Consider the following 40,563-nt stretch of genomic DNA (forward strand, 5'->3'; position numbering starts at 1 on the left):
CAGCGAGTTTCTTTTCTTCATGATTCTTTTGGTTACTTTTCTCATCCAGGAGAAAAGTGACAAACGCGGGCAGACCGCGACTCCAGCCCAGAGGCTTGGCAGGACAGAAGTGAAGAGCAAGGGCGAGTTGCTAATTAGAGCGGAATCTTAAAGACCCATAGAGAAGTTCTGAGACTTGAACCAGGAAAACGGATAAATCTTAGAGAGGATCAGCAGGTGTAAACATCCCCCTTCGCCCCCTTCAAAGGGGGAATCTCTGCTTGAGGGAAGTTGACTTGGTTGGTGGTGAGAACACCAACAACGGCGGGCCGGGCTGGTCACTCAAAAGAAGAAAGGCACGGAAGTAACTTCCGCGCCATAGAAGAGCGGGAACCCCGGAGACAAGGCACCATCACCTCAAGAAATGAGCTAAATAGACTTGCCGCTTGCACTCCCGCAGCAACGGCAGAAAGCCCACCTTTCCCACCCAATAATAGAAAGCCGTTTCGTATCTTCAAGCTTCCAAACACTTACAAACCCTTTACATGAGAATTCTTTACTTTCTGGCGGCCTTTCTGTTGGTCAGCCTGGGAGGACAGGCCCAAACCACGCCGCCTGCGAAAGCCAATTATCAGTTGGCGTCCCGCTTCTCTCCCAAAAAACTGGAAAAGCTTATTTTCACCACCAGCCTGGACCCGCACTGGCTTAAGAAAACCGATCGGTTCTGGTACATGTACGAGTCCTCCAATGGCAAGAACTGGTACATCGTAGACCCGGCGTCCAAGTCCAAGCAGGCGATCTTCAACACCGATAAACTGGCCGCCGACATCACCACCATCGTACGTGACCCGTTCGATGCGCAGCACCTACCCATTGAGAACCTCAAGTTCACCGAGGACGAGAAGAACATCCAGTTTGAGGTGAAGAGCACCATTGATCAGGTGAAGAAAGACCGCGTGGATAAAAAAGCCGCCGATTCACTGGAGAAGAAAACCTTCTACTTCCAGTACAACCTGGCTACCCGCAAACTCACCGAGCTGAAGGACTACAACAAACCGAAGCGCAAGCCCATATGGGCCTCTATCTCGCCCGACCAGAAGTTTGTGGTGTTCGCCAAGGAGCACAACCTGTACTGGATGGACCGCGCTAACTACGAGAAAGCCCTCAAGAATGAGAAAGACTCCACCATTGTGGAAACCAAGTTCACTACCGACGGCGTGGAAAACTACACATACGGCGACTCGCAGGGCGAGACGAACGTGGAGCGCGAGAAGAACAAGAAGAACCGCAAGCCCGCTTACATCATGTGGTCGCCGGACAGCAAGTACTTCATCATGACCCGCACCGATGCCCGCAAGGTGAAAGACCTGTGGGTGCTGCACAACACCGCCACTGGTCGTCCGGCCCTGGAAACCTATAAATACCAGATGCCCGGCGAGAAGGAAGCCCCCATCCGGGAACTGCTTTTGTTCAACTTTGCCGAAAAGACCGCTAAAAAGATCAACGCCGCTGCCTTCAAAGACCAGGAACTCTCCGTGTGGCCCGCTCCGGCCAAGCAAAGCTCCCGCGATGATGAGTTCCGCGCCAACCTGTGGCACGGCACCAACCAGAAAGTGTACTTCACCCGCACCAGCCGCGACCTGAAGAAAATTGACGTGCTTTCTTTGGATGTTCCCTCGGGCACCGTGAAACCTCTGATTGAAGAGCGGTTCAACACCTACGTGGAAGTAAGCCGCGTGGGCCTGGTGAACGGCGGCAACGAGCTGATTCACTGGTCGGAGCGCGACGGCTGGGGGCATTTCTACCTCTATGACGGCAATGGCAAGCTGAAAAACCAGATCACCTCCGGCCCCTTCCACACTGAGGAGATTGTAGGCATTGATGACAAAGCCCGCGTGCTGTACTTCACCGCCAACGGCCGCGAAGCTAAGGAAGACCCGTATTACCTCCATTTGTACCGCGTGAACTTTGACGGTTCTGGCCTGAAACTGTTGAACAGCGGCAATTTTGACCATCAGGTGAGCATGAACGACAGCCGCAAATTCTTCGTAAACTCGGCCTCGCGCGTGAACACGGTTCCCAAATCTGCCTTGTATAACAGCAACGGAAAGAAAGTAATGGACCTGGAGACTGCCGACTTATCTAGACTGATGACCACCGGCTACAAATTCCCGGAGCCGTTTATTGTGAAAGCCGATGATGGCATCACCGATCTGTACGGCGTCATGTACAAGCCGTTTGACTTTGACTCCACCAAGAAGTACCCCATCATTGAGTACATCTACCCGGGTCCGCAGACCGAGGCCGTGAACAAAGCCTTCGGGCGCAGCATGGACCGCATGGACCGTCTGGCGCAGATGGGTTTCATTGTGATTACCGTAGGAAACCGCGGCGGTCACCCGGCCCGCTCCAAGTGGTACCACACCTACGGCTACGGCAACCTGCGGGACTACGGCCTGGCAGACAAGAAAGCCGCGGTAGAGCAACTGGCAGATCGGCATAAATTCATTGACATCAACCGCGTGGGCATCACGGGCCACTCCGGCGGAGGGTTCATGTCTACGGCTGCCATGCTGGTGTACCCAGATTTCTTCAAGGTAGCGGTCTCTGGGGCCGGGAACCACGAGAACAACATCTACAACCGCTGGTGGTCTGAGAAGCACCACGGCGTGAAGGAAGTGATCACCGCCAAAGGCGACACCACCTTCCAGTACTCCATCGACCGGAACCCCGAGCTGGCCAAAAACCTGAAAGGGCACCTGCTGCTCACCCACGGCGATGTGGACAACAACGTGCACCCGGCCAACAGCATTAGAATGGCCGATGCGCTCATCAAAGCCAACAAACGCTTCGATTTCGTGATCATGCCCGGCCAGCGCCATGGCTACGGTGACATGACCGAGTACTCCTTCTGGATGACCGCCGATTATTTCTCCAAACACCTGCTGGGCGATTTCTCCCAAACGGTAGACATCACGGAGATGAACAGAGAGGCCGAACAGAACAACAAGAAGCCTCAAACGGGAAGAGCCGTTCAACCCGAAGACGAAGAATAGATTCCTTCTGCTTCTCTCATTAAAAAGCCGCCGCCATTCAATTGGCGGCGGCTTTTTCTTTTGATCCGAACTCAAGGCAGACGCCTAGCTGGGAAACTCTTTCAATCTGTTTTGGGCGTATTTTCAGGAAATGAGGCTTAAAACAGAAGGCTTCTCTAGCTTCAGGGCTCCTCAGGAAGGTTCCCGCGCTCGTTTTCAATCCTTTTGGATAGATCTTTCCGTATAAAACATCTATGAAAAAACTCCTGTGCCTGTTGCCCTTGATTTGTTTCTTTGCTGCCTGCTCCAGAGATAACACCACCCAATATGAAACGAACCCATCGGTAGAACAGGTGATTGATGAGACCCCGGCGGTTTCGTTTGCCAGTTTTGCGTCTGAACTGCCGGTTTTGTCTTTGCCCTTCCAAGCGGGCTGTTCTTTTGACTACGCCCTCGGCTCCAGGCTAGACACTACGGCCGCCACGGCTTTCTTGCAACCGCATGAATTGCCTTACCGTCGGTTTCCGGTGAGCAAAGACGTGACTGCATTGCTGCTGCTTTACCCCGCCGATGAAACGCTGCCCAGAATCAGGACCTATACCGCAGCGGGTGTCCAAGTAGATGAACAGGACCTGAAAGTTTCTCCCTGCGGCGAAGAACCCGGCATTCGGCACAGCGAGCAGTACACCATTCAGAAAGACCTCACCATTGTGCACGTAGACAGCACCACCCGCTGGCAGTTTGACGCCGAATACAACGAACTGCCCAACACGCGAAAACTCACCGTCACCCGCAAACAGTTCAAAATCTCCTCCACCGGCGATATCACTGAAATAAAGTAGTCCCGGTAAGCACTACCTACCGGCTCTCGTTTTACCTTCGCCCTATTGTTTAGACTATGAAAGATTTCAAGAAATACTACCTTTTGCCCGCTACCCCAGAGGAGGTGTACATTGCCTTAACCAACCCCATCACCATGGAAATCTGGACGGGCGAACCGGCCGAGATGTCCACCGAACCCGGCACGGAGTTCTCGCTTTGGGGAGACAGCATTGTGGGCAAAAACCTGGAGTTTGAGGAAAACAGGAAGATTGTGCAGCAGTGGTACTTTGAAGGCGAGCCCGAAGACTCCATCGTGACCATCAAACTACACCCGCACAAACAAGGCTGCTCCATGGAAGTGAAGCAAACGAACATCCCAGACGAAGCCTACGATGATCTGGTAGAAGGCTGGAACGATGCCTACGCCGGCGCTTTGCTGTCGTTTTTTGAGGAACAGTAAAAATCCAGCCCTACTGCGTTTCTCTGTTTTGGACCTGATTTCACAAAAAAGGCCGGTAAATAACCGGCCTTTTTCTTTTGATGCTGTTGGGTGACAGCTTATTTATCCCACCACAGTCTTTCAGACAAGGAACCAACCGCCGGAACATTCGCTCCGTTGCGGCTAATTTCATCCGTTGGATAGGCTACTCTTCTGATGAAGGTAGTCAAGGCTGCATTGGCCGGCAGTGTGAAATTCTTGTACTGGTAATCAAATCTGCGGGCATCATTCCATGCCTCTGGATTCAGGTAGGTGGTGATGTATTTTTCCTTGAAAATCAGGTCCAGGGTGAGGTTAGCCGCCCCTACTCCAACCGCTGGGTTAGCGAGGTACGTCGCTTTATCAGTGGCAGAAACCCCAAATTTATCCATGCTGGCGCTGATTCCTTCTAGGTAAGCGGTATATGCCCGGGCTTTATCATTGGCCCGGAAAGCGGCTTCCGCCTCTACAAACTTCAGCTCAGCATATGTTACCAGATAAATAGGCGACTCATCGCTGGTGAAGGGCGAAGTTCTGGAAATATAACTCTCATCCTTCACCGTGCTGCTAGCAGGTCCCACGTTTCCGGCTCCGTTTGGAGTGCCTTTGTAGGTATTGGTAACAGTAGCGGTGGCAAGTTTAGGAAGTCTGGGATCTACCACTCCAAAAGTGGTTCCGTTCAATTGATCAACCAGTTGCTCAGACAGCCAACCGCCCAACAAGTTACTCTCATTTGACAGAGCCACTCCCGCCCAATAATTCCGGGCCGGGAACACATTCATGCCAGCATCATCTGCATTACTGGTGAAAGAGTTCTGAACAGCCGTTAGCACCTCTGCCGGAGCATAAGAAGATGTCTTGCTAACCTTGTTGAGCTGCCTGGCTTTAAGCGCATATGCTAGTTTCAGCCATTTGGCTCGGTCACCTGCATAGATCAAATCACCGGTAGGGCTAAGTTTAACGGTAGCATCTGTTTTGGACAACTCCGTTATTGCTTCGTTCAATAATTTTAAACTTTCGCTGTATAGCTGCTCCTGAGAGTCATATTTGGGCGTTAGGATATCAACGCGGAACGCTTCTGAGTAAGGAGCATTCCCAAACAAATCCGTCACTAAGGTCAAGTGGTAAGACATAAGTACATTTGCCACTCCCACGTACTCACTTGAACCTTCCGTAATGGCCTTTTGCCGCATATCATAGATATCAGCCATAGCCAGGTAAAGCGAGTTCCAGGTACTTGAGTAGTTGGCTATGTCATAGATATCGGTAGTGGACGAAGCACTAGGACTGGCCAGGTACTGTACAAAATAGGAGGTAATATTGGACACATTGTAAGTGGTTGCTCCTGCCTTCTGAGTAGTGGTGGCCAGCAACGCTGAAAGTGCCGGGTCTGTGACTTGGTTAGGGTTCTCACTTAACTCAAAGTAATCATCACAACTTTGCAGCCCCAGGGCTCCCACCAGTATAAATGGGAGGATATATCTATATGCTCTTTTCATAAAATTTTAAGTATTAGAATCCTACATTAAGGGTGAAGAAGAAGCTTCTGACCGCTGGATAAGTGAAACCAGAGAAGCCGTCTACGTTGCTTCCGCTGTTGGTTCCGCTTGTCTCTGGATCATACCCATAGTAGTCTGTTGATAACCACAAATTATTGCCGGTAGCAGAGAAAGAAGCGTTTTTGACAAACTTCTTAGGCAACCAGGTAGTAGGCAGGTTGTAGTTCAAAGTAAGCGTACGCAGTCTAACCCAAGAGGCATCCTGCACAAACTCTTCTGAAACCGTTCTGTGGACGTTACGATAATAACCATTTCCGTAATCTACCCCATCTGGTCCCACTCCCTGGCCTAACCAAACTCTTTTCGTGTTGGGAGTACCGTCGGCTAACACGCCTTCAAACACCCTAAAATCATTGCGGTTGGTGGTGTAATCTGCTTTTCCGAACGCGGAATAGAAGTTCTCCAGCTGATTGTATTTGTCTTGTCCTATGCGGGCATCAAACAAAGCAGATAGGCTCAGGTTCTTGAAAGTAAATGTGTTGGTAAAACCACCAATCCAATCTGGCTGGGTGTTTCCAAGTATTTTCTGGCTGCTAGATGGCGCAACTACCGGAAACCCATCTGCCCCAATAACCATCGGTCGGTTAGTGTCCGTGAATAGCGGATCTGGGGTATCAGCGCCATAATAGCGCAGATAATGGGAGCCATAGATGTTTCCGTAAGGCTGACCTGGAATCAGTTTCATGGTAACGGTTGCTCTGCCATAGCCAAATTGGGAGCCCATTGGAATTTCAGTGAGGCCTTCTCGTAAACTTACCACTTTGTTTCTATTGGCAGAGAAGATCAACTTAGAGTCCCATCTGAACTCTCCTTTCTGGATTGGGGTAGCGTTCAGCACCAATTCTATCCCTTTGTTTCTCATGCTACCAGCGTTAACCGCAGCTTTCAGATAACCGGTGGTGTTGGATACATCAATGTTAATGATCTGGTCTTCGCTAAGTGAATAATAATACGTCAAGTCAAATCCTAAACGGCCATTCAGGAAATTCATTTCCAGACCACCTTCATAAGTATTGGTAAATTCTGGTTTAAGGCTAGGGTCACCTAAAACAGCACCTCTGGTGAAACCGGTATAGCCAGAAGGAAGACCGGTGTAAGATGTATATCCTGTAGAGGTAGAGTAGGCCAACGCGTCTTTCCCTACTTTGGCGTAAGAAAGCCTAAGTTTACCATACTTGATAAAATCAGGCAGATCGAATTGCTCTGTAAACACGTAGCCCAAACTCACCGAAGGATAGAAAAAGGAGTTATTAGGGCTTAACAGAGAGGAAGTAATGTCATTTCTTCCGGTTAGCGTAAGGTAGAGAAAGTCCTTGTAGTCTAACGTGGCTTCTCCAAAAAGCCCCATCAATCGATAGTCAGAATCGGTTTGAGTGGCGCTGATGATTTTAGCGTTCCTTAAGCTAAACCAGTCATAAACGGTAAGTTCAGAACCAGACACCCCAACATCTTTGGTGCTTCGGTCATATAGGTCATGCCCTAAACGCAGCGTAGCTTTTAAGTCGCTGCCAAAATTATGGGTTAAAGTTGCTACCAATGTAGAATTAATGGCTCTAAAATTGGAGTTATACTCATTTACAAAACCTAAACCATTGTCATAGTTTGCTTCACCTGGTATGCCGCGTAAGCCAGGCGCAGTGCCAGTCCGGTTATCGGTGTAGGTATCCAGCCCAATTCTGTAGTTGAAGTCAAGCCACTCAAAAGGAGTATAGCCAAAGGTAAGACCACCAATAAAACGGTTCACATTGTCCTTTAACCGGTTGGTTGCCGCCCCGAAGAGTGGGTTGTCATTGCCGCCGTGCGTGAGCATGGTCCCGTCTGGATTAAGGTAATCCCGCACATCCCAACGATCAGTGAAATAGGCCAAGCTCTCCCCGAAACGGTCTGCATTGTAACGGTATCCGCCGGAGTTAATGAAATTGAAATTAGCTCCTGTTCTGAACTTCTCACTGATTTTCACATCTGCGTTCAAACGGGCTGAGAAGTTCTTATAATCAGTGAAAGGCAACACGCCTTCGTGGTTCAGGTATGATAACGAAGAAAGGAATGTCACTTTCTCAGTACCGCCAGAGAAGGAAAGTGAGTTTCTATATTGTTTACCAGTACGGTAACCGTTTTTCAGGTTGTCATAAAGTTCTTCTGGATGGGTAGGATCAATTTCCCGGGCTTCTTCCACTGTAGGGCCCCAAGCTGGCCAAAAGCTATCTTTGTCATACACCCCCAGGTACCCTTGGGTATAAGTACGCTGTACTTCAGGAAGTTTGTTCACGTTCTCCACCCCAAAGCTGCTGGTGAAGTTTACCCGTAAGGAACCTTCCTGCCCTTTCTTAGTGGTAATTACCACTACACCGTTAGCGCCCCTTAAACCATATAAGGCAGTAGCGGCACCACCTTTCAGCACGTTAATACTGGCAATATCGTCTGGGTTAATATCGGCGGCCCGGTTGCTCATGCCTCTCAATTCTGCGCCTTCCCCGTAAGTGGAAGTAGAGTTATCCATCAATACTCCGTCAATCACAAAAAGAGGTTCATTGGATCTGCCCACGTCAATGGAGTTCACCCCTCTGATTCTGATACTGGTTCCCTGCCCTGGAGCACCACCAGTACTGGAAATCTGAGCTCCAGCCACTTGCCCTTGCAAGGCATTCAATACGTTGGGCTGACGGCTTCTGGAGATCTCTTCGGTTTTCACTTCTTGAGTGGCATAGCCTAAAGCCCTTTTCTCCCTGGAGATCCCAAGTGCCGTCACCACTACTTCACCCAACTGCTGATTATCCGGCGTTAGTGAAAGCTGTAGGTTGGATTGGTCCCCTACCGGTACTTCCCGCGTGATATACCCCAGATAACTTACCACAAGAACAGCTGCATTGTCAGACACCCGAATACTGAAATTTCCATTCGCATCGGTAGAAGTTCCATTGGTGGTGCCTTTGATTACCACACTGACGCCAGCTAAACTGCTGCCATCATCTGAGGCGGAAATCTTACCGGTAACTTCCCGCTGCTGGGCATAGGCCATGCTAAGCGAAGAAAGTAATACCAGTAAAAAGAGTAATGTTTTTTTCATGCTTTAAACAGGTTTAATTAAGTGAGTTTGTAAGAGTTTGGAGAGCGGTGATTCAGCCAATTGGCTATTGGTACTGGAGTATATCTATAAAATTAAATATCTCCTAAAGTTTGGGGTAAAAAATATACTTTATTTCTAAGATTATATAGTTTTATCAAAATATAGAATCCACCAAGATTACTTTTTATAAAAATTAAAATGCAATGTTGGGCAAAGCCCCGTCCTCTACTTGATCACCAGCATCCATTTTCCTGAAGCTTCCGTTTTAAGCTCATTTTCAGAAAACAGCCTTAAAACGAAGACGCACTTTGTCCTCCTCCTCAGCGCTGCCCTCAAAACAGTACCTTCAGCACCAGACTCCAGCCCCTTGCTCTTTTCAGGCCCTGGCAGCAGGCATCATAACCTGGCGGAGGTCAAAAAACAGCGTTATTGTTTTTCATCCGGGCTCGTTAAACAAGGCATTAACTAACAGTGTACATCCATGAAGAACAACCACTTATCCCTGATACTCTTGGTTTAGGCAACCCTCGCTCTGGCGCAAATTACACCGCCGGGAGCAACGGAGCGGGTGCAGGTCACGGCGCCCCAGAACATGCGTAGCGCGCCTTTCAGCATTGATCGGTTTGTGTCTTTACCCCGGAATTTCTCGCTGGCGGTGTATGCCCGCATTTCAGGGCCCGGTTCATGGCCGTCGCACCCAACGGCGACCTGCTGGTGTTAGTACCGGGGAAAGGAAGGGGGAAGCTGGTGCGGCCCAACGCGGCAGGAAGTCCCCAAGTCTCCGATTTCGTGACGGGATTGGCCCGGCCGCATAATTTGGTGTTCTATGAGATCAACGGCACCCTGTATTTGTACATCGCGGAGAAGAATAAAATCAGCCGCTACACCCATCAGAATGGCGATGTGACAGGACAGAACCGACAGGTAGTGGTAGATAATCTGCCGGATGCCAACTTGCCGGAGCTTAACGGCAACTACGGGCACGAGCTGAAGAACATCGCGCTGGGCCGGAACCACAACCTGTACGTGCCCATTGCCTCTACCTGCAATGCCTGCGCCCACGCAAGCCACGCTTACGCTGGTGAACCTTCAGGGAAGCACCCGCTGGCACACGAAGCAACAACTGGGCAGCGGCACCACCAAGGTCACAATAGACACCGGTGCGCTGGGCATGAGTGTACCTGTTGCAGGTGGTCACCCCCTTCGTTTAAAGTCACCAGAAAAGTACTCGTTCAGAAAGAATGAAGCGGATTAGCGTGATTCTCCGCCGGGCGCATCGGTGTCATGGGGATGGAAGGTCCAGATCTGCTCGGGGGTAATGACAGCATCCAGGGCCAGGTCGTTGACGTGCACATCATCAATCAGGTCAACGGGCGGCTCCAGCGAGAGCCCCAGTTTTTGGCTTACTTTGGGCAAAAGGGCCAGAAAACGGTCATAGAACCCTTTGCCGTACCCCACCCGATGGCCTTGGAGATCGAAGGCCAGTAACGGAACCAGCACCAGATCAATCGCCGACTCGGGGATGGGCAGGGCATTCACCGGCTCGGGTATTCCCCAGGCAGCTTCCCGGAATTGGGTGTCGGGGGAAATCAGGAAGTGGGTCATGGAAAGGTCTGCCGGGTTTGCCACGGGCACGGCCACCTGCACCTGTAGCTGCCACAGCCGCTCCACCAGGCGCCAGGTGTTGATCTCCTGGTGCTGCCGGATCGGCAAAAACGTATGGACCGTCTGCCCCGGCTGGGGCGCATACTCGGCGAAGAAGCGGTCAGCAATGCGGTCGCTGGCCATGTCTATCTGTTCAGCGGAGAATAGGCGGCGCCTAACGGAATATTCTTTCCTGAGATTTGCTTTCAGGGCCATGGTTAGTCTTCCTGGAGAACGGTGAAGCAATAAGCGAAGGGCTCGAACGCCGCCACCAGCTCCTGGATGAAGCCGGGGTTGTTGGTTTGGTAGGTGAGCAGGTTGTCAACGCGTTCCTGCAGCACGCCCGTGGGGAAAAGTTTCTCTTTGAGGTTGGCCAATTGGTTGTAAGCCGTGTCATTCTTGTTCTCGGCGGCTTTGTTCAGCTTCTTCTCCAGTAGCTGCAGGCTGTTCTGGGCTTTCTGGGCCTCGGCCCCCACGGCTTTCACCAGGGTAGGATCAAGGGTTTGCGCCAGTTGCTCCACCTGTCGGAACACCTCTTCCAGGGCGGTCCGCTGCGGCTCCAGGTTCACCTCCTGCTGATTCAGCAGCTCCGCCAGGCGTTTCTTCAGCTCGGGCAATTCCCTGAACATCTCGGTCACGGTGAAGCCGAGCTTCTCCAGGCGCTGCGCATTGGGTTTGGTGATGTACAAAGCCGAGTTTCGCAGCATCACCGCCGGATACGGCACCCCAAACGCCTCAAACATCCCTTTCAGCTGAAACCAGTAGGCAACTTCGGCGCCGCCGCCAATGTAGGCCAGGTTGGGCAGCACCAACTCCTGATACAGCGGACGCAGCACCACATTCGGGCTGAATTTCTCAGGGTTCGTTTGGGTGAGTTCCAGGATCTGCTCTTGGGAGAACACCAGATCGGTGTTCAGTACTTTGTAGTGTTCGCCTTCGCGCACGATGCGTTCGCGCAGGTTCTGGTCCAGGTAAAAGAGGTTGATCTCGCGTACCATCACCTGCGGCTTGTAGTGCTTCTCCAGCGCCGCGTTCGTTTTAGTGACGGCGGTGTAAGCCACCTGCTGGGTGAGTTCGCGCTGCGCGATGGGGCTGAACGCCTGCTTCAGGGCGGCGCTGTCGCCGTCCAGGCACACCACGCCGTATTCGCCAAACAAGCCGTTCACGATGTGGCGCATGGCCTCGGCCAGGGTGGCGCTCCCCGTGTACGCCTGCTCAAAGAGCGGGTAGCTTTCGGGCATCTCGTCCAGGAGCTCGTTCAGGCCATCGGTGGAGAAACGGCCCACGGCGCCCTTGGCATCGCTCTCCCAGGTATAGTTCTTCCCGAAAAGGGTGAAATGATTCACTTCGGCAAAGTCATGGTCCTCGGTGGCCATCCAGTACACGGGCACGAACTTCTGGTCTGGGTATACTTTCTGCAGCTCGCGGGCCGTGTTGATGGCCGTCACAATCTTGTAAATAAAGTAAAGCGGACCGGTGAACAGATTCAACTGGTGCCCCGTAGTGATGGTAAAGGTCTGGGCATCGGCTAAAGCCGAAATATTGGCCTGTACTGCTTCCGGAACTTCCACACCTTCATACTGCCGATTCAGTTCCTGCACCAACACCTGCCGCTGCGCTGCCGGGAAATTCCGGTCTCTGATGAGGCCCGAAAAAGAGCTGGTTTCAGGAAAATGGGCGTAAAACGGCTGAAGTTTGGGGTCTTTCCGCAGGTAATCCTGCACGAGGGAAGAGAAGGCACCGGTGGCGCTATAGTCAATACAGGAAACTTTCATATCTGGGGTTCAGCGGCATTGAGTCCGCTTACCGTGCAAAGGTAAAATCTATTTTCTGAATAATACCCGTAGTACGTTTCTGAGTTCTTTATGGATGGTGTCTTGCAGGAAACCTTCTGTTGTTTGCCAATGGGTTGCCTGACTGGTACAGTTCCTTGTGCATGCAGTTTGCCGTTGCTGGCGTGGTGACTGGTCGATGCGGTGCCCTTATGCTAGTGTGTTGCATGGCTGCCCTCCGTGCGCTCACGGCCGCGAGGCCCCGTCTTCCCCTCTCGCACTGCCCTTTCGGCCTGAAGTGTCCTTTGTTCTTAGTTTTGCCTTTCCAGGGCCAAAAGCGAGGCGCGCTCGGGCAAGACTGGAAAGGGGAAAGTAGTAATGGTGGCGATGTTTAAATTAACTAGGAAACATTGTTCAAGTTTTCAACTTGGACCTACCTTGACCGGGAGTTTGCAACTTCCGTGAGGCGTGAGCCTCAAATTGGTATTGCTGACAATCATCGCCCAGGAGCAGCAACACCGCTCACTCAAAAGACCTCGTAGTGTCCGAAGGTCCTACGAGTGTCTAAGCAAACTGCCTGTAGTTGCCCTGAAAACAAAAAGCCCTCACAGGTTTTGAAAACCTGTGAGGGCTACGGAATTTACCTCTTCGTTTTGGGCCTGTTTTTAGGAAACAGACGGTAAATGGCTGGATACTTCTTTCTCCACCGGCGCGTAGTTGTTCGTCACCACTTCGCCGTAGAGGTCAAAGTCAGAAGAATCAGTGATTTTCACGTGGGCGAAGTCTCCCAGGCGCACGTAGGTGCTGTCTGCTGGTACCAATACTTCATTATCCACTTCTGGAGAATCATATTGGGTACGGCCCACGAAATAGCCACTTTCCTTCCGGTCGAACAATACTTTATAGGTATTGCCTACTTTCTCTTCGTTCATCTCCATGGAAATGCCTTGCTGCAGTTCCATGATGGCATCGGCACGTTCTTGCTTTACTTCATCCGGCACGTTGTCTTCCAGCGTGTGGGAATGCGTGTTTTCCTCGTGCGAATAAGTGAAGATACCCAGACGGTCAAATCGGGTTTCTTCAACCCAGCGGTACATCTCCTCGAAGTCCTGCTGCGTCTCGCCGGGGTGACCGGCAATCAACGTGGTTCTAAGGGCGATGTCTGGCACGCGCTGACGGATGGTGTCTACCAACTCCAGCGTACGACGCTTGGAAATACCGCGGCGCATGGTCTTGAGCATGTTGTCTGAAATGTGCTGCAAGGGCATGTCCAGGTACTTGCAGATGTTCTCGCGCTCTACCATTACATCCAGCGCATCCATAGGGAACTGGCTTGGGTAGGCGTACTGCATCCTGATCCACTCAATGCCGTTCACATCTGAGAGGCGCTGTAACAACTCGGCCAGTTTGCGCTCGCCGTAGTGCTGCAGGCCGTAATAGGTCAAGTCCTGCGCGATCAGGATCAATTCTTTGGTGCCCATGTTGGCCAGCCGCGTGGCTTCTTTCACCAGACTGTCCATGGGACGATCCACGTGCTTGCCGCGCATCAATGGAATGGCGCAGAATGAGCACGGACGGTTACAGCCTTCGGCGATTTTGAAGTAGGCGTAGTGCTTGGGCGTGGTGAGCAGACGCTCGCCAATAAGTTCGTGCTTGTAATCGGCTTCCAGGGTTTTCAGCAGCTGCGGCAATTCCAGCGTTCCGAAATAGGCATCTACCTGCGGAATCTCGGCCTCCAGAGAGTCTTTGTAGCGCTGCGAGAGGCAACCGGTTACGTAGAGTTTATCAATAGCGCCCGCTTCTTTGGCATCGGCGTAGCGCAGAATGGTGTCAATGGATTCCTGCTTGGCGTTGTCAATGAAGCCGCAGGTATTCACGATGATGATGTTGGCGTCGTCTTTCTCTGAATCATGCACCACGTGGCGGTCGTTGGCTTGCAACTGGCCCATGAGCACCTCAGAGTCTACCAGGTTTTTGGAGCAACCCAGCGTGATAACGTTGTATTTGTCTTGTTTAAGCGATCTTACTTTCACGTGCCTGTCTTAGGGAATTCTTACTTATGGGGAGCAACAACCAAACCGGGGTGATTGGTTTACTTTCTGCCTATTTTCTCAAAATCAGCCTGTAAATAGATTGATTTCGTACTTCTGCTCTCTTATCTCTGGTTCAAGTTTTCAACTTGGACCTATGTTGATCTGAAGTTTGCAACTTCAGTGAGGCGATAGCCTCAGGGTAGGTATTCCAGACTTTCGGTCTCATTCTCACTTATGGCTCACGCAAGTTGGAAACTTGCGGCAATAGTGGCTCCAAGTTGCAAACTTGAAGCAGGAAGGATTTGGAAGCAGGAAAGGCGTTTCTGCTTTGCGCCTGTTTTCAGGAAATCAGGCGCAAAACGGTCTTGCCTATTTTTTGGAGAACAAGGAGTCCACGAACTCGCGCTTGTCAAATACCTGCAGGTCTTCCACGCGCTCACCTACGCCAATGTACTTCACCGGAATCTTGAACTCGTCTGAGATGCCGATGATCACGCCGCCTTTGGCCGTTCCGTCCAGTTTGGTCACGGCCAGAGCGGTAACTTCGGTGGCTTTGGTGAACTCGCGGGCCTGGATCACGGCGTTCTGGCCGGTGCTGCCGTCCAGTACCAGCAGTACTTCCTGCGGCGCGTCTTCAATCACTTTCTGCATCACGCGTTTGATCTTGGAGAGCTCATTCATCAGACCCACTTTGGTGTGCAGACGGCCGGCGGTGTCAATGATCACCACATCGGCGTTCATCTCCACGCCTTTCTTCACGGCATCATAGGCTACCGAGGCCGGATCGGTGTTCATGCCGTGGTCAATCACGGGAATGCCCACGCGGTCGCCCCAGATTTTGAGTTGGTCTACCGCGGCGGCTCTGAAGGTATCGCCCGCGCCCAAGACTACTTTCTTACCGGCTTTGTGGAACTGTGAGGCCAGCTTACCGATGGTGGTGGTTTTGCCCACGCCGTTCACGCCTACCACCATGATCACGTACGGGTTTCCGCCGGTGTCTGGGAGGGTAAAATCGGTGGCTACGCCTCCTTTGTTCTCCTCCATGAGGTCCATGATCTCTTCGCGCAGGATGCGGTCCAGGTCTGAGGTCCCCACGTATTTGTCACGGGCCACGCGCTTCTCAATGCGGTCAATGATCTTGACGGTGGTGCCAATTCCCACATCGGCGTGTACCAGCACAGTCTCCAGCTCATCCAATACTTCCTCGTCCACCTTAGACTTGCCCACGACGGCTTTGCTGAGTTGGTCAAAGAAACTGGTTTTGGTTTTCTCCAGACCTTTGTCCAGAGATTCTTTTTTGTCTTTGCTGAAGAAACCGAAAAGTGCCATAGCGGTCTAGGGAACTATTGGAGGTAAGGATTAGAAAAGGAATATATACCAAAAAAGTCCCGCGTATGGAGGGACTTTTACAGGTATATCATCAATGCGATATCGGCAATTATTTTTTCAGGGCGTCCTGTACTTGATCTACAGGCACCATTTCTTCTCTGAAGGTGTACGCACCAGTCTTAGGAGACTTAACGGCTTTGATCACCTTCGCCCAGTCTTTACCGGAAGAAGTTTTCAGGGTTGCAACTACTTTCTTAGCCATGGTTATTTAATTTCTTTATGTACGGTAACTTTCTTCATGAACGGATTGAACTTCTTCATCTCCAAACGCTCAGGAGTGTTCTTTCTGTTTTTGGTAGTGATATACCGAGACATGCCAGGTACGCCGGAGTTTTTCTGCTCAGTGCACTCCAAAATCACCTGAACTCTATTGCCTTTAGCTTTCTTTGCCATCGCGAAGTTGATTTTTATTTAGGACTGCAAATATACGAGCCTAGTCCTGTAATTACAAATGCTTTTCTACTTTTTTACTTTGGGTATCACGCAGTTTGTGCTAAAACACCTGCTTTGTCTCACTCCTCTACGCTCAAGCGCCGCGCTTTAGTTCCTTTTGGGCCTGTTTTCCAGAAAATGGCTCCAAAACTCCTTCTCCGTTTGGCACTTGCCGCCCACCGGCGATGCACCTACTTTAACTCCGGCAGCTTGAAGCTGTCCAGCGGACTGGGCTTGGCCATGGCCGCCTCAATGTCTTTGACGGAGCGCGGCGCGCCCGCCGACAGGTTTTCCCAGCCTTTGTCAGTGATGAGCACATCGTCCTCAATGCGCACGCCTATGCCCCACCACTTCTTGTCGCAGGGGCTGCCTTCAGGGATGTAGATGCCGGGCTCCACGGTAATCACGGTATTGGCTTTAAACGGGCCGTAGGTGCCGCGGTCGTGCACGTCCAGGCCCAGGTAGTGCGACACGCCGTGCATGGTGTAGCGGCGGGCCTCCTCGGCTTTCTGGATAATGCCCAACTTGAGCAGCCCCTCGGCCATCACGGCCTGCGCAGCCACATTAGGAGCCCCGAAGGTGTTGCCCACTTTGCACTCCTTAAAACCGGCTTCCTGAGCGGCGTACACCAGCTCGTAAATCTGTTTCTGCTCCGGGGTAAACTTGCCGTTGGCCGGAATGGTGCGGGTCACATCGGCGGTGTAGCCGTGGTACTCCGCGCCAAGGTCCATCAGCACCAACTCGTTCCCCAGTTTGGGTTTCTCATTCTCGATGTAGTGCAGAATGCAGCCGTTGTTGCCCGCGCCCACAATAGACGGATATCCCTCGTACTCAGCGCCGTACTTCTTGTAGACGAACTCATGAATGCCCTGCACCTCCATCTCTGACATGCCCGGGTGCATGGCTTTCATCACCTCCATCTGCCCGATGGCGGACATGGCTACGGCCTTGCGGAGCAGTTTCATTTCCTCCGGAGATTTGGTTTCCCGCAGCTCGGCCAGCCTGGTTTCCAGGGCAGACAAATCAAACTTTTCTTTGGGCATATTCGCCACTAGGGCAGCCCGGGCGGGCGCGTCTTTAGCCGCGAGGTAACTCTTCAGGAACGCATTGTTGTTCAACGCCGGATTAGACGCCATCTGCCGCTGCACTTCCTGCTTCACCCGTTCTCCGGACTGAGCATCATATTGCTTGATGATCTGGTACAGCTCCTGGTGGGCGAAATCCTGGCCGGGTTTAAGGCCTATCTTCTGGCGGAACTGCGCCACCAGGTCAGACAGATCGGCTTTGTCGCCTTTGTCGTCTCTGAGGTCAGAGGGCAGGTTCAGGAACAGGATCTGGTCAAAGGCGGCCGTGTCTAGCTGGAAGTTGGCGAAGGATGTGGCGGGCAGCGCGTGCGTTAGCCCCAGGTGCTGCTTCACGCCTTCCTCGCCCAGGCGCTTGCCCGTCCAGGACTCGCGCTGCGGGTTGCGGGGCTGCGCGAACAGCACCTCCTGGGTGGCCACGCCGTTGATGACGTGTTGTTCCGAAAACAGCAGTAAAACGGAGTTGGGCTCACGATAGCCCGTGAGGTAGTAAAAGTCGGGGTCCTGGTGGAAGTTGAAGTCCACGTCGTTGGCCCGATTCCTTAACGGATTGGAAAACAAAACGGCAACGGAGTGGGCCGGCAGCTTTTGCCGCAGGGCCTCTCTCCGTTGCCGGTGAAATTCTTTGTCCAGGAAATCAGCAGGTTTGTCCGGGCCAGTATTTTGCGCGGTCACCCCCACAGGCAGCGACACAAGCAATGTAAAACAAAGGTGTCGCAGGGCCTTCATGGCAAAAGCTTAGTAAATGATGTAACCGTCTTCTTTGGCTTTCTTCAGAACAGCAGAAATACCGTTTTTAGTAATGTTGCGCAGGGCAGACGTAGAAACTTTCAAAGTTACCCAAGCATCTTCTTCTGGGATGTAGAAGCGCTTCTTCTGCAAGTTCGGGTAGAATCTACGCTTGGTTTTATTGTTGGCGTGCGAAACGCGGTTACCCACCTGCACTCTTTTACCGGTTAAATCACAAACTCGTGCCATTGTATCGTTAGTATCGTTTATTACAAAAGGGATGCAAATATCCGCAAAAAGTTATGCAATGTCAACCCTTGCCCCTAACTTTTTTCTTTAATGTATTCTTAAAAAGCCATTTACCCCGCCTCAGCGTCATTTTTGCTTCCATCTGGCGGGCCAGACGCTGCTTTTTTCCGGAATCCGTAGGGGCAATGTTTGCAGCCGCTCTGGCAGCAGTAGCCGCGCCGGCGGTGATATTGCTCGGTGAAGACCATGAAGCCCTCCTCGTTGAAATAAAAGTCGCCGGGCTCCAGCGGCAGCGGTTTTGCCCTCATGCCGCAAAGATATGAGCCCGCAGTTTCGCATGAAAGCCCCGGTTCTCGGAAAAGGCTGTTTTAAACCCGATTTCCTGAAAACAGGCCAAAAACGCCCAGCCAACTACCTCCTACCCTGGCGCGCGAGGCCGGTTATTTGCCTTTCAAGACTTTTCTTTACATTTATCTCTGCAAGCGGTTCCTGCGTAAATACTGATTCTGGGGAAGACCGCACGTTCTTTCCGTTCACCTTAAACCACCAGCACATGAATACTTCCAGTGTTACCTCCAGCCAAGAGGCCATTGCCTTAGAAGACAAATACGGGGCCCACAACTACCACCCGTTGCCGGTGGTGCTGAACCGGGGCGAAGGCGTGTATCTCTGGGATGTGGAAGGCAACCGCTACTATGACTTCCTCTCGGCGTACAGCGCCGTGAACCAGGGCCACTGCCACCCCCGCATCATTGGCGCCCTCACCGAGCAGGCCCAGCAACTCACCCTCACCTCCCGCGCCTTCTACAACGACAAATTAGGCCCCGCCGAGAAATACCTGACCGAGTTGTTCGGCTATGACAAAGCCCTGCTCATGAACTCCGGTGCCGAGGCCGTGGAAACCGCCCTGAAACTGGCCCGCAAGTGGGGCTACAAAGAGAAAGGCATTCCGCCGCACCAAGCCGAGATTCTGGTGGTGGAGCACAATTTCCACGGCCGCACCACCGGCATTATCTCCTTCTCCACCGACCCCAGCAGCACCGTGGGCTTCGGGCCGTACATGCCCGGCTACAAAGTGCTGCCCTATGACAACCTGGAAGCGCTGGAACTGGCCTTGCAAGAGAATGCCCACATCTGCGCCTTTATGGTGGAGCCCATCCAGGGCGAGGCCGGCGTGGTGGTTCCCTCAGACGGTTACCTGAGCGGCGCCAAAGCCCTGTGCGATAAATACAACGTGCTTTTGATCATCGATGAAATCCAGACGGGCATCGGCCGCACCGGCAAATTACTGGCCTCGCAGTACGATGGCGTCAAAGCCGATATTCTCATTCTGGGCAAAGCCCTCTCCGGCGGCGTGTTACCCGTTTCGGCGGCTCTCGCCGATGACCGCATCATGCTCTGCATCCAACCTGGTGAGCACGGTTCCACGTTTGGGGGCAACCCGCTGGCCTGCGCCGTGGCCGTAGCCGCCCTGGACGTGATCCAGGACGAGCACCTCACCGAGAACGCCCTGCGCCTGGGCGAGATTTTCCGGGCCCGGATGAACGAACTCAAAGCCCGCCACCCCGAGTTGGTGAGCTTGGTGCGCGGCCGCGGCCTGCTAAACGCCGTCATCATCCAGCCCACGCCCGACGGCCGCACCGCCTGGGATGTCTGCGTGAAACTGATGGAGAACGGCCTCCTGGCCAAACCCACCCATGGCGACATCATCCGCTTCGCCCCGCCCCTGGTTATCACCGAGGAGCAATTGAACGCTTGCTGCGACATCATCGAGAAAACGCTGGCCGAGTTCTAAGCTTCAGAATCAGGTCATTCCAAAAAGGCTGCCTCAACTGTGCGTTGGGGCAGCCTTTTCGTTTTGGTCTGTTTTCAGGAAATCAGCTTGAAAACGGGCTTAAAGCAGGATGACATAAATAAGGTTCCTGCGTTATTTTAGTCACCTTGTAAGAATTTTGGGCGAGTACAGCGGCAGCGATGAACCTAAGCACTTAGTTCGCCCACAAGATCAATTCAGGATGACGGAGAGGTGTTTTAGAGCTTTCGGCATAGTGAAAACTATCTCATTATCTCCACCCAGCCTTTGTAGGAGACCACCTGATCCCCCGCCTTCACCTGTACTAGGTAGAAATAAGTACTATCAGCTAGCCCTTGGCCTGTCCAAGTGTTTTTATAATCCTTTTGGTAATAGACCCGGTTCCCGAAGCGGTTGTAAACGGATAACTCAATTTTACTTTCCGGGCCTCCGGTGACCAGCACTTCAAACGCTTCATTCTTTTGGTCTCCATTGGGCGTAAAAATGTTGGGTATTTCCACCGCTATAGCACCCGGGGGTGTAGTTGGCAGCTCTGGCTCTTCAGGGGTTTCTGGCTCATCAGGCGTTTCAGGGATGGTTAATTTTGCCACGAACATCTTTTCTTTTGCGACTTCTGCTTTTTGTGTGCTAAACTGCACCTTACCAGAAAAGGCCCCGCCAAACGCAATATCATTGTTAAACCCGGCAGAAATGGTCCTGCTTTGCTGCCGTCCTTCGCCTGCTAAGGTAAAAAAGCTTTTCTCTGTGCCCGAGGCTCCAAATTCTGCCACGAACAGCGTTCCCGTGGGCGAGGAGGCCGAGTATGTTTTCTTGTTGAAGGTTATCTGCCCAGTGGTGGAGCCAGTTACCAATAGACGTCCGGAAGAACTGATCGCAATACTTGAGGCAGTATCTGCCGAAGTGCCCCCTATTGTTTTTGCCCAGTCTACCTCTCCATCTTGTTTTAGTTTTATGATAATGCCATCTGTACTGCCCTTGCTTTGCAAAGACACCCCGGAGTTTACCAAGCTCCCTTGGAAAATACCGCTTAAATAAACGTTACCCAAACCGTCCGAGGCAATACCCGTGGCTGAGTCTGCGGAGGTGCCACCCAGACGTTTTACCCATTTGGTATTACCATCCATATCCAATTTACCAATAAACAAGTCAGATGAACCCACACTAGCTAAGCTAGTTCCGTCTATATTGGCACTCTCTACTAATTTTCCGGCCATGTAAAAGGCTCCTTGTTTTTCATCTAAACTTAGCCGGTCAGCTACCGCATTAGTAAAGCCTTTTTTCCACAGCAACTTGCCGTTGGGATCCAGTTTCATAACATAAGTACCCACCATCCAGAGCGGAACCCCTACAATGTAGCTATTACCTGCTGCATCTACCTGTATGTTGACGTCTTTGCCATAGTTCAAACTCTCAACCTTCTCAGTGATCCATTGGACCTTTCCCTCAGGATTAAGCTTAAGGGCAAAAAGGTCGCTGTTAATATCCCAACCCATGATATGGCCTCCAAATTCTACCTCATTAAAGGTGTAACCAGTTACATAACAGCTTCCGTGCTGGTCAACGGTAATTCCAAAGCCTCGAACAGAAGAACCAGAGCTAGAATTAGGAATCCTTTTGCTTCCCAGTGCCCAGACTACATTGCCGGCAGGGTCATACTTTGCCACAAATAAGTTTATATCTGAAGGATCCCTCGGATCTAAACGAGGTGTACCAAACAACTGGAACGTCCCTAATTTAATTTCATCTCTAAAGCTTCCAGTCACATAGACATTCCCAGCCTTATCAACCGCCACACTATTGGTAATGCTGGTACCTCCACCGCCATCATATCTTGCCCAGGCAAATTCTTGGCCTTGGACCATGAATTGAATAGAAAAGAGAAAGAGAAGCAGAAGCAAGAAAGGACGCATTGGAAATTAGGTTACCAAGTGAGACTACTGGAATAAAAGTAAGAATTTAAAAGGTTTACACCTTCATAATAATAAGCAAACACACCAGAGCAAAGAAGGAAATAGCTCCTACTTTAGCGGCAGTTCTAGTAAAACGGCCCCAAAACGCTTCCGCCAACCTACTCTGTCAAAGCATAGCATCTGATGCTCATGTGCCGTACCTTTGCGCCCGGGCAGAAAAAAAGGCGCCGAAAAATTCACCTCGGCCTAACACTTTTTCAGAAGCTCATTTGTTGTATCAGCAGCAGGCCTTCCACCATTGTGGAATCGCTTGCTTAACCCTAACCGCTGCTATGAACCATTTAACCCGCCGGCCCCGCCGAAACCGTAAATCAGATGTCATCCGGAATCTGGTACAGGAAAATCACCTCACCTTACACGATTTAATCTTCCCCATATTTGTCACCGAAGGCCAGAATGTGCAGCAAGCCATTCCGTCCATGCCGGGCATCTCGCGCTTCAGTCTGGACCGTCTGGTAGACGAAGTGGGCGAATGCGTGGAGCTGGGCATTAAAGCCTTCGCGCCGTTCCCTAATATTTCAGAGGATAAGAAAGACCGGTTCGCCCAGGAAAGCAAAAACCCCGAAGGGCTTTTCCTGAAGACCATCTCTGAGCTGAAGCGCCAGTTCCCGGACATCGTCCTCGCCACCGATGTGGCCATGGACCCCTACAGCACAGACGGTCACGACGGCATTGTGGACAACGGCGAGATCATCAACGATGCTTCTCTGGAAGTTCTGGGCCAGATGGCCCTGGCGCAAGCCCAGGCCGGCGCCGACATTGTGGCCCCCTCAGACATGATGGACGGCCGCGTGGCGCACATCCGCCAGATTCTGGACCAGCACGCCTTCTCCAACGTAGCCATCATGAGCTACACCGCCAAATACGCCAGCGGTTTCTACGGCCCGTTCCGCGATGCCCTGGAGTCGGCCCCTAAGCACGGCGATAAGAAAACCTACCAGATGAACCCGGCCAACACCCGCGAAGCCCTGATTGAGGCGGAGCTGGACACGCTGGAAGGTGCCGATTACCTCATGGTGAAACCCGCCCTCTCCTACCTGGACGTGATCAAATCGCTCCGCGATAACTCCAACCTGCCCATTGCCGCTTATAACGTAAGCGGCGAGTACGCCATGGTAAAGGCCGCCGCCCAGAACGGTTGGCTGGACGGCGAGAAGATCATGCTGGAGACGCTCCTGAGCATGAAACGCGCCGGTGCCGACATCATCCTGACTTACTTCGCGAAGGAGTTTGCCCAGTATGTGAAGCGTTAATCCGTTTCGGGCCTCTTTTTCAGACACAGGCCCAAAACAAGAAGCCTGCCCGGAGAACCTGTAACAGGATCTTCGGGCAGGCTTTCTTTTTTCTAGTTACCGCCCCCGGAAACTGCTTATTTCTTTATCGTACTTTGTACCTTCTTTCTGGAAATCGGCATTGAAACAGCAGAGCCCCATCGTTGAACGGATGGGGCTCTGCTGTTTTGTGAACGTACTGGGCTAAACGAGGAGAGGAGGCTGTCGGCCGATGCTGTCGTTTAGCCCGGTACGTTAGGTGTTGCTTTTCTTTTTACAAGTTCTGATTTCGCTGAGTGCATAACCCATTGCTCTTCTCCGTCAAAGTAGTTTTTCTCATACTCATACCTGACGTTTATTCCATAGTCTTGCTTCCCAAGAGCCGTAAGGCATCCTTTAGCCAGTTCCCTCACTTGTATCCAGTCGCTGTGCGTTTTGACGCCTTCCCAGAAGTCCAGGTGTTCTTGCCCTGAGCGTTCGTAGAAGAGGTCGTCTAGGGTGTCAAGCAGAGAGAGCTGCTCTTGATTGATTAAGCCTTGGCTTAAATATTGTTCCTTTTGCAGAACGTAGCAATTCTCAAAATCAAGGGCAAGCTCGTCCCCTGTGTGTCCACCTCCGATATACTCTTTCTGATAGTCGGCAGGCAGGGACAACACAATCAAATGCTTTATCAACTCATCAAAAAGCTTGCTAACCAACTCTTCCTCTTCTGACATCTAATTTATTTGAGTTACAGCTAACTACCTGATAAACGTCATGCGCCTGGTGTACCGTTTGTTATCGATGGTTAACTGGTACAGGTACGTTCCGGAGGCGACCGTTCCGCCGGAGGAGTTCCGGCCGTCCCAGGTAATTTGGTGCTGCCCCGCCTGCTTTTTGCCGTTCAACAGGGAAGCAACCACTCTTCCGCTGAGATCATAGACCAGCAGCTGCACGTTGGCGGCTCTTTCCAGAACGAACGGAATGGTGGTGATTCCGCCCTGGCGGAAAGGGTTGGGGTAGTTCTGCTTCAACCCGACCTGGGTGGCATTGGCGATCTCTTCTTTGGAGGCCAGCGGCCCGGAGTAACGGCGGCTGTACACGCCATTGCCGTGGGTGCCCACTAAAACCAGATCATCGGTGGTACGGCTCAACACCATGTCTACCGGCACCTGGCCAATGGAAGTGCTGCCTTCCCTGATCCAGTTAGTGGTTCTTCCGGTGAGGGTAGACGTGGAGTACAGCCCGGTGCTGGTACCTACCAGGTACTTGCTGGTGCCATCAGGGTTGGGCAAGATGGTCACCCACCGGGTAGAAGGTCCGTTGCCGCTCACCTGTCCGTTCTCCTCCAGGTTTCCGGAGATGGCAGTCCAGGAGGTACCGCCATTGGTGGTATAGAAAAGACTTTCCACTTTATAGTTGGTGAAGACTACAATGGCTTTATTGGCATCGCGCGGATCAATAGCGATACAGCCTATGTTGCCATTAGGGAAATTGGCACCAGTGATGGAGGTACGCACGGGCGTTGCCGCGGAGCCATCCTCAAACTTGTATAGCTTCCCGCCTCTGGTGCCAAAATACACCACGTTGGCCGGCGACTTGCTCACCGACACGGCCGAGATCTCTTCACTGGCCCCTAGCTTAGTCACCACTTCCCACCCCAAAGCAGACTGATTACCGGTGCTGTTGGCCGGTATCCGAGAGATATTCTTGTTACGCCACAACGTATCACCGGCCGGCAGGTACATGGTGTATTCATTGTTGGGGTCAATGGTGTAGGGGTTGATAAACAGGTAACCCGTGGCCTTGGGAGGATCAATCCGGGCGTATCCGTCGTACTCTCCGGCATTATCGAACGCAAATCTGTAGATAGTCCCGCTCTGGGAAGACACCAGAATGGAGTGCGTGGTGACAGCGGTAAAGGCCCCATCTCCGCCTAGCTGCTCTACCCAGGAGGTCTGCTCCTCAATGTTGTCTACCGCCCAACACCCGTTGTCCTGCATCCCGCCTACCACCAGATCATCGGTGGTATTCAGGTCCATGGACACGGTATAGAACTGGGTGGTCTGGTACCCACGGTTCAGAGACTCCCACTTCACGGAGTCGGCCAGGTTGTTGGTGGTTCTGGACAGGCCGCCATCATGGGCGGAGATCATGGAATTGGGAGCACCCCGGTAAAAGGCCACCTCATGCTGATCTGGGTGATGGTTATCGTACAAAGAAAAGTCCTCATTCTCCGCATTGTACCCGCCTATCCAGGAGGTGGCGGTTTTGTTGGAGAACCCACTGGTGGAGCGGTACAGGTTGGTGCCGCCCAGCACTACGTAATTAGGGTTGTTCGGCTTCACCCGCACCACCATGTTATAGCCGCCCTGTAGATCCAGGTCGCCGGTCTTGTCGCCCAGCATGGGGAGATTGGCCGTTAGATCAGTCCATTTTCCGCCGGCTCCGCTCCCGTTGCCAGACACGTACTCGTATTTCCAGAGATTAGCCTCAGAACCTTCCTGCTCTTCGGTATGCACCAGAAAATAGACGATGTTTTCGTTAGATGGCGCTATGTCCATGACAATGCGCTGGTACGTGGCCGGGAACCCGGTTGGGGTGATATCGGTCCAGGTGGTTCCATTGATGGAGCGGAAGATCCCTTTCGCGCTGGAAACCCTGCCGCCATTGGCATACTGGCTTAAGGTAGCGTACATGCTGCCGTTGTTGCCCACGGTGACATCGGTGAAGAAGGGGCTGGTGTTAAAGTCTTCCTGATCGGCACCAAGCCCCAGCACGTAGTTCCAGGTAGTTCCCCCGTCTACTGACCGATGAATGGAACCGGCCGTGGCGGCCAGCACCTCGTCCTGCCGAGTGTTGGCCGGGTTGGTAGCCACCCGATAGGTATACTGGAAAACGTCTGTGAATCGGGTATAATCGTCGGTCTGGGTGCTGGGCAGTGGGTTCCAGGTGACACCGTTGTCAATGGACTTGAAGATGCCGTTCCCGTAGTACGATGCCCCGGTTGCGTTAGCGGAGTTCCCCAAGAGTTCTCCCGTGCCGTAGTACCAGATGTTGCGCTTGCCCGCCCGCTTATCCTGCGCCACGGTAGTCACGCTGTGCAACATGTTAGGGTCAGTGACCTTGATCCAGGAGGTACCGCCATTGCTGCTGCGCCACATGCCTCCGGAGACGCCTCCGGCCAGGATTCTATTCTCATTACCGATGTCAATGGCCAGGGCACGGGTACGGCCTCCCACGTTGTAGGGACCGCGCCGGTCCCAGGTGTAGGTGACGAGTTTTCCGTATGGGTTGGTTCCCCGCAAAATCTGCTCGGCGGTCAGGATCTTGTCGGAGTAGGCCAGTTCCAGCTCCCGGATACCCTCGGGAATTTTGCCGGTGGCCGGATCTTTCAGGCGCTGGATTTCATACTCCTGCCGGGCATTGGGATTTTCCTTCGTCCCGATGGCTCCTTTCTTGTGCAATCGGTTGGCGCGGGCTTGCCGGCCCGCTTCCTTTAACCCCGCCGCAGAGAAATGAGACGCATTGCCTCTAAACGGCTCAAGGGAGGCAACAGAAAGGAGCGCGCCAAAGAAAAGAAGCAAAGCGCAAGACACCCAAAATTGTCGTTGCCGGGTTACACGTTCCATGAGATGAGATAGATAAGTTCTGAGTTGGAAAGTAAGATCTTCAAATAAAAGGAGAAGCACCCCTAAGATAAGGCGTTATCAGGTCTAGTCAAACAACGTGTACGAATGGATCACCAGGGCATCATGCTCGTTCAGGGAGTTTTGCAGGTCAGCGGTTATTTTCTTGCCTGCTGTCACGCCGGGCCTTCCGCCACCCGCCTTCACCGACATCGGGAAATACGCCTGCACCTGTTGGCCTTCACTTAACGCCTGGTTGAAACCGGAGCCGTAACCCATCACCCGGGTGATTTTCACCTCGGTTTTGCACGGCGCCTCACTACAGGGGCCGTTGCCGGTCGGTTCCAGTTCAGGCAATACCTTCACCACCTCCAGCACTACGCGCGCCCGACCGGGCGGAATAGGCTTCTGGTCAGGAAGCGGAAGTTTTTCGTGGATGTTTTTCAGTTTTGAGGTAGACACGGGCATTTCATTTTGGGGTGGGGGTGCAGACTCTGGGCCCCGTTTACAGCCGAAACCCGTCAGCAACAGAATTGTTGGCAAAACAAACCGAAAATACTTCTGAATACAGGCATCACGCATAAAACAAATATAACTACAAAGATCAGGTTTTCAGAACCTTACTCCCATTAATTCAGCGGAACGGTTTCAAACGGGGCATATTTCCCTATTTCTCCTAAAACCAACAACCTTGGCTACGGTTATGGGTATAGAGAAAAACCATTTACTTTTTGCTATATACGTTCATGAAAACAAGAACCCTGCCACCGCTTTTCAAGTGGCTGGCACTCTCCCTTCTCAGTTTACTGGCGGCCTGTGATCTGTTTGAGTACCATCCCTACGCCGGCAACCTGGAATACAAAAACCTGACCGCTGAGAACGTGGCCCGGATCAAAGCCCTGGAAACCCAATACAACCCGCAGACTCCGCTGAAATTTGCCCTGACCGGCGACACCCAAGGCTTCTTTGAGGAAACCGAGGACATGGTGAAAGACATGAACTCCCGTGACATTGCTTTTGTGCTGCACGCCGGCGACCTCACCAATTACGCCTTCACCGACGAGTACGAGCGCATGCACCAGGTCTTGTCCAAGCTGAAAGTGCCGTATGTCACCGTAATCGGGAACCATGACTGCCTGGGCGATGGCGACAAGCTGTACAAAGAGATGTATGGCCCGTTAAACCACTCCTTCACCTTCAACCAGAACAAGTTCATCCTGCTCAACACCAATTTCCTGGAGTTTGACGAAAGCGTACCCGACGTGAACTGGCTGGAGAAAGAACTGCAGACGCCCGCCAGCATCCAGAATAAGTTTGTGATCTCCCACATCATCCCAGACAACAGCGAGGCCAACCCCGCCCAGGAGCAGGTGTACGCCGCCCTCATGCGGAAGTACAACGTAGACCTTTCTTTGCACGGCCACACGCACAATTACAGCGCCAGAGAGCTCTACAAAGACGGCATTCCTTACGTGACCACGGCTGCTTCGCTGAAGCGCAGCTATGTACTGATCACCGTGACGGGCAATAAGGCTACTTATGAAAAAATAGAATTCTAACTCTGTATGCGCCACCTCTACGTTTATTGCCTCTTTTGCTGCCTGCTTTTCTCCACCTCCGCCACCTGGGCGCAGGAGGCAGCTGATACCACCCGGCAAATTCCTTCCGATAAAATAGACCGCCCCAAAAACAAATGGTACGCCCCAGATTACGCGGTAGTGCAGCATGCCGGCCTCATTGGCATTCTGGCGGCGGGCGTGGGGTATGACTTCGGGAAGCATGACCGCACCAACGCCGAGCTTCTGTATGGGTTCACGCCCGGCTATGGCATCAAACACACCACCCACACCTTCACTACCAAGATCTACTACCAGTCGCACCCCAAGCCGCTGTTCCACGATTTTCAGATCAGCTGGATCAAGGCGGGCGCGGGCATCAGCATGACCATTGGCGAGCAGTTTGAGACCTTCTTTCCGCAGAAGTACCCCGAGGGCTACTACATCTGGCCCACGGCCACCCGCATTCTGCCGTTCGTGGGCTCTTCGCTGGGCCGCGAATTCAAAGGCCGGAACCGCCCTAAGTATGCCGAGTTCTATTACGAGATTGGCACCAGTGACGTGATGATCGTGGACAAATACCGGAACAAAGGCATCTCCATCCCAGACATTCTCAACCTGGCCATTGGCCTGCGGCTATCGCTTTAAGGCTATTTTGGGCGTGTTTTCAGGAAATCGGCCGTAAAACACCTTGTAAGGAAAGGATTGGCAGCTGATGCCAAGTGTAGGTTTCTAGCACATAAAGCTTCATTTTTGCACCCGCATCAGCTGTCCCGTTTTCCGTTCCGGAAAGACAAACTATATGGAATACAATTACCTGAAATCGCTGCACATCATCTTTGTGGTCACCTGGTTTGCGGGCCTGTTCTACATTGTGCGGTTATTTGTGTATTACGCAGAAACGGCCCCAAAACCGGAGCCCGAGAGAAGCATTCTGCAGACGCAGTTCGCGCTCATGCAGAAGCGGCTGTGGTACGGCATCACGTGGCCCTCGGCGGTGATCACGGTCATCATGGGCCTGAGCTTGCTGAGCTACTACAACCCGGTTCCTACGTGGCTCTGGATCAAGCTGGGCTTTGTGGCGGGTCTGCTGGCCTACCATCTGTACTGCCACCGCATCTTTCAACAGCACCAGCGCGGCGAGATCAGGCAAAGCTCCACCGCCCTCCGCATCTGGAACGAGGTGGCCACGCTTTTTCTGGTAAGCATCGTGTTTCTGGTGGTTTTGAAGAATGGCCTGGATGCCACCTGGGGCGTGCTGGGCTTCATCGGGTTATCAGTGCTGCTGATGGTGGCCATCATGGTGTACCGCAAACTGCGGAAAGCCTGAGCGGTTCACCTTTTGTTTGACCTCCTCCCAACCAGCTCACTGAGCCAAGGCTTTCTTTATCATGGTGACATCATTTTTCAACGCCCCTCCCCTTCTGTCATCTTGGAAAGGTCTTGTGGACAAGCGGTAACAGCGTTCGCGCCAGCGCCTTCTCAGTTTGCTCACAAGATCTTTCCAAGATGACAAAAAAATTAAAAGCGTTTCGGGCCTGATTTTCAGAAATCAGGCCCGAAACGCTTTTTTATGCGGATTGCAACTCGGGGAATTGAACCCACCCCTACCCCTCCCAGGAGGGGAATTGCTGCCAGACGATTAGACGGCTTTGCTGAACATCGGCTTGGCCTCAACGCCGGGAGTCTCCTTTTTGAGGTACAGGTCAAACGCGGCGCAGACCGAGCGCAGGAACCGGCGGCCGGTGACGGTTAATTGCAGTTGCTCCGCTTCCAGGTCAATCAAGCCATCGGCGGCCAGGTCTTGCAGCACGGGCACGGTTTTCTCCAGAATGAGGTCAGCCAGCGGACTGTTCTGCCAATTGGTTTTCCCGTTACAGGCGATGTCCAGGATGTGGCGGCGCATCTGCACGTCTTCCTCAGACAGTAGATAGCCCTTGAACAGCGGCCACTCGCCCATGGCCAGCAGCGCGTAGTATTCCTCCACGGTTTTCACGTTTTGCAGGTAGCCGCGGTACAGGTCGCTGATGGAAGACACGCCCAGCCCGATCATGAGCTGCGTCTGGTTGGTGGTGTAGCCCATGAAGTTGCGGTGCAGGCGGTTTTCGCGTTGGGCCACGCAGAGTTCTTCCTCCGGAAACGCGAAATGGTCCATGCCCACGTCTTCATAGCCAGCTTCCAGCAGCAGGGTTTGGCCTAACGTATAAAGCGCCAGTTTCTCGGAATCTGAGGGTAAATCTGCGTCTGAGTAATGCCGCTGCGATTTCTCTTTCCAGGGCACGTGCGCGTAAGAATAGTACGCAATGCGGTCGGGGCGCAAGGCGATGACCTGCCGGAACGTGTCATCAATGCTTTCCAGGGTCTGGAACGGAAGTCCGTAGATCAGGTCATAGTTCACGGAGGTGTAGCCGATCTGCCGGGCCAGTTCCGTGGCCTGCACCAGGTTCTCCAGCGGCTGAATCCGGTTGATGGCTTTCTGCACTTTTTCTGACAGGTCCTGCACGCCGTAGCTCACGCGTCTGAACCCCACGTCATAGAGGGCCTGCAGGTGCTCAGCGGTGGTATTGTTGGGATGTCCTTCAAAGCTGAACTCGTGCGCGGGATGTACCTCGGCCTGGGCCAGGATTCCTTTAATGAGGTATTGGAGATTTTCGGGGCTGAAGAACGTGGGCGTGCCGCCGCCCAGGTGAATCTCCCGGATGATGGGTTTCTCAGGGAACAGCGCCAGGTATTTGTCCCACTCCTGCAGCACCGCCTTGAGGTAGACCGGCTCCACGCCGTGGTTTCTGGTGATGCGCTTGTTGCAGCCGCAGTACGTACACAGGCTCTCGCAGAACGGCAGGTGCAGGTACAGACTAATGCCTTCTTTCTGGTTGGAGGCCTTGAACGTAGAAAGCAACACATCCTGCCACTGCGGCACGGCGGGCAAGTCATTTCCCCAGAAAGGCACGGTAGGGTAACTGGTATACCGCGGAACGGGCACGTTGTACTTCTTCACTAAATCTACCGGGGGGATGCTGGTGGTGAGGCAAGTTTCCATGACGCAAAATTAGCTTCGCGCCGCTGCCCCCGAAGGCAGTTCCGTCACCAGAGGAGATGATTTTCATCAGTTTGCCTTCTCATAACCCGCCCAGAGAGCAGACCGGCTTTGAAGCTGTTTTCCGGAAACTCGGCCTAAAACGAGGCGGGATTTCTGGCTGCCTAGAAAAGGAAACGGCCCCTAAGGGGCCGGCTCACTACAAACAACCAACATGACAGCGACTTACAGGTAAGCCGCTATTATCTTTTCATATTCCTATAAAGCACCCGCGGCTTTCACCGCCCGGGAATATACGTTTCTGTGATGTTCTCCTCGTCTTTAGACCGAAGGAAAGCCGCTTGCCGAGCCGTTCACCCGTTCTCCTTTCTGAGTTGATGCCATCGCTTCAGGTGGAGGCTTTCAAGGTATAGCACCTTACTCTCCCTCTAAAGACAGCCTCATTTGCAAGTGGTTGCATGGCATCACGACAAAACCGCTACTTCTTCCTTTGACAAGTGTCATGCCAACACATTAAATCGCTGATCAACAATAGCTTAACGCTTTGCCACAAAAATAAAAATGTCCGCTCCCGAACAACCTTTATTCGAAAGCGGACACTTACTCTGTCCTTTTGAAGCTAATTTTGATAAAACGGGCCCGAAACAGCCCCTGAAATGCTGCGGTTATTCTTCCTCGCGCTCCAGCAGCAGCACCGAAGACTGCGGCACAATGAAGTATTTATCGCCTAGGTAGTTGATCTCCACGGCATCGCGCTGGAGGTAAATGGCCAGATCACCTTCGCGGGCCTGCAACGGAAGGTAGCGCACCTGCTCTTTCTCGTCCTGGTTCCAGATCTCGTCATCCAGCCCGTAATCAGCGGGGATGGGGTAGCCCGGGCCCACCCGCATCACGTAGCCTTCCTGCACTTTCTCCTTCTCCTGCACGCCGGGCGGCAGAAACAAGCCGCTCTTGGTCTGCTCCTTCGTGCTCTTGGGTTTGATGAGCAAGCGGTCTCCTACAACAATCAGCTTCTGCAGTTTCTGGGCGGGTGAGTCTTTGCGCATAGTGGTAACAGTATAGGTAATTGGGCTGCAAAGATACAATCGTGAAGCGTTTGGCGCTATTAAGGGAAGAGAATTAGCAGAGGTGTTTCAGGGGTGTTTCAGGGAAAAGAGGCCGAAAACGCCTTAGTACGTAGTATTCGAATACTGACTTTATCTTCTTTCCCCTTCTCATTGTCATCTTGGAAAGATCTTGTGGGCGAACTAGGATGACGGGATAGTAAATGCCACTACAGCTTTCCCACTAGATCCTTTCAGGATGGCATAGAGAAGTAAAGCTTCTGGCAAGTTTAGTCAAAGCTATCAGTTCACCTTAATAGCCATAGTCTGATGCATGGTAGAAGTTTAAATAGACATACATGGCGATAGTCATCAAGGCCATTAGGGTGAATAAAAGAGGGTTGTTGACAAATCGCTTTTTATAGAAAAGATAACCAATAAGTCCGATGTGAATAACCAGGAAAGCAACACCTACCTTGTCAGCATTTCTTGAAAAAGTCTCTCCACTTCCAAAGAGCCAGAAAGCCACGTAAGCTGCAGCAACCTGCTGCACATAATAAAAAAGGATATTTGCCCCTACTAGGAAAACTTTGATGAACACATCTCTCATGCTTTATGAGACAACCATATAACTTTCTTTTGCTTCCGCTTCTGACAGATGAACTAATGTTGGAGCTCCGCCTCCGTGCATCTGACTTTCCGAATAAACTAACTCCCAAAACCTCCCGTCTTCCTGATCTTTGTAGAGCACCTTCCATCCGCTTTCATCAGTAGCGATCTTCAAGAGGTGGCTCTCTGTAAGTTCTTTGATCCTCTGAGAGACATCATCCAGCTTCATCAGCATGCCATCCACCCTCCAATGACCAATTAGCTCTTTCTCTTCTTTTTTCAATTTCATTCTTCCAGATAGAGATATTTTGTAGAGACTTCGCATATTGACATTACAAAAATCAGCCGCCCCTCCTTTCAGAGAAGCTGCTGCTTTGCTATCTATTTTCAGCCCGCTTTTCCAAAAAAAGCCCTAAAACACTAATCCATCATATCTGCGGGGCGTGGGGCCTGCGGGGCGGCGTCTGGGTTCCAACTCATGGGGTAATTCTGGTCTACCAGTTCCAGCGCCTCTACGGTGAGGTACAGCGGCTTGAAGGTGTCAATCATGACGGCCAGTTCGTGCGTCTCTTTTTTCCCAATGCTAGCTTCCACGGTGCCGGGGTGCGGACCGTGCGGCAGGCCGCTGGGGTGAATGGTGAACGAGGCGATGTCAATGCCTTTGCGGGACATGAAGTTGCCGGCCACGTAGTACAGGATCTCGTCTGAGTCTACGTTGGAGTGGTTGTACGGCGCCGGAATGGCCAGCGGGTGGTAATCAAACAACCTCGGCACGAAGGAGCACACCACGAAACCCTGCGTCTCAAAGGTCTGGTGCACGGGCGGCGGCTGATGGATGCGGCCGGTAATGGGCTCAAAGTCATGGATGGAGAAGGCGTACGGATAGAAATAACCGTCCCAACCCACCACATCCAGCGGTGAGAAATCATAGAAATACTGGTGCAGGAAGCCTTCCTTCTTGATCTGGACCAGGTACTCGCCGGGTTCACTTTCCTGGAACAGTTCGTGCGGCGGCCGGATGTCACGCTCGCAGTAGGGCGAGTGTTCCAGCAGTTGCCCGAAATGGTTCCGGTACCGGCGCACGGTCTCCACGGGGCTGAAACTCTCGGTGATGAGCAGCCGCACCGGGCCTTCGTTCCATTTCCACTGATGGATGATGGTGCGCGGGATGACCACGTAATCGCCGGCTTCTACCTCCAGACGGCCCATCTGCGAGAGCAATTCGCCGGAGCCTTCGTGGATGAACACAATCTCATCGGCGAGGGCATTCTTATAGAAGTACGTCATCTCGCGCTCCCGCGGCAGGCAGATGGAGATGGTGCAGTCTTTGTTCATCAGGAGCGTTTTGCGGGCGCTCAGGTAATCGTCGCCGGTGCTTTCCCCTTTGAACGGACGGATGTGGTAGGGCGCCAGCGGCACGTCTGACTTTACCGGCCCGTACGGCACCGGCTCCCCAATGCGGGTGATTCTGGTGGGCGCGTGCCGATGGTACAGCAACGAGGAAACCCCGGAGAAACCCAGCGTGCCCACCAGTTGCTCATAGTACAGACTGCCGTCCGGCTGCCGGAACTGCGTGTGTCGCTTGCGGGGAATAGAACCTAACCGATGATAATATGCCATACCTTTTCAATACGTGAAGGAGTGATTGAATGCATACGTGAATGTCTTTAAACGTAGCCGCGACCAAGTTGCCGAAGCAAAATTCCCCAGCCTCAGCGGCCACCTGCGTTTCTGGCCTGTTTTGGCGAAATGGGCTCTAAAACAGAAACAACGGGCAAGGCAACGGCCAGAAGCAAATTTCCCTGCCAGAAGCTGGTCTGGACTTTGGAGCGAATAAGTTATCACTTCCTGCCCCATAAAGCAAAAAGCGCAGCCGGAAATCCGGCTGCGCTTTCAATCTATTCTGCCAAGGCAATTTACTTGCCTAAGCTGATGTGCTTGGCCTGGTCAAAAAGCCCCAGGGCGCGCTGGAAATCAGGATCGATCTCGTTCAGCACCGGGTAGAAGCCCTGGGCCTCGTAGCGGCTGCGGGCGATGAACGCTTTCAGGTTGTTCCGGATGGTTTTCTCAGACCGTTTCAGCTCCTGGTTGTTCACTTTAATGTCGGCGCGTTTGGCTTCCCGCAGGAGGCCCTGCACCATGGCATCGGTCACCTGGAAAGACTCCTGGAAGTTGGCCAAGGTGGTGTTCTCCAACTGCTGGCGGTGCTCTCTGAAGTACGTCACGGCATACTCCCGCAGCACGTTCTTGCGGTACAGCTCGGTTAACAGGTTGGTGTTGTCCGTGGTGTCACGGGGCACAAATACGTCTGGCATGATGCCGCCGCCGCCGTACACAATGCGCCCGCGGCTGGTTTTGTACTTGAGCGAATCATTGAACTTGATGCTGTCCTGGCTGAAGAACTCGCCGTGCTTGTAGCGGTTCATCAGATCCATCTCGTAATCCTCAGAAGACTCGGGGTCGTACGGTTTCTGGATGGAGCGGCCGCTGGGCGTGTAATAGCGCGAGATGGTCAGGCGCAACTCGGCTCCGTCTGATAACGGAATAGGCACCTGCACCAGCCCTTTCCCAAACGAACGACGACCCACGATCAAGGCGCGGTCATGGTCCTGCAAGGCACCGGCCAGAATCTCAGACGCCGAGGCGCTGCCTTCGTTGATGAGCACAATCAGCTCGCCGGTCTCAAAGTCGCCTTTCACCTTGGCGTAGTAATCAGCGTCGTACTTAGAGCCTTTGCCATCGGTGTAAACCAGTTTCTTGTTGCCCGAGATGAACTCATCGGCCATGCGGGTGGCGTGGTCCAGGTAACCGCCGGGGTTGTCGCGTAAATCCAGAATCAGGCGCTGCAGTCCTTGTTTCTTGAGGGCACTCAGCTTGGATTTGAACTCGTCATAGGTTCCGTTGGAGAAGCGGCTCACTTTGATGTAACCCGTCTGCTTGTCCACCATGTACCCGGCATCTACCGACACCGACGGGATTTTACGGCGCGTTACAGTAAACTGCACTGGTTTGGTCTCGTGCGGACGCAGCACGGTCAGGTTCACCTTAGAGCCTCTGGGGCCCCGCAGCTTCTTGAACACCTGCTCGTTGGAAATGTTGACGCCGGCAATGTTCTCGCCGTTCACCTTCAGAATCTTGTCACCCGCCTGAATGCCCACCTGCTCAGAAGGCCCGCCGCTCAGGGGCGCAATCACGTACAGCGTATCTCTGAAGATGTTGAACTCCACCCCGATGCCGTCAAAATCGCTCTCTAAATAAGAACGGGCCATGGTGATGTCCTTAGACGGAATGTACGACGAGTGCGGGTCCAGTTTCTCCAGCATCTTGTTGATGGCGTACTCAGAAAGTTGTTCGGTGTTCACCGTATCCACGTACTCGCGGTCAATGTAGCTCAGGATCTCCCTGAATTTCAGGTAGCCCCGGGCCGTGCCCTGCGGATTGGTGGTACTGGGCTGAAACAAGGTAGCTCCTACCAGAATACCCACCGCCATGGCCAACCCCAGAAACAAAGGTAAACGCACTTGAAACAAAGAGTTTTCTATCTTTTTAGGCTCTGTATTCTCAGTCATATCGTATACAAATCATAGTAACCTCTAAGAAGGCGCTTTCTTAAACAACTGAGGCTATTTTAGTTACCACCGCGCCAAAAACCACACCTTCCTGTATAATACAAAATACAACTCAGGAAAGTTGCCTTTACCGGGCTACGCGTCCGTGGATAATTTCTGCGCCATTTTTTTAAGCTCCCGGGCGTATATCTGCCGATAGCTCCCGTGGCGGCTAGTGGTGTCTGCGGCCGAAGTAATGGGCCGGGCCTGTACGCGCTTGGCGGTACCCAAAGCCACCTGGGCAATCTGCTTGTCACTCCAGTGTCCCTTCAGAGCCCGGAGGCATTTATAGATCAGCTCTGAATCTTCTGACTTCGCCTCCACCAGTTGCTCGGTGTAATAACCAATGGTGTTCAGCACGTTGGTGTTACCCATGTCCTGGTAGTAGTGCGGAAACAACTCGTGGCGCAGCATTTCGTTGGCGGCCTGCTGCTGCAAAACAAAAAGGTAGTCTTTCTGCAGGTTCTGGAGCAGCACGCCCTTAATATCGGCGTGCTTATCGGCCCAGTTGGGTTCTCCTTCGTGGGCTTTGGTAAGGCGCGGAATTTCTTCGAAAGGATTTTCCTTTACTCCGGCAGGTGCCGTCAATCCCTGGTATTTAGAACCCTGGGGATAGGTGATTTCATATTCCGGTTCCTTCGGTTGGGCAGCGACGGCACTACTATCAGCCGATGAACCAGTGGCAGTCTGGTTCTGCCCGGCAGAGGCTTTGGTGGCCTTGTCGCGCAACATCTGCTCGCAGGAAGTAAGGCTCAGGATGCTTATACAAATGAATGCCCACACGGCACGGTTGGGGATCAAACGAATCATGTACTTTGAAATAAAACTATCTTTAGAAAACAGTTACTACACCCTACTTCCTACCCCTCGCTCCTAAAGTAATGCTTTAGGTAAGCCAGTAGAAAGAAGTAAGGAAGAATATTTGTCAACGCATTATCCACGGGGCTATACACCTGCTTTTCCACAGACTTATCCACTAGGCGCGGCTCTTGAGTTTAGAGGCCATTTTCTGCAACTCGCGGGCATACACCTGCCGGTGATAGCCACTGACGGTAGCGGTATCGGCCGCCGATTGGATCTTGCGGGCCTGCACGTGGGCCGAGGTGGAAAGCGCCGCCTGGGCAATCTTCTGGGCAGGCCAATATTCCTTGAGCGCCCGTAGGCACATGTAGATCAATTTGGCGTCTTCGGACTTGGCTTCCAGTAATTGCGAGGTGTAGAAACTGATCCCTTCCAGCATGTTGGCCTGCGTGGGATCACTGTAGTAATGCGGGAACAGCTCATGCCGCAGCATTTCATTGGCGGCCTGTTGCTGCAAGACAAATAAGTACTCTTTGCCGGCGTGGGCTAAGAGCAACTGGCGCATGTCAGTGTCTTTGCCGGCGTAATCCCGCACGTGCCCGTTGGCCCTGGCAATGCGCTCCACTTCCAGAAAAGGGTTAGGCGTGACACCCTCCGGCGGAGTGAGCCCCAGGTACTTTGACCCGGCCGGGAAGGTAAGTTGCCCCTCCGGTTCCCGCACCACCTCGGCCCGCACCGGGGCGGAGGCGATGATGCGAGTAGAGCTCCTACGGGGTTCTGCGTTCACATAATCTGGCAAGAACCGCTGCACCACCAGCGTGGCCAGCCCCAGCGCAATCAGGAATATGTCCAGTGCATAGCGTTTTGTCATTTCAGTTTCTCCCTGACCAGTAGACTGGGTTTATCAGTTTGGTTCTTCTTTTCACTTAGATGCGTTTTAGCCCTGTTTTCCATAAAACAACCGCAGAACGGCTAGGTTACGGAAAGCGCGCATCATGCTCACCGGTTTGGTAGACGGTTTTCTCCATATCCAGCTGCTGTTTCTGCTCAGGGGTAAGCGGCGCCAGTTGCTTGAGATCGGGCTGGCCGGCGTTGACCCAGGCCGTGTACCAATAACTGGCCACCAGATGAACAGCCAGCCGCATCTGCCGCTCCACCTGCCCGTGCAAACCGCGGTGATACCCCTGGCTGAACTCCCGGGAATACACCTTCACGGTGGTGGCACCCCGCTCCTCCAGACTGTACTTCTTGTCTTGCGGGAACGCCTGGCTGAGTTGTTTCTCCACGGAGAAGACGGAATCCAGTGCGGCGTTGGACCGGCCCACTATTTCCCAGGCCGTTCGGCCCGGGTTCTGGAGGTACTGCGGTGGCCCAATAAAGAAATCATATTCCGAGGCCCAAAGTTCCGGCAGCCTGCTTTCCCACAAGCCATGGATGCCGCGCTGCCCGGTAAACTGACCATTGTAGTTGAGGGTGGTGTGCAGCGGCACGCAGGCATCGGCGAGGTAATGGCCCAATTCCGCAGAAAGCCGGAGGATGCGTTGCGCATCGTGCCGTTTAAAGGCCTCGGTGAGCTGGTACTGCACCAACCCGATGTGCCAGGGCACAATGCCGTGCCGTTGCAGCGTATCCAAAGTAAATTGCTTGACAGCGTCTTCCCAGCGGCGGGGAAGTTTCTGGATGGCGCTGTCGCCGTACACCTCCAGATCGATGAAGTGGCGGGCGCCTTCCTCGGGCACGGCATACCGCCGCTTGTCAGGGGCCACTGCCTCCTCGGTGAGGTACGGCAGATGCTGCTTGAAAAACCCGATCATCTCGGGCGGCAGCGTGTACACCGCCTGCCGATTGATGCGCTGGTGGGCGTAGAACCCCCAGGCGAGCGCCACCCGCTGCCAGACAAGAAGCAAAACCAAGAGCAACCACCGTTTTCCCATGCCCCTCTATACGCGCAACCCGGCTAAGTAAGTTCTTGTATTTCAAGCCTCTTTTCCTGAAAACGGGCAAAAAACGACCGGTCCAACGTCATGGAGAAAACTCTGGCGTTTTAGGGTGGTTTTCAGGAAAACAAGGCTAAAACGAGATCACAGCTTGGCGCTTTTCTTGGCCTGCAGGTAATCTTCTCTGGCGAAGATCTTGATGCCGTAGTAATTGATTTGCTTGTAGTCATAGAGCCGCGCGACAATCTGCTCATCGGCGTAATCAGAATACGAATCAATGAAATCGAGGCCTTCGGCTTGCTCACCTTCCTCCAGCAGGGCCATGTCGCGCTGCTTCACGTTCTTCCTTATCTTGTCGAAGGCTGGTCCGCCCTGGGCATTGTAGAGGATGCGGTTGGGGCTGGTGTCACTGTAGTAGAGAATGCACCAGGCATCAGCCCCCTCACCCTCCGGATTGAAGGCCCAGACCGCTTTTCCCAGCTTGGCCTCCGCCGGGGCCGCATCTGATTTGGCAACCCAGCCTTTTTCTCCTAAGAAAGTACCAATCTCCTGTTTGCTCATGGTTTGCAGTTTCAGGAGTTGACTCAGGTTCAGGTCCTGCCCCGCACAGGTCAAAGAAAGCAATACAAATACCGGATAAAGAACAAGCTGTTTCATACCATTTTACTACTAGTAACTGCCTGACATTAAGATACATTCTTATTTTCAAAAAAGAAAATGAAATTACCTAGCCTCAAAGATGGAGAAATTCCTAAAGGGAATAGAAAGCAAGTTACACCGCCCTCGCCGTCCGTAGGACGCTAAAGGCATTGCAGCGGCTCCAACCCAATACAGGAACATGCGCCGTCTCATAACTGGGCCGCATGCGTAGCCCAGTTATGAGACGGCGTACGCAGTGGCAGTACAAGCAGTAACGGCCTACGTGAACTATGGAACAGAGGACAACTGCCAGGTGTCATGATTATTGAAGAAAAGACTGTTTGAGCGTCAGCGAGTTTCTTTTCTTCATGATTCTTTTGGTTACTTTTCTCATCCAGGAG

The 40,563-nt window shown here is 52.7% G+C and carries 34 protein-coding genes; 9 read left to right on the plus strand and 25 right to left on the minus strand.

Going from position 1 to position 40,563, the window contains the following annotated elements:
* Positions 1 to 524 precede the first annotated feature (524 nt).
* The 3 genes from H7U12_RS15340 (at position 525) to H7U12_RS15350 (ending at position 4,296) form a co-directional block, all read left to right on the plus strand.
* Positions 525 to 3,035 (plus strand): S9 family peptidase, encoded by a 2,511-nt coding sequence (locus H7U12_RS15340; protein WP_186639573.1) that lies wholly within the window; start codon positions 525 to 527, stop codon positions 3,033 to 3,035.
* Between the two features lie 233 nt (positions 3,036 to 3,268).
* Complete coding sequence (locus H7U12_RS15345; protein ID WP_186639575.1) at positions 3,269 to 3,856, plus strand: hypothetical protein; 588 nt, start codon at positions 3,269 to 3,271, stop codon at positions 3,854 to 3,856.
* A 56-nt stretch (positions 3,857 to 3,912) separates the two neighbouring features.
* Positions 3,913 to 4,296: an SRPBCC domain-containing protein gene (locus H7U12_RS15350; RefSeq protein ID WP_186639577.1), complete on the plus strand. Its 384-nt coding sequence runs from the start codon at positions 3,913 to 3,915 to the stop codon at positions 4,294 to 4,296.
* A 98-nt stretch (positions 4,297 to 4,394) separates the two neighbouring features.
* On the opposite strand, the gene H7U12_RS15355 is transcribed toward H7U12_RS15350, so the two are convergent.
* Together H7U12_RS15355 and H7U12_RS15360 are read right to left on the minus strand one after the other, a co-directional pair.
* Positions 4,395 to 5,813 carry a SusD/RagB family nutrient-binding outer membrane lipoprotein gene (locus tag H7U12_RS15355; RefSeq protein WP_186639579.1) on the minus strand — a complete coding sequence of 473 codons (1,419 nt, stop codon included), beginning with the start codon at positions 5,811 to 5,813 and terminating at the stop codon, positions 4,395 to 4,397.
* Positions 5,814 to 5,826: 13 nt separating this feature from the next.
* Complete coding sequence (locus H7U12_RS15360; RefSeq protein WP_186639581.1) at positions 5,827 to 8,940, minus strand: SusC/RagA family TonB-linked outer membrane protein; 3,114 nt, start codon at positions 8,938 to 8,940, stop codon at positions 5,827 to 5,829.
* A gap of 684 nt (positions 8,941 to 9,624) precedes the next feature.
* Between H7U12_RS15360 and H7U12_RS15365 the strand changes: the two genes are divergently transcribed.
* Positions 9,625 to 10,185, plus strand: a complete 561-nt coding sequence (locus H7U12_RS15365; protein WP_186639583.1) for a hypothetical protein — start codon at positions 9,625 to 9,627, stop codon at positions 10,183 to 10,185.
* 6 nt (positions 10,186 to 10,191) lie between these two features.
* On the opposite strand, the gene H7U12_RS15370 is transcribed toward H7U12_RS15365, so the two are convergent.
* From H7U12_RS15370 to H7U12_RS15410, 9 genes are all read right to left on the minus strand, one after another.
* Positions 10,192 to 10,800, minus strand: coding sequence for a 5-formyltetrahydrofolate cyclo-ligase (locus H7U12_RS15370; protein ID WP_186639585.1), 609 nt, complete (start codon positions 10,798 to 10,800; stop codon positions 10,192 to 10,194).
* A gap of 2 nt (positions 10,801 to 10,802) precedes the next feature.
* Positions 10,803 to 12,359 (minus strand): bacillithiol biosynthesis cysteine-adding enzyme BshC, encoded by a 1,557-nt coding sequence (gene bshC, locus H7U12_RS15375; protein WP_186639587.1) that lies wholly within the window; start codon positions 12,357 to 12,359, stop codon positions 10,803 to 10,805.
* Between the two features lie 662 nt (positions 12,360 to 13,021).
* On the minus strand, positions 13,022 to 14,389 hold the full coding sequence (rimO, locus tag H7U12_RS15380; RefSeq protein WP_186639589.1) for a 30S ribosomal protein S12 methylthiotransferase RimO: 1,368 nt from the start codon (positions 14,387 to 14,389) through the stop codon (positions 13,022 to 13,024).
* A 369-nt stretch (positions 14,390 to 14,758) separates the two neighbouring features.
* Entirely contained in the window at positions 14,759 to 15,718 is a 960-nt protein-coding gene (gene ftsY, locus H7U12_RS15385) for a signal recognition particle-docking protein FtsY (RefSeq protein ID WP_186639591.1), read from the minus strand.
* A 109-nt stretch (positions 15,719 to 15,827) separates the two neighbouring features.
* On the minus strand, positions 15,828 to 15,980 hold the full coding sequence (locus tag H7U12_RS15390) for a DUF4295 domain-containing protein (RefSeq protein WP_186639593.1): 153 nt from the start codon (positions 15,978 to 15,980) through the stop codon (positions 15,828 to 15,830).
* 2 nt (positions 15,981 to 15,982) lie between these two features.
* Entirely contained in the window at positions 15,983 to 16,171 is a 189-nt protein-coding gene (rpmG, locus tag H7U12_RS15395; protein ID WP_062543030.1) for a 50S ribosomal protein L33, read from the minus strand.
* 230 nt (positions 16,172 to 16,401) lie between these two features.
* The gene (locus tag H7U12_RS15400) at positions 16,402 to 17,985 is read right to left on the minus strand and encodes an aminopeptidase P N-terminal domain-containing protein (protein ID WP_255896758.1); all 1,584 of its coding nucleotides are present in this window, start codon (positions 17,983 to 17,985) and stop codon (positions 16,402 to 16,404) included.
* A gap of 45 nt (positions 17,986 to 18,030) precedes the next feature.
* Positions 18,031 to 18,270, minus strand: a complete 240-nt coding sequence (rpmB, locus tag H7U12_RS15405; RefSeq protein ID WP_186639597.1) for a 50S ribosomal protein L28 — start codon at positions 18,268 to 18,270, stop codon at positions 18,031 to 18,033.
* A 110-nt stretch (positions 18,271 to 18,380) separates the two neighbouring features.
* Positions 18,381 to 18,578 (minus strand): DUF5522 domain-containing protein, encoded by a 198-nt coding sequence (locus H7U12_RS15410; protein WP_186639599.1) that lies wholly within the window; start codon positions 18,576 to 18,578, stop codon positions 18,381 to 18,383.
* A gap of 245 nt (positions 18,579 to 18,823) precedes the next feature.
* Here H7U12_RS15410 and rocD point away from each other — a divergent pair, with 245 nt between their 5' ends.
* Positions 18,824 to 20,065, plus strand: a complete 1,242-nt coding sequence (gene rocD, locus H7U12_RS15415; RefSeq protein ID WP_186639601.1) for an ornithine--oxo-acid transaminase — start codon at positions 18,824 to 18,826, stop codon at positions 20,063 to 20,065.
* Between the two features lie 260 nt (positions 20,066 to 20,325).
* On the opposite strand, the gene H7U12_RS15420 is transcribed toward rocD, so the two are convergent.
* On the minus strand, positions 20,326 to 21,981 hold the full coding sequence (locus tag H7U12_RS15420; protein WP_186639603.1) for an SBBP repeat-containing protein: 1,656 nt from the start codon (positions 21,979 to 21,981) through the stop codon (positions 20,326 to 20,328).
* A gap of 344 nt (positions 21,982 to 22,325) precedes the next feature.
* Here H7U12_RS15420 and hemB point away from each other — a divergent pair, with 344 nt between their 5' ends.
* Positions 22,326 to 23,306, plus strand: a complete 981-nt coding sequence (hemB, locus tag H7U12_RS15425; protein ID WP_186639604.1) for a porphobilinogen synthase — start codon at positions 22,326 to 22,328, stop codon at positions 23,304 to 23,306.
* A gap of 260 nt (positions 23,307 to 23,566) precedes the next feature.
* Here the strand turns inward: hemB and H7U12_RS15430 are convergent, their stop codons facing one another.
* The 3 genes from H7U12_RS15430 to H7U12_RS15440 all read right to left on the minus strand — a co-directional run bounded on the left by H7U12_RS15430 (position 23,567) and on the right by H7U12_RS15440 (position 27,394).
* Positions 23,567 to 24,040, minus strand: coding sequence for a hypothetical protein (locus tag H7U12_RS15430; protein ID WP_186639606.1), 474 nt, complete (start codon positions 24,038 to 24,040; stop codon positions 23,567 to 23,569).
* 24 nt (positions 24,041 to 24,064) lie between these two features.
* On the minus strand, positions 24,065 to 26,935 hold the full coding sequence (locus H7U12_RS15435) for a FlgD immunoglobulin-like domain containing protein (RefSeq protein ID WP_186639608.1): 2,871 nt from the start codon (positions 26,933 to 26,935) through the stop codon (positions 24,065 to 24,067).
* Between the two features lie 84 nt (positions 26,936 to 27,019).
* On the minus strand, positions 27,020 to 27,394 hold the full coding sequence (locus H7U12_RS15440; RefSeq protein ID WP_186639611.1) for a hypothetical protein: 375 nt from the start codon (positions 27,392 to 27,394) through the stop codon (positions 27,020 to 27,022).
* Between the two features lie 284 nt (positions 27,395 to 27,678).
* Here H7U12_RS15440 and H7U12_RS15445 point away from each other — a divergent pair, with 284 nt between their 5' ends.
* The 3 genes from H7U12_RS15445 (at position 27,679) to H7U12_RS15455 (ending at position 29,818) form a co-directional block, all read left to right on the plus strand.
* On the plus strand, positions 27,679 to 28,491 hold the full coding sequence (locus tag H7U12_RS15445; RefSeq protein WP_186639613.1) for a metallophosphoesterase family protein: 813 nt from the start codon (positions 27,679 to 27,681) through the stop codon (positions 28,489 to 28,491).
* A gap of 6 nt (positions 28,492 to 28,497) precedes the next feature.
* Entirely contained in the window at positions 28,498 to 29,136 is a 639-nt protein-coding gene (locus H7U12_RS15450; RefSeq protein ID WP_186639615.1) for a hypothetical protein, read from the plus strand.
* A 154-nt stretch (positions 29,137 to 29,290) separates the two neighbouring features.
* Positions 29,291 to 29,818, plus strand: coding sequence for a CopD family protein (locus H7U12_RS15455; RefSeq protein WP_186639617.1), 528 nt, complete (start codon positions 29,291 to 29,293; stop codon positions 29,816 to 29,818).
* A gap of 312 nt (positions 29,819 to 30,130) precedes the next feature.
* Here the strand turns inward: H7U12_RS15455 and hemN are convergent, their stop codons facing one another.
* The 10 genes from hemN to H7U12_RS15505 all read right to left on the minus strand — a co-directional run bounded on the left by hemN (position 30,131) and on the right by H7U12_RS15505 (position 40,180).
* Complete coding sequence (gene hemN, locus H7U12_RS15460) at positions 30,131 to 31,528, minus strand: oxygen-independent coproporphyrinogen III oxidase (RefSeq protein ID WP_186639619.1); 1,398 nt, start codon at positions 31,526 to 31,528, stop codon at positions 30,131 to 30,133.
* Between the two features lie 662 nt (positions 31,529 to 32,190).
* Complete coding sequence (locus H7U12_RS15465) at positions 32,191 to 32,571, minus strand: co-chaperone GroES (RefSeq protein ID WP_186639621.1); 381 nt, start codon at positions 32,569 to 32,571, stop codon at positions 32,191 to 32,193.
* Positions 32,572 to 32,881: 310 nt separating this feature from the next.
* Complete coding sequence (locus H7U12_RS15470; protein ID WP_186639623.1) at positions 32,882 to 33,178, minus strand: hypothetical protein; 297 nt, start codon at positions 33,176 to 33,178, stop codon at positions 32,882 to 32,884.
* Between the two features lie 3 nt (positions 33,179 to 33,181).
* The gene (locus H7U12_RS15475) at positions 33,182 to 33,502 is read right to left on the minus strand and encodes an Imm27 family immunity protein (protein WP_206683939.1); all 321 of its coding nucleotides are present in this window, start codon (positions 33,500 to 33,502) and stop codon (positions 33,182 to 33,184) included.
* A 95-nt stretch (positions 33,503 to 33,597) separates the two neighbouring features.
* Entirely contained in the window at positions 33,598 to 34,797 is a 1,200-nt protein-coding gene (locus H7U12_RS15480) for a homogentisate 1,2-dioxygenase (protein ID WP_186639627.1), read from the minus strand.
* 296 nt (positions 34,798 to 35,093) lie between these two features.
* Positions 35,094 to 36,746: a S41 family peptidase gene (locus H7U12_RS15485; protein WP_186639629.1), complete on the minus strand. Its 1,653-nt coding sequence runs from the start codon at positions 36,744 to 36,746 to the stop codon at positions 35,094 to 35,096.
* Between the two features lie 135 nt (positions 36,747 to 36,881).
* The gene (locus tag H7U12_RS15490; protein ID WP_186639632.1) at positions 36,882 to 37,595 is read right to left on the minus strand and encodes a hypothetical protein; all 714 of its coding nucleotides are present in this window, start codon (positions 37,593 to 37,595) and stop codon (positions 36,882 to 36,884) included.
* Between the two features lie 166 nt (positions 37,596 to 37,761).
* A complete protein-coding gene (locus H7U12_RS15495; protein WP_186639634.1) occupies positions 37,762 to 38,457 on the minus strand; it encodes a hypothetical protein in 696 nt (231 codons plus the stop codon).
* Between the two features lie 106 nt (positions 38,458 to 38,563).
* Positions 38,564 to 39,499 carry a zinc dependent phospholipase C family protein gene (locus H7U12_RS15500; protein ID WP_241749459.1) on the minus strand — a complete coding sequence of 312 codons (936 nt, stop codon included), beginning with the start codon at positions 39,497 to 39,499 and terminating at the stop codon, positions 38,564 to 38,566.
* Positions 39,500 to 39,667: 168 nt separating this feature from the next.
* The gene (locus H7U12_RS15505) at positions 39,668 to 40,180 is read right to left on the minus strand and encodes a hypothetical protein (RefSeq protein WP_186639638.1); all 513 of its coding nucleotides are present in this window, start codon (positions 40,178 to 40,180) and stop codon (positions 39,668 to 39,670) included.
* Between the last annotated feature and the right edge of the window lie 383 nt (positions 40,181 to 40,563).

This window comes from Rufibacter sediminis, from assembly GCF_014269285.1.
Taxonomy (GTDB): Bacteria; Bacteroidota; Bacteroidia; order Cytophagales; family Hymenobacteraceae; genus Nibribacter; species Nibribacter sediminis.

Coding starts and splice junctions, on each gene's coding strand:
- H7U12_RS15340 (WP_186639573.1), top strand. CDS start 525: ATGAGAATTCTTTACTTTCTGGCGGCCTTTCTGTTGGTCAGCCTGGGA.
- H7U12_RS15345 (WP_186639575.1), top strand. CDS start 3,269: ATGAAAAAACTCCTGTGCCTGTTGCCCTTGATTTGTTTCTTTGCTGCC.
- H7U12_RS15350 (WP_186639577.1), top strand. CDS start 3,913: ATGAAAGATTTCAAGAAATACTACCTTTTGCCCGCTACCCCAGAGGAG.
- H7U12_RS15355 (WP_186639579.1), bottom strand. CDS start 5,813: ATGAAAAGAGCATATAGATATATCCTCCCATTTATACTGGTGGGAGCC.
- H7U12_RS15360 (WP_186639581.1), bottom strand. CDS start 8,940: ATGAAAAAAACATTACTCTTTTTACTGGTATTACTTTCTTCGCTTAGC.
- H7U12_RS15365 (WP_186639583.1), top strand. CDS start 9,625: ATGGCCGTCGCACCCAACGGCGACCTGCTGGTGTTAGTACCGGGGAAA.
- H7U12_RS15370 (WP_186639585.1), bottom strand. CDS start 10,800: ATGGCCCTGAAAGCAAATCTCAGGAAAGAATATTCCGTTAGGCGCCGC.
- bshC (WP_186639587.1), bottom strand. CDS start 12,359: ATGAAAGTTTCCTGTATTGACTATAGCGCCACCGGTGCCTTCTCTTCC.
- ftsY (WP_186639591.1), bottom strand. CDS start 15,718: ATGGCACTTTTCGGTTTCTTCAGCAAAGACAAAAAAGAATCTCTGGAC.
- H7U12_RS15390 (WP_186639593.1), bottom strand. CDS start 15,980: ATGGCTAAGAAAGTAGTTGCAACCCTGAAAACTTCTTCCGGTAAAGAC.
- rpmG (WP_062543030.1), bottom strand. CDS start 16,171: ATGGCAAAGAAAGCTAAAGGCAATAGAGTTCAGGTGATTTTGGAGTGC.
- rpmB (WP_186639597.1), bottom strand. CDS start 18,270: ATGGCACGAGTTTGTGATTTAACCGGTAAAAGAGTGCAGGTGGGTAAC.
- H7U12_RS15410 (WP_186639599.1), bottom strand. CDS start 18,578: ATGAGGGCAAAACCGCTGCCGCTGGAGCCCGGCGACTTTTATTTCAAC.
- rocD (WP_186639601.1), top strand. CDS start 18,824: ATGAATACTTCCAGTGTTACCTCCAGCCAAGAGGCCATTGCCTTAGAA.
- hemB (WP_186639604.1), top strand. CDS start 22,326: ATGAACCATTTAACCCGCCGGCCCCGCCGAAACCGTAAATCAGATGTC.
- H7U12_RS15430 (WP_186639606.1), bottom strand. CDS start 24,040: ATGTCAGAAGAGGAAGAGTTGGTTAGCAAGCTTTTTGATGAGTTGATA.
- H7U12_RS15435 (WP_186639608.1), bottom strand. CDS start 26,935: ATGGAACGTGTAACCCGGCAACGACAATTTTGGGTGTCTTGCGCTTTG.
- H7U12_RS15445 (WP_186639613.1), top strand. CDS start 27,679: ATGAAAACAAGAACCCTGCCACCGCTTTTCAAGTGGCTGGCACTCTCC.
- H7U12_RS15450 (WP_186639615.1), top strand. CDS start 28,498: ATGCGCCACCTCTACGTTTATTGCCTCTTTTGCTGCCTGCTTTTCTCC.
- H7U12_RS15455 (WP_186639617.1), top strand. CDS start 29,291: ATGGAATACAATTACCTGAAATCGCTGCACATCATCTTTGTGGTCACC.
- hemN (WP_186639619.1), bottom strand. CDS start 31,528: ATGGAAACTTGCCTCACCACCAGCATCCCCCCGGTAGATTTAGTGAAG.
- H7U12_RS15465 (WP_186639621.1), bottom strand. CDS start 32,571: ATGCGCAAAGACTCACCCGCCCAGAAACTGCAGAAGCTGATTGTTGTA.
- H7U12_RS15470 (WP_186639623.1), bottom strand. CDS start 33,178: ATGAGAGATGTGTTCATCAAAGTTTTCCTAGTAGGGGCAAATATCCTT.
- H7U12_RS15475 (WP_206683939.1), bottom strand. CDS start 33,502: ATGCGAAGTCTCTACAAAATATCTCTATCTGGAAGAATGAAATTGAAA.
- H7U12_RS15480 (WP_186639627.1), bottom strand. CDS start 34,797: ATGGCATATTATCATCGGTTAGGTTCTATTCCCCGCAAGCGACACACG.
- H7U12_RS15485 (WP_186639629.1), bottom strand. CDS start 36,746: ATGACTGAGAATACAGAGCCTAAAAAGATAGAAAACTCTTTGTTTCAA.
- H7U12_RS15490 (WP_186639632.1), bottom strand. CDS start 37,595: ATGATTCGTTTGATCCCCAACCGTGCCGTGTGGGCATTCATTTGTATA.
- H7U12_RS15495 (WP_186639634.1), bottom strand. CDS start 38,457: ATGACAAAACGCTATGCACTGGACATATTCCTGATTGCGCTGGGGCTG.
- H7U12_RS15505 (WP_186639638.1), bottom strand. CDS start 40,180: ATGAAACAGCTTGTTCTTTATCCGGTATTTGTATTGCTTTCTTTGACC.